47 protein-coding genes and 1 pseudogene (2 of these 48 cut by a window edge) are annotated in these 57,671 nt (G+C 34.9%); 28 read left to right on the plus strand and 20 right to left on the minus strand.

What is annotated here, in order from left to right; translation table 11 throughout:
* A protein-coding gene (locus BGC7_RS15150; protein ID WP_185112989.1) for a tetratricopeptide repeat protein crosses the window boundary here: on the minus strand, positions 1 to 218 show its 5' portion. The gene continues 1,423 nt to the left of window position 1, outside the view; 218 of the gene's 1,641 nt are visible here — the first part of the coding sequence; its start codon is at positions 216 to 218; its stop codon lies off the left edge, out of view.
* Positions 219 to 381: 163 nt separating this feature from the next.
* Complete coding sequence (locus tag BGC7_RS15155; RefSeq protein WP_050702446.1) at positions 382 to 1,962, minus strand: DUF6377 domain-containing protein; 1,581 nt, start codon at positions 1,960 to 1,962, stop codon at positions 382 to 384.
* Between the two features lie 476 nt (positions 1,963 to 2,438).
* On the opposite strand from BGC7_RS15155, the gene BGC7_RS15160 reads away from it, so the two are divergent.
* Both BGC7_RS15160 and BGC7_RS15165 read left to right on the plus strand, forming a co-directional pair.
* Positions 2,439 to 3,203, plus strand: coding sequence for a helix-turn-helix transcriptional regulator (locus BGC7_RS15160; protein ID WP_050702447.1), 765 nt, complete (start codon positions 2,439 to 2,441; stop codon positions 3,201 to 3,203).
* A 382-nt stretch (positions 3,204 to 3,585) separates the two neighbouring features.
* Positions 3,586 to 4,827, plus strand: coding sequence for an FISUMP domain-containing protein (locus BGC7_RS15165; RefSeq protein WP_050702448.1), 1,242 nt, complete (start codon positions 3,586 to 3,588; stop codon positions 4,825 to 4,827).
* Between the two features lie 37 nt (positions 4,828 to 4,864).
* On the opposite strand, the gene BGC7_RS15170 is transcribed toward BGC7_RS15165, so the two are convergent.
* A complete protein-coding gene (locus BGC7_RS15170) occupies positions 4,865 to 5,455 on the minus strand; it encodes a hypothetical protein (protein ID WP_157258745.1) in 591 nt (196 codons plus the stop codon).
* A 281-nt stretch (positions 5,456 to 5,736) separates the two neighbouring features.
* On the opposite strand from BGC7_RS15170, the gene BGC7_RS15175 reads away from it, so the two are divergent.
* From BGC7_RS15175 to BGC7_RS15195, 5 genes are all read left to right on the plus strand, one after another.
* Complete coding sequence (locus BGC7_RS15175; protein ID WP_082206795.1) at positions 5,737 to 7,749, plus strand: FISUMP domain-containing protein; 2,013 nt, start codon at positions 5,737 to 5,739, stop codon at positions 7,747 to 7,749.
* A 38-nt stretch (positions 7,750 to 7,787) separates the two neighbouring features.
* Entirely contained in the window at positions 7,788 to 8,996 is a 1,209-nt protein-coding gene (locus BGC7_RS15180) for an FISUMP domain-containing protein (RefSeq protein WP_050702451.1), read from the plus strand.
* A gap of 242 nt (positions 8,997 to 9,238) precedes the next feature.
* Positions 9,239 to 10,417 (plus strand): FISUMP domain-containing protein, encoded by a 1,179-nt coding sequence (locus BGC7_RS15185; protein ID WP_050702452.1) that lies wholly within the window; start codon positions 9,239 to 9,241, stop codon positions 10,415 to 10,417.
* A gap of 69 nt (positions 10,418 to 10,486) precedes the next feature.
* Entirely contained in the window at positions 10,487 to 11,197 is a 711-nt protein-coding gene (locus tag BGC7_RS15190; RefSeq protein WP_050702453.1) for a LytR/AlgR family response regulator transcription factor, read from the plus strand.
* Positions 11,194 to 13,143, plus strand: a complete 1,950-nt coding sequence (locus tag BGC7_RS15195; protein ID WP_050702454.1) for a tetratricopeptide repeat-containing sensor histidine kinase — start codon at positions 11,194 to 11,196, stop codon at positions 13,141 to 13,143. The genes BGC7_RS15190 and BGC7_RS15195 overlap by 4 nt, the downstream gene beginning before the upstream one ends.
* Positions 13,144 to 14,471: 1,328 nt before the next feature.
* On the opposite strand, the pseudogene BGC7_RS18340 reads toward BGC7_RS15195, so the two are convergent.
* The 7 genes and pseudogenes from BGC7_RS18340 to BGC7_RS15230 form a co-directional block, all read right to left on the minus strand.
* A pseudogene (locus BGC7_RS18340) lies at positions 14,472 to 15,080 on the minus strand (DUF3575 domain-containing protein); the annotation flags it as partial.
* Between the two features lie 24 nt (positions 15,081 to 15,104).
* Positions 15,105 to 16,469: a FimB/Mfa2 family fimbrial subunit gene (locus tag BGC7_RS15205; protein ID WP_157258746.1), complete on the minus strand. Its 1,365-nt coding sequence runs from the start codon at positions 16,467 to 16,469 to the stop codon at positions 15,105 to 15,107.
* Between the two features lie 101 nt (positions 16,470 to 16,570).
* On the minus strand, positions 16,571 to 19,477 hold the full coding sequence (locus BGC7_RS15210; RefSeq protein WP_050702456.1) for a FimB/Mfa2 family fimbrial subunit: 2,907 nt from the start codon (positions 19,475 to 19,477) through the stop codon (positions 16,571 to 16,573).
* 11 nt (positions 19,478 to 19,488) lie between these two features.
* Positions 19,489 to 20,376: a FimB/Mfa2 family fimbrial subunit gene (locus tag BGC7_RS15215; protein ID WP_082206797.1), complete on the minus strand. Its 888-nt coding sequence runs from the start codon at positions 20,374 to 20,376 to the stop codon at positions 19,489 to 19,491.
* A gap of 134 nt (positions 20,377 to 20,510) precedes the next feature.
* Complete coding sequence (locus BGC7_RS15220; protein ID WP_157258747.1) at positions 20,511 to 21,590, minus strand: hypothetical protein; 1,080 nt, start codon at positions 21,588 to 21,590, stop codon at positions 20,511 to 20,513.
* A gap of 505 nt (positions 21,591 to 22,095) precedes the next feature.
* The gene (locus tag BGC7_RS15225) at positions 22,096 to 23,055 is read right to left on the minus strand and encodes a hypothetical protein (RefSeq protein ID WP_050702459.1); all 960 of its coding nucleotides are present in this window, start codon (positions 23,053 to 23,055) and stop codon (positions 22,096 to 22,098) included.
* 47 nt (positions 23,056 to 23,102) lie between these two features.
* On the minus strand, positions 23,103 to 24,062 hold the full coding sequence (locus BGC7_RS15230; RefSeq protein ID WP_050702460.1) for a hypothetical protein: 960 nt from the start codon (positions 24,060 to 24,062) through the stop codon (positions 23,103 to 23,105).
* Between the two features lie 1,077 nt (positions 24,063 to 25,139).
* Here BGC7_RS15230 and BGC7_RS15235 point away from each other — a divergent pair.
* From BGC7_RS15235 to BGC7_RS17970, 13 genes are all read left to right on the plus strand, one after another.
* The gene (locus BGC7_RS15235; protein WP_157258748.1) at positions 25,140 to 26,381 is read left to right on the plus strand and encodes a hypothetical protein; all 1,242 of its coding nucleotides are present in this window, start codon (positions 25,140 to 25,142) and stop codon (positions 26,379 to 26,381) included.
* A gap of 88 nt (positions 26,382 to 26,469) precedes the next feature.
* Entirely contained in the window at positions 26,470 to 28,437 is a 1,968-nt protein-coding gene (locus BGC7_RS15240) for a calcineurin-like phosphoesterase C-terminal domain-containing protein (protein ID WP_050702462.1), read from the plus strand.
* Positions 28,438 to 28,496: 59 nt separating this feature from the next.
* Positions 28,497 to 29,354 (plus strand): glycerophosphodiester phosphodiesterase family protein, encoded by an 858-nt coding sequence (locus tag BGC7_RS15245; RefSeq protein WP_087880082.1) that lies wholly within the window; start codon positions 28,497 to 28,499, stop codon positions 29,352 to 29,354.
* Between the two features lie 38 nt (positions 29,355 to 29,392).
* Positions 29,393 to 29,923, plus strand: coding sequence for a hypothetical protein (locus tag BGC7_RS15250; protein ID WP_157258749.1), 531 nt, complete (start codon positions 29,393 to 29,395; stop codon positions 29,921 to 29,923).
* 37 nt (positions 29,924 to 29,960) lie between these two features.
* Positions 29,961 to 31,604: a sialidase family protein gene (locus BGC7_RS15255; protein WP_050702465.1), complete on the plus strand. Its 1,644-nt coding sequence runs from the start codon at positions 29,961 to 29,963 to the stop codon at positions 31,602 to 31,604.
* 1 nt (position 31,605) lies between these two features.
* Positions 31,606 to 32,856 carry an MFS transporter gene (locus BGC7_RS15260; RefSeq protein WP_050702466.1) on the plus strand — a complete coding sequence of 417 codons (1,251 nt, stop codon included), beginning with the start codon at positions 31,606 to 31,608 and terminating at the stop codon, positions 32,854 to 32,856.
* A 190-nt stretch (positions 32,857 to 33,046) separates the two neighbouring features.
* A complete protein-coding gene (locus tag BGC7_RS15265) occupies positions 33,047 to 33,775 on the plus strand; it encodes a FadR/GntR family transcriptional regulator (protein ID WP_050702467.1) in 729 nt (242 codons plus the stop codon).
* A 163-nt stretch (positions 33,776 to 33,938) separates the two neighbouring features.
* The gene (locus BGC7_RS15270) at positions 33,939 to 35,027 is read left to right on the plus strand and encodes a hypothetical protein (RefSeq protein WP_157258750.1); all 1,089 of its coding nucleotides are present in this window, start codon (positions 33,939 to 33,941) and stop codon (positions 35,025 to 35,027) included.
* Between the two features lie 65 nt (positions 35,028 to 35,092).
* Positions 35,093 to 36,004: a dihydrodipicolinate synthase family protein gene (locus tag BGC7_RS15275; RefSeq protein ID WP_050702469.1), complete on the plus strand. Its 912-nt coding sequence runs from the start codon at positions 35,093 to 35,095 to the stop codon at positions 36,002 to 36,004.
* Positions 36,005 to 36,058: 54 nt separating this feature from the next.
* Positions 36,059 to 39,259: a SusC/RagA family TonB-linked outer membrane protein gene (locus BGC7_RS15280; protein ID WP_082206798.1), complete on the plus strand. Its 3,201-nt coding sequence runs from the start codon at positions 36,059 to 36,061 to the stop codon at positions 39,257 to 39,259.
* Between the two features lie 25 nt (positions 39,260 to 39,284).
* A complete protein-coding gene (locus BGC7_RS15285; RefSeq protein WP_050702470.1) occupies positions 39,285 to 40,757 on the plus strand; it encodes a RagB/SusD family nutrient uptake outer membrane protein in 1,473 nt (490 codons plus the stop codon).
* 42 nt (positions 40,758 to 40,799) lie between these two features.
* Complete coding sequence (locus tag BGC7_RS18070) at positions 40,800 to 41,033, plus strand: hypothetical protein (protein WP_050702471.1); 234 nt, start codon at positions 40,800 to 40,802, stop codon at positions 41,031 to 41,033.
* Positions 41,034 to 41,366: 333 nt separating this feature from the next.
* Positions 41,367 to 41,519, plus strand: coding sequence for a hypothetical protein (locus tag BGC7_RS17970; protein WP_157258751.1), 153 nt, complete (start codon positions 41,367 to 41,369; stop codon positions 41,517 to 41,519).
* An 88-nt stretch (positions 41,520 to 41,607) separates the two neighbouring features.
* Here BGC7_RS17970 and trxA read toward each other — a convergent pair whose 3' ends face one another.
* From trxA to BGC7_RS15315, 5 genes are all read right to left on the minus strand, one after another.
* The gene (gene trxA, locus BGC7_RS15295; protein ID WP_050702472.1) at positions 41,608 to 42,081 is read right to left on the minus strand and encodes a thioredoxin; all 474 of its coding nucleotides are present in this window, start codon (positions 42,079 to 42,081) and stop codon (positions 41,608 to 41,610) included.
* Positions 42,082 to 42,118: 37 nt separating this feature from the next.
* On the minus strand, positions 42,119 to 42,325 hold the full coding sequence (locus tag BGC7_RS15300; RefSeq protein WP_050702473.1) for a DUF6132 family protein: 207 nt from the start codon (positions 42,323 to 42,325) through the stop codon (positions 42,119 to 42,121).
* 11 nt (positions 42,326 to 42,336) lie between these two features.
* Positions 42,337 to 42,705, minus strand: coding sequence for a heavy-metal-associated domain-containing protein (locus BGC7_RS15305; protein WP_050702474.1), 369 nt, complete (start codon positions 42,703 to 42,705; stop codon positions 42,337 to 42,339).
* Between the two features lie 14 nt (positions 42,706 to 42,719).
* Positions 42,720 to 43,748 carry a TQO small subunit DoxD gene (locus tag BGC7_RS15310; RefSeq protein ID WP_050702475.1) on the minus strand — a complete coding sequence of 343 codons (1,029 nt, stop codon included), beginning with the start codon at positions 43,746 to 43,748 and terminating at the stop codon, positions 42,720 to 42,722.
* A 90-nt stretch (positions 43,749 to 43,838) separates the two neighbouring features.
* Positions 43,839 to 44,180 (minus strand): hypothetical protein, encoded by a 342-nt coding sequence (locus tag BGC7_RS15315; RefSeq protein WP_050702476.1) that lies wholly within the window; start codon positions 44,178 to 44,180, stop codon positions 43,839 to 43,841.
* A gap of 708 nt (positions 44,181 to 44,888) precedes the next feature.
* Here BGC7_RS15315 and BGC7_RS15320 point away from each other — a divergent pair.
* The 8 genes from BGC7_RS15320 to BGC7_RS15350 all read left to right on the plus strand — a co-directional run bounded on the left by BGC7_RS15320 (position 44,889) and on the right by BGC7_RS15350 (position 49,631).
* Positions 44,889 to 45,770, plus strand: coding sequence for an AraC family transcriptional regulator (locus BGC7_RS15320; RefSeq protein ID WP_050702477.1), 882 nt, complete (start codon positions 44,889 to 44,891; stop codon positions 45,768 to 45,770).
* Positions 45,771 to 45,783: 13 nt separating this feature from the next.
* Entirely contained in the window at positions 45,784 to 46,374 is a 591-nt protein-coding gene (locus tag BGC7_RS15325) for a 5'-methylthioadenosine/S-adenosylhomocysteine nucleosidase family protein (RefSeq protein WP_050702478.1), read from the plus strand.
* Positions 46,375 to 46,512: 138 nt separating this feature from the next.
* Positions 46,513 to 46,800, plus strand: a complete 288-nt coding sequence (locus tag BGC7_RS15330) for a hypothetical protein (RefSeq protein WP_050702479.1) — start codon at positions 46,513 to 46,515, stop codon at positions 46,798 to 46,800.
* A 297-nt stretch (positions 46,801 to 47,097) separates the two neighbouring features.
* On the plus strand, positions 47,098 to 47,640 hold the full coding sequence (locus BGC7_RS15335; protein WP_255351482.1) for an ArsR family transcriptional regulator: 543 nt from the start codon (positions 47,098 to 47,100) through the stop codon (positions 47,638 to 47,640).
* 154 nt (positions 47,641 to 47,794) lie between these two features.
* Complete coding sequence (locus tag BGC7_RS15340) at positions 47,795 to 48,115, plus strand: DsrE family protein (protein ID WP_050702481.1); 321 nt, start codon at positions 47,795 to 47,797, stop codon at positions 48,113 to 48,115.
* 22 nt (positions 48,116 to 48,137) lie between these two features.
* Positions 48,138 to 48,320 carry a PLP-dependent transferase gene (locus BGC7_RS18105; RefSeq protein ID WP_199318974.1) on the plus strand — a complete coding sequence of 61 codons (183 nt, stop codon included), beginning with the start codon at positions 48,138 to 48,140 and terminating at the stop codon, positions 48,318 to 48,320.
* A 165-nt stretch (positions 48,321 to 48,485) separates the two neighbouring features.
* Positions 48,486 to 48,722: a PLP-dependent transferase gene (locus BGC7_RS18110; RefSeq protein ID WP_199318975.1), complete on the plus strand. Its 237-nt coding sequence runs from the start codon at positions 48,486 to 48,488 to the stop codon at positions 48,720 to 48,722.
* A 63-nt stretch (positions 48,723 to 48,785) separates the two neighbouring features.
* Positions 48,786 to 49,631: a DUF3945 domain-containing protein gene (locus BGC7_RS15350; RefSeq protein ID WP_050702482.1), complete on the plus strand. Its 846-nt coding sequence runs from the start codon at positions 48,786 to 48,788 to the stop codon at positions 49,629 to 49,631.
* Between the two features lie 823 nt (positions 49,632 to 50,454).
* On the opposite strand, the gene BGC7_RS15355 is transcribed toward BGC7_RS15350, so the two are convergent.
* The 5 genes from BGC7_RS15355 to BGC7_RS15375 form a co-directional block, all read right to left on the minus strand.
* Positions 50,455 to 52,617 (minus strand): alpha-glucuronidase family glycosyl hydrolase, encoded by a 2,163-nt coding sequence (locus BGC7_RS15355; RefSeq protein ID WP_050702483.1) that lies wholly within the window; start codon positions 52,615 to 52,617, stop codon positions 50,455 to 50,457.
* A 79-nt stretch (positions 52,618 to 52,696) separates the two neighbouring features.
* Positions 52,697 to 54,652, minus strand: a complete 1,956-nt coding sequence (locus BGC7_RS15360; RefSeq protein ID WP_050702484.1) for a glycoside hydrolase family 97 protein — start codon at positions 54,650 to 54,652, stop codon at positions 52,697 to 52,699.
* Positions 54,653 to 54,668: 16 nt separating this feature from the next.
* Positions 54,669 to 56,090 carry a glycoside hydrolase family 125 protein gene (locus BGC7_RS15365; RefSeq protein WP_087880083.1) on the minus strand — a complete coding sequence of 474 codons (1,422 nt, stop codon included), beginning with the start codon at positions 56,088 to 56,090 and terminating at the stop codon, positions 54,669 to 54,671.
* A gap of 105 nt (positions 56,091 to 56,195) precedes the next feature.
* Positions 56,196 to 57,557 carry a GDSL-type esterase/lipase family protein gene (locus BGC7_RS15370; RefSeq protein WP_050702486.1) on the minus strand — a complete coding sequence of 454 codons (1,362 nt, stop codon included), beginning with the start codon at positions 57,555 to 57,557 and terminating at the stop codon, positions 56,196 to 56,198.
* 34 nt (positions 57,558 to 57,591) lie between these two features.
* On the minus strand, positions 57,592 to 57,671 hold the 3' end of the coding sequence (locus BGC7_RS15375; protein ID WP_242034397.1) for a glycoside hydrolase family 76 protein. It continues 1,051 nt past the right edge of the window; only the last 80 of its 1,131 coding nucleotides appear in the window; its start codon lies beyond the right edge, outside the window; the stop codon is at positions 57,592 to 57,594.

Genomic DNA, 57,671 nt, shown 5'->3' on the forward strand with positions numbered 1-57,671 from the left:
AATAATAACCCATAACGGGCATAATCTTCTTGAGACAAACTCTCGGGAGATTCTATAGATTCAAGCAAGATCAATGCACTGTCAGGTTTGACCTCAATGAACGATCCAACCTGATCGAGTATATCTTCAGGTGCATATCGCAAACATGAAGAAGATGAGAAAATAATTAAAAAGAGAAATAAAATAGATAGAGTCGACTTTATGTAGCAGTATGTCATAAGTTTTGGTTTTATAAATGAAAGTGTAACTTGAAGCATTTTGCAAAAATAATTTGTAAAATGGTTACTCCAACAAGCAGAGTGTTAAAAATAAGAGATAGAGATATGATAATTCTCATATTTTTTCTTAAAGGAAGCATATATAGTTTATTATAAAACATACTTAAATAGTAATTCTCTTCACCTCATCCTCGAATCCGTCTTCGTCGATAGCTTTTGCCTTAATCTTACTTCTGTAATTATATACCGTCTGAACTGTTACCCGTAAGAAAGAAGAGATCATTTTATTATCTGAAATACCAAGCTTCAACAAAGCTAATATACGAAGTTCTGTATTCATTTTCTTTTCATCCTTAAGCATGTAACGACTGTCTTCGAGCAAAAGACTATTAACGCTTTCTATAAAGTTAGGATATAACTCAAAAAAAGTATTGTCAAAATCTGAATACAATAGATCTATTTCACTTTGAGTATTATTAAGTTGGTCATTTTCCGATTTTAGAATATCTTCAGAATAGCCCGATTTCAGTTTTCGAAGGATAGATTTTCTATAGTCCTCAAATTTCTTTATATAGATCGAAGACATATTTAGATAATGTCCTATATATATTTCTTTAATACGATTATGTTCCTTTAATGTTAAATTTGCATTGAATAGTTCCAGCTTTGTTTTGTTCAATATTTTATTGTGTTTATACACAAATATTAGAATTATGGCCAATAAAACAAAAAAGACAGAAATGATTCCTGAATAATATTGTAAACTTGTCTGCTGATCACTTATTTTATCATAATAAGTATCTTGTATCAATGTGTGCGTCTTTTCTGCTATACTATATCTATGACTGTTACTAAACATTTTTGCATCTTCCATTGCAATATTAATATAGCTATATGCTTTGTCTGTATTTTTTTCTTCCTGAAGAATCATCGCTAAATATATCAATGGAGGATTTTTCCTAATTGCCAATCGATTATATTCAATAGATGCCTGAATTAAATATCTTTTTGCTTCGGCCCACTTCTCTTTTCCTGATTCCATCAACACACCACCCTGATTAAATAAAAATTCAGCGTGCATATATGGAGTAATGTCAGGATGCTGTAATATTAGATTTACTGTCCGAACAGATTCTTCAAGCATTCCGTTCATATAATACTTATAAGCTAATATTGTCAGATATTCAACACTATTCTTATCTCCAAAAGACAAGTAGGCATCAATATATTTGGCTTGTTCTTTTCTATATTTATTTCTGTAAAACAAGTCATTAATATCCTTAATCTGATTGTGGTAAACATAAATATAAGTATGATAATATTTTGTTTTATATGCAGTTGGTATTTTTTCAGGATCAATAGACTCTAATATACTAAAGGACTCATGAAAAAGCTGAGGAAAACTTAGAAGATAGGCTCTCGCCAGTTTTACATCCAATATATATTCGTCATTATTTAATTCCAAGGCAAGATCTAAACATTTTTTTGAATAATATAAAGAAGAGTCACTAACAAAATAACTATATTCTTCCATTATTCGTCTTGTCCTACGATATTTTTCTTCTTTTGTTTTCGAACTATTCAGAAAATTAGTAAGTTGTAATAAGTTATCTTCTTTTTGTTGTATATAGATTAAGCGTTTGTCTAATGATTTATCTAATACGTTTAATAAGGAATCAGCTTCATTACAATAGACAACTGCATGAAGACTCATCAGGAAAGAAAATAGAATAATAACTTTCATCAATATTAGCCAGTCTTGTGTAAATATATCAATTAAGTAATCTCTGAAAAAGTTGCTTTTGTGATTAAGCCAGAGAAAGAGACAATTATTTTGTTACGGAATACAAACTCACAGTCAAAGGAATATTTATAAAATTACTAATTGTCTTCAGAGGCAAAATTACTTATTTATTTTATATACACGAATAAGAAATAATAATTTGAAGATAAAAAGTTAAAAACGATTCCATTATTTCTAACTACAAGATAAAAAACATTGGTTTTACTATTCCAAATAAGTTACATTATCCTCATTATATATCTACTATTCATTACTACAAACGCGCCTTTCCTACAGAAACATAAAACAATGTATTACAACATATTACATTCACATGATTACAAATACAGAAAAGAGATATCTATAATAGACATGAAAGCTTTCATTTAACTTTACTAAAAACTAATAGTAGAAAATACAGATAATAAAAATATCTCATGATAAAATATCTTATACTTATTATAACTCTATTTGTTTTTTGTAATACTTTATCTCCAGAAAAAAAATATTACAAACAAGTATTTTATACTTATGCTTCCTATCAACTCCAAAATGAGATTGAAGGTAATAATACAAATAATTTTCATAGTGAAGAAGATAGATCTACAAATAATGATTCTCGTTATCTGTATTGTACCATATCTCTAGCTATCTCTTTAGTTGTCTTTTTCCTTTCCATATATTACAGTTATAAACAACTAACTAAAACAAAACAGTCTATCCAACATAAAGACAACATAATAAAGAGAATGGAAGATGATTTTGTAAATAATAGGAAGATGATAGAAACATGTAGAGTAACCAACAAGGAAATGCTTGATGTATATATGCGTATAGTACAACTATCGGTTTCGCCTAAGAAAAGACATCATCAAAAATTCTTATTGGACTATAATAGCATTATTTATAATAATAGTGAAGAATTCCAATTTGATTGGGAAACTTTTAGAGTATTATTCAATAATACGTTCAACTATTATATTGATAAGCTAAAGACTATTTTTCCAGATCTTTCTGAAAAAGAAGTACAAGCAATCTCTATGCAGAAAGCAGGTTTTGATATAGCGGACATTGCCCAAATATTCGAATATAGTGTCAATACTATTTATAAACGCAATTCGGATATACGCAAAAAACTAGGAGTGCCTGAACTTGGTAATATTATTCATTTTATCGACCATGAATTAAGACAAAAGATATAATATATAGAAGAATAGAACTTATATATAGAATTAAATATTTATATTAAATATAAAACACTATATATAAATAAAATACAATATTAAATATATTAAATTGTATTAAGATTATAAAGATGATGATTACACTTTTTGAGATAGATTTGTAATAGAAAATCGGTTGACATTTTCAGAATTAAAATTAAACTTTAGTTAGGGAATTATTCAAGCCTGTTAAAATATAAACTTTGTCTATTATAATATTTAACACACATCTGTGTAGTTTTGTAAAGTTTGTGTTAAGGATAATCCCGTGAGTCGTGAGATTAGCGGGATTTATTTTAGACAAAGAAATAGATAAGATTAAATATCGAATAAAAGTTATTCAGACTAAAATGTAAAAATCATGAAAAAAACCTATATAAAGAATAAGACAGCCATATTCTTTCTGCTAGTAACACTAACGAATCATTTATCAGCACAAGTAACTATTGGTGCTGGCATAGAACCCAATAAAGGAGCTCTATTGGATTTGAAAGAAAATAATGGAAATAGTCACAACATTACTACTAATAAAGGAGTTATTTTACCCCGAGTAAAACTCACTGACCCTTACAATCTATATCCCATGTTTAGTTCTGATAATATGGGCGGCTATAAAAACAGTAATAAATCAGTAGAAGACAAACAGCATATAGGACTATCGGTATATCACATAGACGAGTGTAGTCTGGAAGGAGCCGGTTTATATTTATGGTCGGGTAAGAGATGGAAAAAAGCAAATGAAGATCTTCCAAATCATGTTTATCGAATAACAGACTCGCGGGATGGAGAAATGTATCTGGCTCGTAACTTTGGAACACAGGCAGGAGATTGGATGCTGGAAAATATGAGATACAAGAGCGCAGATATAATTTTAAGTCGGAAAGAAGATGCTAATTATGCAGATGTTGTTCAATCAAGACTAATGCGTTATTTCTACCCAAACGGAATAAATAATGATATTCCATCTACATGGAACAGAAAGCAAGGTTTGCTTTATAGTTATGCTGCTGCAACAGCGGGTAAACAAAATAATACAGATCAGAATCAAGGACAAGTAGCAGGCAATACGCCTGGCGTAAATGAAGTAGAATCAGTAATTGGATATATACAAGGTATCTGTCCAACAGGTTGGCACATACCTAGTGACAGGGAATGGAACGCTCTCGAAAAAGAAATATACAACAATCCTGAAAAATATAGTGAATACTCTGGTAGTAACAATTTTAATCCGGCAAACTGGATTCCGGCATGGGAAAGCTCATCGTCTGCTGCTATACGAGGATCTTCCGGTACGAAAGGGCATGCTCATGCGATGCTGTCCGCCTGTCCTGCCCCCGGTAATGTAAAATCAGTCAATGGTAAAAGCCTTCCATCAACATTAGGCGGATTCGATGCATTACCTATAGGATATGCATATAATGGTGAGGTCATCGATCATGGCGGTGGTTGCTACTTCTGGACAGCGAGTACTACAACCAGAGATACACAGAATCCAAACATGTTATGGGCTTGGGATCGTATAATAACAACTGATCAGGCAGGGGTTTTACGCTATACATATACCCGTAATGCATTGTTTTCTGTCCGTTGCAAAAAAAACTGATATAGCTTATACTATCCTCTTGTTAAGACCATGTTATTTATCTTTTTTCATAAATAACAGTAAAATCTAAACCTTTTGTATTTAGTCCATAGCATAATTCAAACCAAATATTTCCCTGTGATGTTCTGACCAAAAACTGTTTATAATTATATGGATATGGATCATACATGTCTTTTGCATAACGCATACTGTTTTTTCTAAGCAAATCAGTAGCTTTGTTTATTATCCCTCCTGAATAAACCAAAACACCTCCTAGCTGCAATATAGTTTCTTCATAGTTTTTCACAACACTCGTTTCCGAGAATTCTTGCCCATCTATAGGTAAAACCATGACATGGTAATATTGTCCGCCTATAGTCATAACTAAAGAATCATTGTAAAAAAAGTATTTTTCTTCATATACTCTATTGTGCTCATTTATATATTGATAGCCTTTTGGTGCTGATAAATAAGGATATTCCCCAATCTCTGAGTTTGTAATGGGAATAGAATTAATATCAAACTCTGTAATACTAGATTGAATATTTTCATTTACAGATTTGTCCGTAAGTCCCTTTTGGGAACTCTGAAAACAAGAACTGTAAAAAAACATTAGAAAAAGGGTGAAGATAAATACTATATTTTTCACGCATAATTTATTTTAGTGAACCGCGAAGATAAGCTTTTCATTATATAAATCTAATTTTTCACCTATTGATTTTAAGCAATTTACAAACAAAGGCCACAACAACGTCGTTCATCTCACCAAGCAGTCGTTTGTCTCATATTTTCTTATTAAAATCAGACTCCTGATACTTTTGTAGTATAAACTATATCCAGTAAAAATTGAAATTGTAATAATAGGTTGAAGATTAGAAGAGTACTATAAACAAATAATACAAAAAGTGACTCTTGAGTAAATAAGACTTTATGAAACTATATAAAATTATTCAGATAATATGCTTTGTGCCTGTGGTTATTTCCATGACAGCAAATGCTCAGGTAACAATAGGAGAAACAGAAGCACCTGTTAATGGAGCTCTATTGCAATTAAAAAATATAGCTAATATAAATGGCGCAGAAATAAATGCTAACAAAGGATTAGCTCTTCCCCGTGTCAGTCTTGCAAGCAAAACTGCACTATATCCTATGTTCACAACACATGCGGACACCCTCAATACTGTCTATAAGAAAAATCATACAGGCCTGATGGTATATAATACCAACAGATGTCTTACTAAAAATGAGGGCAAGGACGGCAGAGGTATCTGGATATGGGATGGTACTATGTGGAATAACACATCGGTTTTAAGCGAAGCATCATCATTATTTACCAGTACCGACCATATAGATCTACCTAGTGGTAGCGATGCTCGAGGTGCTGTAGGTCCTATAGAATTAGGACTAGAATGGAATCCGGTTGACAAACAAGTTACTTATACAGCCCCTACAGCCAGCCCTTCTTTTACTGGCGTTTCTTTCAACAGCATTACTCCCTCCAGCCCCGTTTCTGCCGCTTCAGGGAAAACCCCTATCAATTTCTTGTCAAATGCAATGACCCTCAATCCCAATGCCCCATGGGCAAGTCTACAATCCGAAATAAATTTTACTCTGGTCGATGCCGAATGCGGAAATATAAATAAAAAAGTCGTTCTCAATCAGACTAACTATGTATTAAGAAGCTATAATAATGGATATCACGGATACGTAACAAACAACGTACTAGGACACAATATATTAAGTAAAGAATCAAACTATTTTGTATTAGTCGATACCAATCCGTTTTCTCTAAGGATCAGAGGTAATGCCAACTGGAAAGCAACAGTTACGGGTAATACTAATATCATCACACACAATATTCCTGCCACAGGCGTCGCCAACCTTTCTGGTTTCTCAAACAGCCCCTTACCGGGAGACTTCGTTATCACAGGTGTAGCAGCCCCATCTAGTAAATATACCATAGCATCCATAGTTATAGAAGATGAATATACACCACATAGAGCAAAACCTGTGACCGTTACCTGTTATTCATGTATTGGCACACCTGATTTGAGTAGTGTTTCCATTACAGCCAATAATATCCAGACCGAACAAGGCGATCCTATCTGGGGAACCAATGTCGTCCACCATTTAGCTAAGCCCGGAGTATATGAAGAATTTTATTCTGCCGATTTTGGTGATGCCGGACGATGGATGACAACAAACCTTGCAGCCACAGCGTATGATGGCAATACCCATACTCAGAATAAAATCCTTACAGGGGCACACATTATGGGATATTATAACGAACCACATTGGTGCTATCCTAAAACTCATGGAAGTTTGATTACTACCGGAGAAGGCCCTTCACAAGAGTATCTGGACAATCCGGCAGTTGGATTTCTTTATAACTGGGATGCAGCCACAGCAGGCAAAGGAGGACCAACCGGGACATACTCTCCCGGGAATCAAATGGGACTCCCCGAGGGAGATGGGGTAGGTCAACAGCCAAGAATACAGGGAATTTGCCCTAAAGGATGGCATTTACCCAGCGATTATGAATGGACAGAACTGGAGAATGAAATAATAACCAATACAACCAAATATGCTGAAATAGATGAAGATATCAAAGCTCCTTTGATACCGTTTATTAAAGCTCAGGGGTATCATGGTACAATCCACGCATCGGCAATGAGGGATCATTGCGAACTATTCCAAAGAGCAGATGTGGTAAGTAACTGCTCTAAAGGTTATTTTCAGGGCGGTTTTGCTGTTTTCTTAGCAGGCCTGGTCACTGGTAACCAAACCGGAAATTTTCGCGACTTCGCCGCAATCTGGAGTAGCAGTTCTAAATCAGGGGGAGATGCTTGGTCTCGCCGATTCTTTTCGAGTTCAAGTAAAGTTGAAACAAATGGAACAGTACGACACAGTGGAGCTTCTGTTCGATGCAAAAAAGACAAATAGGCTACCAAATACAAAATAACTAATAGATTAACACTAATATGAACATTAAGTTGAAGCATAGGTTTTTACTTTGCTATATACTGTTATCAGGTAATATTATAGGACAAGTCACCATAGGGCTTGACGAAGAGCCCATACACGGGGCTCTACTCCAACTAAAAAACCAACCAAATATACAAGGAAGCAAAGCCAATTCTACAAAAGGGTTAGGTCTTCCTGTTGTAGAACTGACTAATATAAAACCTACAACAAAAGAGGAACTGGCTAAGTCGATAGGGCATACAACCGGAAGTTATGACCTAAGCGATCATACGGGGCTACTTATATATAACATCACTGAATCCGTACCTAAACAATGCGCCTTGATTCCAGAAGGTCTCTATATATGGAATGGCGAAGAATGGCGAATGGCATTCGACCTGCCTGAGATCAAACGTTATACTGACTATAGACCACAAGTTTTAGGGAGACAGGTATATTATTACCGAAGTTTTGGTGATGCAGGAGAATGGATGGTAGAAAACTTGCGTTATCTGCCCTTGGATGGAAGTATAACCTTATCGTATAAAAACGTAGAGCATAATCACGATTACAATGCAAAAGTATATAGCTATCCCGCAGGACTTTATGGATATACCATACCTTCTGCCACTCCCCATCCTTCATGGAATCCGGCTCAAGGGCTTATCTACAGCTATTCGGCCTCTACTTTAGGCACATATGATGATATAAGCGGAAATATGGGAAATAATCCTGACGAACCTAAGCTTGAGGGAATATGCCCCCCCGGATGGCATGTTCCTTCCGACTATGAATGGAGCCAACTGGAGGAAGAGATGTGTAAGTATCCTGAGAAGTACAGTTCGGAAACCATTCCCCGCCCATGGCGAGACAGGTTGCCGGGAAGCAGCTCTGACGGGAATGATGACGACTATGAGCAGACGGGGAATCGTGGCACACATGGTGAAATCATGAAAAGCCTCTGTCCGATGCCTAATATCGCTACGCATCTCGAAGATACTATGGCCAAAGGGTATCCGATGTTTTACGGAGGATTTGGAGCTCAGCTAGTTGGTAACGGCAGAGGAGAAGAGACACATCTCTATGGGGAAAGTGCGGTATTTTGGACAAGTTCTTATCAGTCGGTATATTCTGCATGGTACAGAGCAATGTTCAGTTTTGATCTTCGAGTAATGAGACAGAATGCCTTAAAATTTGAGATGCTTAGCATACGATGCAAAAAATAAGCTATAAATCAGGTTATTAGCAAATATAAAATATTGTAAAAAAGAACTAAATAAGCAGTATTATAAGTAATTATATATATCTTTGCAACATGTAGAGACAATTTCTTAGAAAGAGCTAAATTTAAAAACTATCATTTTATTGAATATTTAATTAGTAAGAATACAATTTTTATTAAAAAAATATTTTATTGACTTCACATTACAGAATTTTGTTACACAAATAAACCAATGACTTAACTACGATGAGAAAAATATGCTTATTCGTTTGTTTTAATATTTTCACATTACTATCACAGGCTCAGGTTACAATAGGCAGCAATATAGCTCCTCAACAAGGAAGTCTACTAGATCTGAAAGAAAATTACAATCAAGGGGCAAATTCTACAAAAGGGTTCTTACTTCCCAGAGTTCAGCTTACAGATATAAATAATCTATATCCTATGTTTACAAGTGATGGTTCCGGTGGATATACAAATGCGTCAAAAGCAGATGAAGATCAGACGCATACCGGACTGATGGTATATGTTTCTAAAGAGTTTGGTGACCCTATTAATTGTCCGGGAGTATATCTTTGGGACAGTTATAAGTGGAAATACCTCTTTAAGAATGGAGAAACTCTTGAATCAGATACCCACCTATACGACAGGCAAGGCAATAAATATACTATAGCCTCTTTTGGAGATGCCGGTATATGGATGACTCAAAACCTGAGAGTCACAATAACACCCTGCGGCAATCCTTTAACAAGAAGTAGTGCATCAAGTTCAAAAGATATGTATTATGAATATCCAAACAAAAACTCATCAGGATCGGGTGATTATGGACTTTTGTATAATTGGCAAGCTGCAACGAACAAAATGAAAACAGGTCTCTCTCTCGATCAGGGAGAAAGTACCACAACCGGTTTAGCCAACACACCTACAAATATAGAACAAAATGGGGTTCAAGGTATATGCCCGCATGGATGGCATCTGCCAAGTGATAAAGAATGGAACGAACTTGAAAAAGTTATTTCAGAAAACCCAACGCTTTATAGTACAAATAACACAGTAGTTACATGGAATCCTGCTTGGAGCCTTTCTGTGTCAGGCTATAGAGGGTCTCAACATGGACTCAGTATGAAATCGCCCAGTCCGATAAGCGACAGTCCTTTTCTGGGAACTACCGGTGGACGCAGTATGACCGATGGTAAAGGATTTAATGTATATCTTGTAGGGTATGCTTATAATGGGAATACTATAAGTTATGGCAGTTACGGTTTTTTCTGGACCAGTAGTATAACAAGCTCCGGAAATGCATGGTCTCGTATATTTGCTTCAGCCTCGATAGGAGTGGGTGGACAAGCTGGTATTACGAGAACCAATAATCCTGTCGAACGTTTGTATGCAATAAGGTGCAAAAAAAATACAGCAACTAATTAAATTCTTAAAAATCAGAAAAACAGATGATATATCTCTGTTTTACAATTCTGTTTTAATTTAATAAATAAAATGCGATTATATAACTATATCATTGTTGAAGACAATGAGATGGAATTGTTAATTTTAAAGATAAATCTTCAAAAATATCCATTTCTACAATGTCTAAAGACTTTTACAGATGCCACCAGTGCTTATTTTTTTTTAAAAAACAACCCTGTAGATATAGTTTTCAGTGATATACAAATGCCAGACCTGAACGGGTTAGATCTGCTTAATCAGTCTAAAGAAAGTATCACAAGTATTGTATATATAACGTCTTATACAGAACATGCCTTGGAAGCCTTCGGATTGGGCGTTACGGATTACATCATTAAGCCTATTGATGAGCAACGGCTCGATAGCTGCATATTACGACTAAAAGACTACTTAGACTTAAAATATAAGTCAAATCTATTTGATTTGAGTAACAGTGGAGATTCTATAAAAATAAAGCAAAGCCACGAGACAATAAATATAAAAATTCATGAAATAATTTATCTTGAAGCATTAAAGGATTATACAAAAATAGTTACGTTGAATAAATCCTTTGTTACACGCCAACTGTTAAAATACATCATGGAAGAACTTGGAGTCGAATTTTTCATACGTATACATAAAAGCTTTGCAGTACAAGCTAAATACATACAATCAGTAGACACAGGGAAAGTAAAAATTATAAATAATATAAGCCTACCAATAGGACGAGCCTATAAACAAAATTTGAGAGAATTCATAAAATGAGATTTATCACTTCAGTATTCGTTATACTATTTCTAGTGCCGAATGTATTGGCAGAAGATAACCACAGTAAAGTACATGTATATTACAAACAAAAACAAGATTCTTTACTACAGATCTTAGATAGGACAACTGATGATAGTATCAAACATCATCTCTATGTAGACTTAGTTAAGTGTCATCTACATTATAAGATTAAAGATGCTTTAGAATATGCAAATAAGAGTTTATCTATTGCTCAGAAAAACAAATCTTCGCGAATGCAAGCAATCAGTCTTTACTTATTAGGAGAAGTTTATAAAGAATACGATAATTTGACCGAAGCTGTTAAATATTATACTTGGTCTCTTGACTATTGCAGAGACGATGATGATCTGCATGCACTCAATCTCATAAACTTATCCGAGATTTATCGGAGAAATTTTAAGTTTGAAGATGCTATAAAATATGCAAAGGATGGATTATTTATAGCCGAAAAATGCAATAATATAGAAGCAAAGGTTTTTGGGAATATTGTAATAGGGGATATATATGGTTATGAAAAGAATCATGATGATGCCAAAGTATATCTGGAAAAGAGCCTAAATATTCTCAAAGCAGAAAATATTGGATACAAGTATATGGATTATTACAAATCGTTAAGATACGAATCCCATATCAATATAGCAATTGCCGATTTTACGTATGATGCAGAAGATGGTATAAGAAGATATAAATATGTTATCAATCTATGGGATAAGGAAGAAGACAGACATCCGACATCTGCACTAGCTATGTGTGGACTGGCATATACCTATCTCTGCATTACAGGAAACGACAGTATTATGAGATTAGTAAAGATGGATAAAAAGCAGCTTTTAACCGAATCGGATAGACTTATGTCAAGAGCTGTTGATATAATAGAAAGTAACAAGGAGGTTACTACCCTTAACCAGATGTATGCTTATGAAATTTACTCTCTGGTAAAATATTACTCAGGAGATTACAAATCTGCATTCGATTATCTAAAGAAATACAGTGACCTAAATACTACTGTATTTTCGCATAAGAAAAAAGAAGAATTTGCAGTAATGGAAAATAAGCGAGAGATAGAAAACAGAGAATACAAACTAAGAATATCAGAACTCGCTATAAAAAATAAAGAAAAACAAATGATTTTTCTTTTAGTGGGATTTATTTTACTTAGTGGAATTATTATTTTGGTACTTTATCAATACAAATCGAAACAAAAAACGAATAAAAAACTTCAACTATTAAACGAACAATTACAGATTGCGAATAAACAGAAAGCCAATTTTCTAGCTATTCTAAATCATGATTTACGAGCTCCAGTATCACAATTGATCGAGTATTTACGATTCAGCAAACAATTATCAGAAGTATCCGGCCCTGAGAAAGCAGAAGCTTACAGGCAAAAGATATTAGATGCTGGTGACATCTTATTATCTGAAATGGAAGAGCTACTAATTTGGTGTAAAAGTCAGATGCAATACTTCGATCTGGATATAAAAGCGGTGAGTCTATCTGAATTAGTTAATGAAATAATAGGCTTCTTTTCTTATAAAAAAGATATATTGACTTTTTCTACAAATATAAAAAAAGACTTATTTCTAGAAACGGATAAAAATTATTTGAAAACTATTTTACGAAATTTGACATCTAATGCTGTTAAAGCTATAGAGGAACAATCCAATCCAACTATAGAATATAATGCATATAGAGAAAATAATCAAATCGTAATTTCGGTCAAAGACAATGGCATAGGGCTATCTCCTGATAAAATGAAAGAACTCCTGAATTCAGATCAAGTAAAAGATAATAAAAACGGATTCGGTTTTCAGATAGTAAAGGAATTGGCAAGTAAAATCGATTGTGAAATAGAAATTCTATCTCCTATAGAGGGAAAGGGAACTACTATTAATCTAATCTTCTCTATCTACAAAAAATAAATGTTGTTTGTCCATCCTAAAAGCTGTTTGTCTTTTTCTTCTCTAAAAGACAACAATACTATCTATATTTGCTATCACAGAGCTTGAAAGTATTATATAAAACTTATTTATAACAAATTGAATACTTGTTACAATCTATTTATAACCTACAAAAATATTAAAACAGATATATTATACAAATATGTAGTTTTGTAAAGTCTGTGTTAAGTATGGCTACAAGTTGAGAAACTGGTAGCCATACCCTTTTAGATATCTGTCATTAGAAAGATCCTAATATTTTTGATATAGCTCTATTTATATTTCTAACGATAACTATCACTGATTTTTAGTCTTGATATATTAATATAGGCTTCAGGATTATTCATCTTTTGTGCTATATCAAAATATTTTTTAGCGTCATTTATATCTCCGTTCATATAGGACAATATCCCTGTATTATTCCAATACTCTCCGGAAAATACTTTGACACGATGGAGATATGTGACCGCAACATCAGCATCTTTATTAATGAGAGCACAAGCTGCAGCATTAATATTAGCAATATCTTCTATTGGGTATAATTCTGCTGACAGCTTTACTATTCTAAAGAAGTTATCCTCCCATTTTTCATAAGTGTTGGTTATCTGAAGTAATTCTTGTAAAGATAGATTTGAAGGATTAGTTTCGAATATCTCTTTATACCTTTTAACTGTCGATAATACTGTATAATTGAGTTGGTAATCACTCTTACGTAGACGTGGAAAAATATTCTGCAACATATCTAAATAAACCTTTCCTTTCGAAAGTTGCTTGAGTTCCTCCTCCTTCTTGTCTGCTGGAGAATCGTTACCTATAACTTCAAGAATTAGACTTTTGGCATTTATATTCGATTTACTTATTAATGTATCAAGCATTAGCCAGTCTTCACCTTTACTCTTTATTGTAAAAACAGAATCTGGAAGATTATATAGTTCCTGAATATGATTTTTTAGAGATACTGCACGCCTTTCGGATAAAGCCAGATTTGAGTCAAAAGCCCCCTCAGGAGAAGCACTTCCTTCTATAGATATATTTGTAATTTTAAATTCAGTGTTATTGCTTAATGAATCCAATTGTCTATATATACTTTTTAATCTAACATCATTATTCAGATATTCCGGTTTTATAATAGCCGACCCTACAACAAAACTTATGGATATCTTTTCCATAGTCTTCTTCTGTTTTAAAATATTTTCTTCTGGTAAAATGAAACTAGGTAAGAATATTGGCTCTTTTGGAGATTCTTCTTTAATAACAGGAGGTACGAAGTAAATGAGTTGTTCGTTCCTTTGAGATTTTTTCTTTGTTCCTAAACGATATATCAGTGTTACCCCCGCTTTAGTTACTCCTATATAGTTCTTTGTTTCACGCCCTAATCGGTTACCACAAGTACCGCACTGGTATTTATCATAGTTTAGGAAAGCATATCCAGCTCCTATAGTTGCTTCCATCGACCAATTATTTGAGACGTTCCATCTATATCCATAACTAGCTCCCGCTCCTATCAGCCATCCCTGAAAACGATGGTCTTCCATGTATGCAGAAAAAGGAGGATGTAATAAACGACTAACATTATAAAAAGAATAATGAGCATGAATTCCCCAGAAATGTCCTTCAAATACTTCCTTTGGCCAAAATCTTAATTCTGGTTGAATAAGGATATGTTTCCATTTACGATCATTCTTAAAAATCCATGGATTCCAACTTCCAGATATATCAAGAGTAGTATTACTGCCTGTATTAAACTCTACCCCTAAGTTCATACTACCAGTTGCATTATACAACAGATTCGTTTTTATGTTATATGAAAGCGTTTTTTTTACTTCTAACTGGCTTTCTTGTCCTTTTGATTCTACTGTAAACAGAAAAAGAAACAAAAGAATAAAATACAAGCTTATGCAAGTCTTTTCTATATTCATTCTATTCTTATTATAATAATTTAGCTATCCATTCTGAATTACTGTAACAACTTGCTTCAATCTACCCGCTGTCACATAAACAAATCCGATTCTTGTAGCACCTGTATTATTCATACCCAAAAGTAATTGCACCGGAATTGTTGCCCCCATTGTACCGGAAAGAAAATCAGTACTTAACCACCCGGTTTGAGAATTAATATCAAGTCCAGATTCATCTATTACTTTTTCTATTTTCCACCCTTCCGGAAAATCAGTAGTTATCCATAATATGTTTTCATCATTCAGTATAGACTGTTCTTTACCAAATTCAAAATTCCCTTTTGAGACACCTAAAATATTCTGTCCATCATAAACAAACTCTGTAATTTTTGAATCGTCCCATACTACAATTCCTGATTTTATATTAATAGATTGAGCATTGAAAGCTTCTTCAGGTGAAGCATAGCCAGAACGGTCAATATCAGATACATTAACATTATAATAATGATTACGCAATAAGGGCATAAAACCAGGTTCGTTAACAAAATCTATCCGATAATAAGATGGAGTTGCATCTTGCATAAAAACACCTCCGACAACAAGACATGTATTACTATTCGATAGAGAAAAATTTCCGCTTAGAGCCTCAAATGTATATATTTCTCCAACACATGATACTCCTGATGAAATTGCTGTACCATCATATATGAGAGGTATATTCTTTTTTTGTGCAGAAACAGGAATACTAGGATTTGTAACAATCTTCTGACTATTATTCCAATTATTAGCATCAGGAATGAGATAGCCCTTATCATTATAATTATATAGGTAAACACTTTTGAGTATAAATTTATTGCGAACAACAGTTGTTGAGAGTTCCACATCTATTTTTGAAACCATACGCAATAATGAAACAGGGTTATTTTCAGATAAATTTGTATCAACTGTCAGAGAAGGAATTTCACCCCACATCGGTATAGGCGTATACCCTGAAGAAGAAGGAGAAGCGTTCCATTTTCCTTCATTTGAGATTATCAGTTGATTGAAAACTGAAACTTTGGAATCTCCTTGACTGATATTTTGCCGTATATTTGAGATTAAAGAACGCGAATTAGCCAGAACAACAATATTATATGTACCTGGAGGAACAAGAATAGTAAAATTCTTTATTTGACTATTTTGAGTATTACTATTTATAGTATTGCAATAGATAGGCTCGTAAATAAAATTCCCATTCGAGTCGAACAATAATATTTCTATTGTTTTCACCTCGTCTTCATCTGTTACAGTTAATACTTTCGTTTTTGGAGTTGAAGTCTTGGGTACACGTATAGATAGCACAACAGAATGCTCTATTTTCCTATTATTATCCGGAATGTCATCAGAGCAGGTAAGAAAGGATATAAACATTATAATACATAACGATACCTTAAAGGTATAAACACTTATTTTATACACATTTATCATTAAACCTACAATTTTAATTATATTAAAGTACCTTTACAATTAAGCTATTCCACAACACATCGCACAGAATAAGCACTTGATCGACTATTCCAATTTTCACTTGGGCTCAGATAACCAGTACTTAAGTAAAGATCATATGCACTAGTCCCGGAAGGAGTCCCAGACCAGTAATAACCTAGAGAACCCACATTGACAATAGATCCATCATTGGGATTGCGGTTACCGGATCTAGGGAAAAATGGTTGACCAATATCATCTTTGCAATAACCTTCTCCTATATAGTTTGTTCCGGATGCATTAGCATCACTATTTGCTCCCAGTTCGGAATAAGAATAGCTATTTGTTGTTTCAAATTCATTAGAGGTAGGCATCCGCCACTTTTTACCGGAAGGTGCCCAACCTTTTTCTGTCAGGTATTTGCAGATATCTCCTATTCCGGCATTACCATCTGTTATTTCATATAGATACGCCCGATCACGTATATTTTTACCGGAAGGAGGTGCAGAAGTAATATTTCCATCCGGGACTCGTGGAATAGAACTCCAGTTTAATCCTGAGACAGCATTTCCATCAGGTTTATATACGAGTGATGAAGAAGAGAAATTATCCGCTGCCGAGATGCCATACAGACTACCCCATTGAAAATAAACTCCCTGATAATTTTGTTTTGTATAAACTCCTACATCATCAAATGTCAACTTACTTCCATCCCAATAAATATTACTACCCGCCCAACCCTTATGTGTCGAAGGATAAAATGAACTTATCAGGTCGAATCGTACAGTGACATCTTCAAAGAGTTTAGGTGCGTCAATATTTTCAAAAACAATATTGATTTTACCTGCTGCTTCTGATGTTGGAGAAATTGTAGTAAAACTTATAATATCTCCGGCTATGGTATTATTTCCACCAGTCTCCCCTACCCTGAGATTATCTGTCTGTTTAAGATTTAGATATGAACTGAAAGATAATCCTGAAGTATACTCCTGTGATATGCTCCTTATTTTCCATTGAGCATTGCTTCGTACACGGAAAGTGTATGTATTGCCATTAAGAATATATACGCTACTATTATCCGCTATTAAATTATAATTAAGTTGACGTAAAAAGATGTGCTTGGTAATACTTTCATCATTTACAGCTATAGAAAACTCAACCTTAGATTCTCTGACTTTAAAAGGATCAATACTCAATTCAGCCTCTGAAAATGCTTCGGGTTGAATTGTTAATAACCGAAAGCCTAAAGGATCAGCCAATGAAGTCAGGTTTGTTCCCGGTTGATCTGAAGATCCAGAATAAACGAATACATTGTTTCCTATTGGTATACTGTTTACTAATACTGTTGAAACAACGGGTTTCCACCTCACTAGGAATTGTTGCGGCTGAGGTTGTACACCGGATAGAGATGAGAAAATTAATTCTGAAATCTCATTTTCACCACTTATATCTAATATATCCAGTGAAACAACTATACGTTTTACATCCTGTATCACCTTTATTTTGTAAGAAAGCCGTCCGGCACTCAAATATATGTAACCATTACGTTGGCTATCGGTACTATTTTCAGATAATAATATTTTCACCTGAGTAGTTACACCTCCATCTCCTAACGTTATATTGGTTCTCAACCAACCCGATAAAGGGTTGATTACTATATTTTGGGCATCGGTAATCTTGTCAATTTTCCAGCCGGATGGATTCGTCGCGGTAACAGATAATATATTATCAATATCCAATTCAGAATATTCTTTTCCCTCGAAACTAAACTCTCCTTGAGAAACTTTCAGGAAATACTGCCCGTCATCTATTACGTCTTCCATTCCAGAATTATGCCACCCAATAACCTCTGCTCTAATATTTGCAGGTAAAGCTCTGAATGCTTCATCCGGATCTGGAAACCCAAAACCTGTAACATCAGTTATATTGACTCTATACTGGTGATTTCTCAATATCGGTAAGTAAGAAGCTTCTTGATCTGTTACCATCGAAAAATCAACCCTATAAAAAGAATTTTTCCATACGATGCCTCCATCATCAGAATATTCTCCACCAACTACAAGACATGTATTATTTAAAAAGTCAATATTAGATCCAGCTTCTGATTCTAAAAGATATATCTCAGCTTCGCACGCTACATCTTGGGCTGTCATCACAGAATAGACAAGGGCACATGCTTCCGGTGTAGGATCATTGGCCTTTAATGGATTTACCGGGAGGCTTGCTCCAATAGCTTGTTCTAAGTTGGCATCCCACTTTTGAGAATTTGTAATATCCGGAACAATCAGTCCTTTAGTATTATAATTATATACTCTCACCGTCTTTAGCCTAAAGACAGACTGAGCTTGAGAGGAAAGTACAACATCAACACGAGCCGTCATCCTGGTTAACTTGATGCCACTGACTCCCGTAGAAGAAAGATTGTCATCAACAGTTATATTTCCAATATCTCCCCACATTAGAAAAGGCATAGAACCATCTGTTGCCCATTTCGTACCGGAAGGTATTGTAATATCCAATAAAGATAAAACCTCATATTTACTTAGTCCATCCAATGCTAATGATTGTATTATGGTAACCGCATTGGCTATTACAACAATATCAAAATTACCCTGATCCAGTTTTACTGTGACATATTTTATATTGGAAATATTCTCATCGGTAGTGATATTACCGGAATTACTATTAATTGTTTTGATATAGTTTCCTCCATTAGGTTGGAAAATAAGAAAAGATAATTGGCGTACATCATTTTCTTCCGGCTCTGATAGAGAGTGTGTCACAGGTATTCCTTTTCCAGCAGACTCGAGAGTAAATTTTATTAACCAATTCTTATCTGACTGCTTTGCAATACTATGTTCATCTATACAAGAAAAGAGGAAAAGTATGAATAGAAATATCCATTGGCATTTTGTAGCTATACTAATTCTTCTTTTCGCTTTACGACAAATCATACTTTATTGTGTTAAAACTCTTTCCATATATACTCTTTATCCCATGGAGTCAGGATAATTTCTGTACTCAGAATTGAATTTAGATCTATCAGGATATTAGTTAATTGACCTTCTCTTACAATGATTGGTTCTCTATTGTTATCTTGAGATATACTGGCAATAAGATCTGTTTTATGATATATATCAATCTGTAATCCATCTTCTTCAGGAACCATATTGAATGACGGTATATAGTATTCTTCTTTATTATTATTCGAAACAAAACTAGCGGAAGGACGATAATCCACTTTATCACCAGAAAAGTTACCTTGAAAGTCAACTGTTGAGAATGTCTCATGTACAATAACTGAAAAATCTTCGTCTGTAAATCCTGTAAATGATTTAAGATTTCTCACTCTGATAGTCAGACTTCCTACCTTCCTAAAAATGGGAAGTATATATTCTGCATCGGAGACTTGAGAACCTATTGCAATATCACCATGAAAAATATCATCCGGATCTATGGAATAACTGGCAGCACGTGTACTATTAGATAGCAGATCTATTACACAATCATTCTTATATTCGGCTAATATAGAATTACAATTTCCGTCGATATTAGTCCATGATACAATATGACCACCTTTTCCATATAATGTTTCTATTGTTTCCTTTTTATTTATTGAGGTTGTAATCGTTTCTACATATTTGAGGTTATCATCGAAAATGTATAAGTATACAATACCCTGAATCTCTGAAAATGGTAATTCGGACCCTGTATGGTCGTACGCTTTAACCATTATAGTAATAGTCGTATTACATTCTGACAAATCCTCTTTTATACAACCTGTAACAAACAGAAGATATGCGCTAATCAGGGAAGTGTATAATATTGAATATATTATTCGTTTCGAAGACATAACATTAACCTATTATTCAGTATGTACCTCGTGTTTGAGGTACATACTGTGTAGAAATAAGAGATTTTAGAATACGTGATCCTAATTGTAGGATTCTCTCTCTAAAAAATAAATATCTCAGATATATAGTGTGTTTAGATTTCTTTTTCCAAAACAACAGGAATCCACGGTGTTAATGTAACTATCACTTCTACATTTGCAGTGATAAGTGGTAATGAAGGATCTGTCGTTCCTCCCGGGTTACTAGGATCTACAGTCAAATTAAGAGAAATATCATAACTTTTCCCTCGTTCAATAAAGTTATATCCATCAGAGTTGCTTCCTGATGACCATTGCTCATAGTCTGCTAAATGAATAGGATAATAAACATTCTCTCCGTTAAATTCGCCAACAAGAGTAATAATAGTTGGAAACTGAGATGATGATGACGCATCATTTTCAAAGATATAATAGTAATATGTAGATGAAAAGTCATTTGCTGCAATATCATCTTTCAAATCACTGGATAATGTAACAACTGAAGGATCCGGCCAAATAGAGAAGGAACTACCATCTAAGCCCGAAAGGTACAATTTAGGAGAGACTAATAAATTTGAACCAAATAGTTTTGATTGGCTTCGGGCATTCAAAACAGACACATTTTTTAGGACGAGGCTTCCGTCCGAAGCCGTACCATCATAACCCGTCATACTATTGTTTATCTTGAGTGTAATCCGAGCCGAGATAAATGTTAACGATATGTTTGCTATAGCTGTAAAGTCATCTCCACTTTGGGTAAACGAGAGAGGTGTAGATGTACTTCCTGTAGCCCAGCGCATAGCAGTTTGTGAACCGGCTCCGGCATTTCCTAAATTTGCAATGTAAGCATCTAACCCTGTTTTTGTTGTTATTGCAATATCTCCAGCATTAGCAATAACAAAAACATGCTGAGCATTAGTTGCTACAGGTACAGCATTCTGACCTGTAAGATTAGCACCATTATTACTGTATGCAACCCATGCTATTTCGCCGGAACTATCCGTTACAAATACTTTAAAGTTATTTACCTGATCAGAGGCGACCGATATACCTGCTGCTTTACCTAATACAGGAGATTTTACACTCACATTTAAACGGGCATCGGATCCTTCAATTGCAATATTAGTTTCGTCATCATTGTTGCTACATGAAGCAAAGACTAATAAAGCTAATGTAGCTAAGAAAATTCTTTTCATACTCATTAATTTAAATTTGAAATTATAATTGAAAGTCTTATGATTTTATACGTTCTGTGACTTTATTAAATAGATCTCCTATACTAAAGAACAAAGGTTCTTATATGTTAATTCCAGTTTTGTCTTAATAGCAAAATGAATGGGCATTTATTCTGTTTGCTTACTAAACGATACAAAAATATGGTGAATACTTACAGAAAAAAAGGACTAATGTTCTAAATATAAAGTATGATATTCTCGTATTTCAGAATCAGAATATGCAAAGTTCGAAAAACAAGAATTTTTATACGGTTTTCTTCCTCTAATATCTTATTATCGAGTAATTGGTCTTTAGGCATACAGATATTTGAGACATAAAAATGATTTAAAGTATACTTATATGTCTAATATTTAAGAAGGTTAAATAAACTCTAAAAGATGGAGGTGAGTGGCGGGGTTCTTAAAAAATAGAATACAAAATGAATTCAGAGTCTGTATAAATATCTATTTTATATGAAGTTTGTATTTATTTTAGAATTTTGTTTATCTGATTTCTTTGTTCTTTAAAATATATAGAACGATGTGTAGAATCACTTCGTGTTATTAACGTTGAATTGTCCTGTAATGCACTTAGCCAGACTCTACACATTTTACAAATTTCGGGATTATAGGAATCTATACCATTGATCGAGAATACTCTCAGGTGAGACATTTCAAAGCCTTCGCTTTCGAATAAGGTGTATGAAGCATCAAATGTTATATTTGCCAAATAGAATGTAACCTCACTCCCTGACGAATAATATCCGGTAATAGCAGTAGCCTCGACGGCCGAAAGTATATCCAGTAGTTCTTTCTTTAATATCTCTTTTTCTTGTTGTGAAACTAATTCTAACTCTACAAATAATGCTATGTCCTTAGCAAAAGCGGCAAAGATGTTCCGATCGAGAACAAATGACACTTTTTTCTTATTACGTGTTTCATTACGAAACTGACGTTCTATCTTCCTTATATTTTCAGGTGTCCGATATTGAGCTAGAGTCGTTTTATAATCAATCCCCTTTACCAAATAAAGCCATTTATAAAGATGAAATTTCGATGTTAGATCGTGGATAACAATAAAAGAATATGGAATAATATTGAAAGCCGAGTGAAGGCTTATATCAGGGACATCTTTCAGTGTTGTTAAAATATCGACATATCCCGCCAAAAGATTATAGTAGTTACATGCCGGATCTTCTATATCTATCAAATTTACTTGAAATGATGCTTTTTCTCGAACATTATCTAAATAAAGTGCATCTAAGGATATATTCAAATGACGGGCAACAAGAACTGCTTCTTCAAGAGTGAAATGGGCTTTGCCGCCAAGTCTGCGATAGATAGAATCCAGCCCAAGAGGCAATACTTCAGATAATTTTGAGGAAATACCTTTTTCTGAGCCATAAGCTGCTTTTATAGTTTCGCTGAAAAGATCATTTATATTCATAGGGAGATTCTTTCTCTGTTCTACAGGTATATATTAATTATTATATTTTACAGAACAGATTCTATTTCTTTGCGTTGTGCACTAAAATATTTTTTTCGTAGGAGAATGTCACTTTGAGATATTCTTGTTGAAGTATGCCGTATAGCTTCAAAGCATTCTTTTTGTTTAAGACACACATTGCTATTTTTGGAATGTAATCCATAAATAGTAAATAATCTCAGTAAGGTAACACAAACATCATCCGATTCGTAGTAAATATGCGAAGTTTCAAAATGCATGTTCGATAAATAAATATCAACACTGTTTCCTCTATATTTTCGCTGTCCAGATGTACAGATCATTTCCAATTCATCTATTAATGACAATATTTCTTGTTTCAACTGTTCTTTTTCCAGATCATTAACTTTGCCCATTTTATGAAGATGAGAAATATCTTCAGCAAAAAATTTAAATATTCTTTTATTGAGAATATACTGTGTATTCTTTACATTAGATAAAGCTTCTCTGCATTTATGCTGATAACTTTTCATTTCATCACTCACAGTATATTTTGCCAGGGGTATCATTTGCCGATATGGTGCTATAAAATTAAAAACATATTTATAAACCTGAAATTTGGATATTAATTCATAATTCAAAGGAAATGTATATGGAATAGTATTAAATGCGCCATAAACGGAAGAATTTTCTGAATGAGACAAGCTCTGAAAGTATACGGTTTGTTCGTTTAATAATTGGAAATAACTTTCCTCAGGTTTACTCTCTTCCTGCATATTTAGTTTAATGATTGTTACATTATTCTGATACAATCGATCTAACGAAATATTCAATTTTTGTGCAATAAGAATTGCTTCATCTAACGAAAAAGAAGTTTCTCCATATATTCTTCGGTATATTGCCTCTTTACCTAATGGTAGTACATTTAACAGCCAACTCGCTACCGACTTCTCGCTAGGTAATAATAGTTTTATAGTTTCGATAAATTTTTCGTTAGGAATGATGTTCATAACACAACAAGCTTTACATTGATTTTAACAAATGGGCATTAGTATTGTTTATCTCAAATAATCAATATCTATATTTGGAGAGGATAAAAATACAAAAAATATATGACTGTTAATTAATATATTATAACATTTTCAAATTAAAACAAAATGAAAGAGATTATAAAAACACCAACAACTAATGAATTAGAGCTAAATACGCAACAAGTAGAGAGTTATACGACGAACATAAAGGTAAGATATAAATTGAAGATGAGCTTTTCTTAATGATTTCTAGCTACAATGCAGGTAAGTAATCGGTAGTAGAAGAAATTATGATAATATCTTTATGCCTTTGTATTTCTATTGTGCTTTCAAGAACAAAATGTATTGTCTATTGCGTGACAATGGGAAGAGCTAAAATGATTTCCTAATTTACCATGATCTGCTAACATTTTCTTATATTGCATAATAGCGAAAAAAAGGATAGGACAAATAAAAATTTGCATGATAAGTGTACAAAAGAAATAAAGAAGCCTTAATAATGAATCATACAATACTTTAGCGATTACAAAAATTAACGCTTCCTTGTTTTTTAACTAAGTACGAAAAGCCTAGATAACTTCTGCTTATACTTTTACAAAAGTAAAATTAAAATCTAGTATGTTCGGTGATTGTTGTTTCATAATCTAAGAAGAAAACATATACAGTAATCCTCTTTACTAAAATCCTTGAGGATATTTTATGTATCAATTATATATACAGGCTCTAGTTATTTTCTCTGCAATCAAGTCTTCAAAACTAATCTTTTGAAAAATATAGATTATGAGAATATTCATTGAAACGACTTTCTTCAATCATTTATCCGATTTATCACATAGATGAATTATTTAATAATTTTTGTCAGGGTTAATTACCATTTTACCAGTCCATTGAATATGAGTCTTTTACTCAGATACATGTTATAAAACATACAGTTAAGTAATGGTTAATAATAAGAATGCTATTTGCATAATAAAAAAACATATCTATATTTGTCAGACAAATAATACAAATGTTACGTATTAGTTAAATTCTTAGTTATAACATGTGAAAAATATTATGAGAAAAGTTAGCCTACTATTATTTCTTTTTCCATTGCTCATAGCAATGAATTCATGTAACGATGAAGAAAATTCAAATGCAGAGAAAATGTCAGATCAGGTTATTTTGATCATTGACAATGATACACAAGCGCCACGATCCGAGGAGCCTCTACTAATAATCAGTTATGGGAATGATGGAAAAGTAGCTTATAAAAGAGTTTATATCACAGATAAAAAAGGTGAGTTGGACTTAAAGCTAGAGCGAGGTAAGTATCGGGCAGAATTTGCTTATATTTCTGGCAAAGAACCAGATAATTTTCTAGAGTTTGACGTGGACAATAGTACACCCCGACAACTGATAATGCCTATATTTGATAAGAGAGATTACTATGATTGTACATTGCTGATAATTGATACAGAAACTCTTCAACCTAGAATCAATGAACCCGTTATTTTTGCTTCTCTAAACGAAAATGATACTGAGATCAGTGCCAAGACTTTGATTACTGATTCTAATGGAAAAATTTCATTTCATGTTGTTGCCGGAAAATACAGAGCTAAATTTGGTTATGAATCTTCCGATGAAATAGATAACACTTTCGACTTTTCAATAAAACCCGATGGAGATAAGAATATTGTGATGAGTGTAAAATCTAGTTCTTTAGATGATCGCAAACCTATTGGTTATACATACTTTGAAGATAACTTCCATTGGGTCACCAGTGACTTTGGAGGTTCTGATTATATGAATGGTGACTTTCCTACCACCGAAACATACATCGCTAACATCAAAGATCCTTATCTGCTAAATAAAATCAACGCTGCCGGATGGACATTTGATGGTGTTGTATCCTTTAGATTGGGATATATCAAATTTGGCTCAGCTTCTAAAGTAAACTCATCGAAAGGAACAATCACTACTTTTCCATTAGTAGTTGATGCAGAAAAATATACAAACGTAAAGATAAAAGTGAAAGTTGCAAGATACTTAACAAAGGCCGGAGGTAAGGATGCAGAAAACTTTGTGACAGTATCTCTAGCTGGAAATGGATCATTTTCCAGATCATCTGCTCTAACATTTGTCACTCTACCTGCTACCAATGAAGCTTATAACGAATGGGTAGAATTAGAAGCCATTGCCTATAATGTGTCGTCAAATACGACAATAAGTATTGGGAAAGCGAATCTGATAAGTGTCGGACGCTTCTTCCTCGGAGGAGTAAGCATTACAAAAGATTCGAAGGCTGAGATCGAATAGTAGCGAATAAGCTGTAATAAAGGGGTTCTGAAAAAATATAACCACCTCTCTTCTTTATCTCTGAAAATCATAATAAGGAATAAATAACATGAAATCTATAAATATCATACTATTCTTCTTTTCTTTTCTTTTCTTCTTTGCATGTAATAATAGTGTAAATGAAGAAGATGACAAGAAAAATAATGGATCAGGATCAACCTCTGATCTGATAATCAATGCCCGAATACCATCGAACTTATCAGTATACGAAAGGCAAATAATAACCATCGGAGGAAAAGGATTTGAAGAAACTGATAAATTGGTTTTCAAATCATCTTATAATCAGTTCGAGGTAGTATTGACAAATGTCAGTAAATATGAAGCTTCTTTCACGATTCCCCAATCTATTAAAGAAGGCAAATATAATATTACTCTCGTAAGGTTGGATAAGCAACAAGTATTAGGCGAAACAATTATTGCTATATCTATTAATACGGATATTCCGGATAAAGATGGAGCTACCATAAAAGGTGTAGTATATTGTGATGGTATAGGAGTCAAAGGAGTGCGAGTGTCAGATGGTATAACTACTACTATTACCGATGTTAACGGTTATTATTGGCTTCAGTCTGACAAATATCATGGATATGTCTTTATGGTTACACCTTCAGGTTATGAGTCGATGTCACCCAACAAAGCAACTCCTTCATTCTGGGCTACATTGACTCTCGGTACGGATATATGCGAACAACATAATTTTGAGTTACAAAAGAAAGACAATAATAAGCATATTATTATAGCAGCAACAGATATTCATTTGGCCAAAACAAAAATGAATGATGAACAGAACAAATTTAAAAATGGCTTTATGGTCGATGCTCCGGCACTTATCAATAGCTATGGTAATACGACATCCTATGCGCTTATCTTAGGTGATATGTCTTTCGATCTGTATTGGTATGCCCATGATTTCAATATTTTCGATTATAAAAATACAGTATCTTCTTTTCCTGTACCTATGTTTCATGTAATGGGAAATCATGACAACGACCCTTATATACCTAACGATTTCGGAGCTGAGGCAAAGTATAAAAAAGCACTTGGCCCATCCTACTATTCTATGAATCTGGGTAAAGTGCATTACGTCGTTCTCGACAACAATATGTATGTAAATGATGGAGCTTCGCAAGGTGTTGTTGGAGAACGAAATATACAAAAGTATATAGAAGAAAAACAACTCAATTGGTTAAAGGAGGATTTAGCATCTATTACAAATAAATCAACACCAATAATAGTTGGTCTACACTGTCAAACCCATGTGAATAACATCTCTGGATTTGGTAACGTATCATCGTTCAGTCCATCAGACAAAAGAGACGAATTTATGGCCTGTTTTCAAAGTTTCAACAATGTCCATTTCCTTACAGGACACGGACATTTCAATGCTAATCTGATATTAAGCCCCCATATTATGGAGCACACAACTGCTGCTGTTTGTGAGACATGGTGGTGGGCAAGCAGACTTTCTGGAGTACCAATATGTAAAGACGGAAGCCCTGCGGGATATGGTGTGTACGAAATAGATGGTACAGATATAAAATGGTATTATAAAGGGATAAATAAAGATAAAAATTATCAATTCAGAACTTATGACATGAATACCGTAAGGCCAGTCTTCGAGAAAGCGGAAAATAAAGCTATCTTAGCTCAATTCAGCAATCGGGGTAATGGAAATGATTACGAAGGTATAGGCGAAAATACTGTATTGCTAAATATATGGAATTATGATCCGCAATGGAAAATATCTGTAAAGGAAGAGGGTAAGACAGGAGAATTAACTTGTATCCGTACATTATTACGAGATCCTTTACATACTATTTGCTACGAACTACCTCGATGGAACACTGTCGATAAAGTTATTAGCAATGATTTTGCATCCAATCCAAACTCTCATATGTTTGTCATACAAACCAGTAGTCCGACTTCTACCATTAATATTGAAGTCACCGACCGATTTGGAAATATATATAAAGAAGTGATGACACGTCCGAAAGAGTTTTCAACATCTATCTTCTAAATATGGCCAGTATAAAATACCTAAACCTTTTGCTATATTCGTTATTAGTAGCAATAACAATGAGCTGTAACATCGTAAAAAATGAGTCTTCAGACCAAACAGTATTTGATATGCAAGCCCACAGAGGAGGACGTGGGCTAATGCCTGAAAATACAATCGAAGCAATGCTAGATGCTATAGATCGTGGTGTGTATACTCTCGAACTTGATTTACAAATATCAAAGGACAAGCAGGTTATTGTATCTCATGATCCATATTTTAATGAGAAAATAACCACAACCTATGATGGTACATATCTGACAAAGAAAGAATCTCGAAAAACACTATTGTATAAAATGACATACGCCGAAATACAAAAGTATGATATCGGACAAAAAACAAATCCTGACTTTCCTCGCAAGAAAAATATCCAGGCACATGTACCTCTTCTTTCAGAACTAATAAGAGAAGCTGAAAAATATGCTAAAGGTAAAAATATGGTCATGCATTATAATATTGAAATAAAAGCTACAGAAAAAGGAGATTATGTAGAACATCCTCCTATCGACGAGTTTGTGGATCTGGCATTGAAAACAATAAAAACAAATAATATATCCGAACGAACAATAATACAGTCTTTCGATGTCAGAGTTCTACGACTGCTTCATAATAAATATCCGACAATGAAGACCTCGTATCTTGTGAACTACAAAGAGAAAAAACCTGTATCAAAACTTATTGATTTGCTAGGGTTTACACCTAATATATACAGTCCAGATTATCGACATATTACAGATGAATTAGTTAGTTATTGCCATTCTAGGAATATAAAAGTAATACCTTGGACAGTCAATGATATTGAAACAATGAATAGATTGAGATTGATGAAAGTGGATGGAGTTATAACTGACTATCCCGATTTATTTGAACAATTGTAAATAAGAAAAAGTATACTTAAATATAAAAAGACAACGTTATGAAAAACTTATTTTTAATATTATTCTCATCATTTATTTTTACTTCATTATTTTTTTCCTGCAATACAGAAATAGACGATATGCCTCAAAATAACATTATTGGTAGATGGGAATATAGCCATTTGGTTTGGGATAGTGCCGGAGGTAATTATAAAGCCACACGCGAAGCTATTCAAAAAGATTTACATAATAGATGGAAAGATATAGAGAAAGGCGCTTTTAGCTACGAATTTACTAAAGACGGAAAATTCCTTTACAACAATGAGTATAGAGGACAATACATTTTTACAGGCAGTGGCTTAATTATAAATAATTTGGAAGACAAAACGAATGTTGATAAGGGTTCTCTTCAATTTAATTTCGTCGGCAACGAACTACACGTCCTTCATAATTTCGCCAGCGAATATAGGGATGAAAATAACTATCTTGCTAATATTGAATTATTGAAAAGTATTGGTGTGACTACCGGTTTGGATAGTCCTCAGCATATATATGGGGCATGGGTAAAGTTAGCTTTTGTAAAACAATAAATCAGACAACAGATTTTTATCCAATAAAGTATCTAAGATGAATAGTACACGAAATAAAATTATCTTTTTTTTAGTATCTGTATTTACTGTAATCTTTGTAGATGCAGCCAATATAAAGGTTAATATTCAGCGCCCAACACTTCCTGTACTGGCACAAAAAAACATCAACCCAACTATACGGTTGGATATAAAAAACGAAAGGAAGGAAAATTTCTCAATTAATGAAATTACAATCTCACTTGAAGGAACAAAACTTATTAGCGACATAGTATCGGTGGGTATATGTAGAGCCGATAAAAGAGGGTTTATAGATACAGCGAATGTTCTTTTCGAAAAAGAATGTACAGTTCCAAGGGTGATTTTCAATAACAATATATCAGTATCAGGCGACTCAATATCTTTGTGGATATTTGTTAAGACAAAAGATGAGATAGATTTGAAAAATCGTATACATATATCTTGTCCTAGTATACTTATAGATAAAGCACCTGTGCCCATAAATGATTTTAAGAGTAAGAAATGGCTTCGGACGGGAATTGCATTGCGAAAAGAAGGTTTAGATGGAGTGGCTAAATCTCGGATACCGGGATTAGTCACATCTAAAAAAGGCACATTGCTTGCAATCTACGATGCACGCTGGGAGTCTGTTCGTGATTTGCAAGGAAATATGGATATAGCCCTACAACGCAGCTTCGATGAAGGTCGTACGTGGCAGCCTATGCAAATTATCATAGACATGGGCGAATGGGGAGGCCTACCTCAAAAATATAATGGAGTAAGTGATGCCTGTATTTTGATAGATGATGTTACCAGCGATATATATGTAATTAGCTTATGGATGCATGGCATACTAGATAAGGAGACAGGCAAATGGGTTGAAGGTCTCAATGCCCAAAGCGAGCAATGGACGCATCAATGGATTGGCAGGGGCTCTCAACCGGGATTAAATGTAAAACAGACATCTCAAATTCTAATGGTCAAGAGTTCTGATGATGGTCTTACATGGAGTAAGCCCGTAAATATTACTAAACAAGTAAAACGTCCGGAATGGTGGCTATTTGCTCCGGCTCCGGGACATGGTATTACACTCAAAGACGGCACTTTGGTATTCCCTTCGCAGGGAAGAGACGAAAACGGACTGCCTTTTTCGAATATCATGTGGAGTAAAGACCGAGGAAAGACTTGGAAGACAAGTAATCCCGCACATAGCGATGTGACTGAATGTATGGCTGTTGAACTCACAGATGGCAGAGTTATGCTGAATATGCGGGATAACAGAAACAAGAAAAACAAAGAGATTAATGGACGAAGAGTGTCGATAACTTCGGATTTGGGTGAAACATGGATCGAGCATCCTACTTCTCGTAAAGCTCTGATAGAGCCAACTTGTATGGGAAGCATACATCGTCACACTTATACCAAAAATGGAGGTAAGCACAATGTACTTCTATTTTCAAATCCAAATTCTAAATTACGAAGAGAAAGATTAACAATAAAGGCTAGCCTTGACGATGGTATGACTTGGCCTAAAAAACAATCTATTATGTTGGATGAGTATAGAGGATGGGCGTATTCTTGTATAACATCAATAGATGAGAACACAATAGGTATTCTATATGAAAGCAGTCAGGCAGATATGGTGTTTCAACAAATAGAAATTAAAGAATTGATACATAAATAAGATGGAAAAGGTAAAAAGCAATAATATATATCCGTGGATAGTAGTCGGCCTGTTGTGGGTAGTTGCTCTATTAAACTATATGGACAGACAGATGCTGTCGACCATGCGTGTGCCTATGATGGGTGATATTCAGGAGTTAGAGTCTGCTGCAAATTTTGGTAGATTGATGGCTGTTTTTTTATGGATATATGGACTAATGAGTCCTATATCGGGAATTATAGCTGATAAATTGAGTAAGAAATGGCTCATAGTAGGTAGCTTGGCCGTTTGGTCAGGTGTAACCTACCTGATGGGATATACAACAGAATTTTCCCAGCTCTACATTCTACGTGGAATAATGGGTGTGAGTGAGGCCCTGTATCTTCCTGCCGCATTGGCTCTGATTGCCGAATACCACTCTCGTACCAGATCTCTGGCAGTAGGTATACATATGACAGGACTATATGCGGGACAAGCTCTCGGTGGATTTGGTGCTACTATAGCAGCTATGTATACATGGCATACCACCTTTCATTGGTTTGGTATCATTGGTGTTGTGTATAGTCTCTTTCTTGCATTATTCCTTAAAGATTTGAAAAAAGAACTAGCTCCTCAACTAACGATAAATAAGCCAAAAGAGAAAAAAATGCTATTCAGTGGAGTCGCAATGCTTCTCACAAATGTTTCTTTTTGGGTTATACTCCTCTATTTCTGTATTCCAAGTTTGCCGGGCTGGGCTACCAAAAACTGGTTGCCAACATTATTCTCAAACAATCTATCGATTGACATGTCTTCAGCAGGACCAATGTCTACTATAACAATAGCAGCAGCTTCTTTTGTCGGTGTCATATTCGGAGGATTCTTATCCGATCGATGGATACTGAAAAATATAAGAGGTCGAATTTATACGAGCGCTATCGGGGTGTTCCTACTCATACCTTCTCTTATATTAATAGGTTTTGGACATACGATACTTACAGTAATGATAGGTGCTATACTTTTTGGAGTCGGTTTTGGAATGTTCGATGCCAACAATATGCCTATTCTTTGTCAATTTGTCCCATCTAGATATAGAGCTACCGCATACGGTATAATGAATATGGCCGGAGTGTTTGCTGGTGCTACGATAACAGGTATATTGGGCAAATCGATGGATTCAGGTAACTTAGGGCGTGATTTTGCTCTGATGGCCGGTATTGTATTTATTGTACTTCTCATTCAATTAGCATTTTTACGTCCCAAGGTTGTAGATATGACTGATGGTGATGAGTAGTCAGCAGCAATACAAATCGTAAATATTGTTCTCATGCAGCATACATAACTTAATATAAGAATATAAGAACAGGTACACAAATCGGAATCTAATTCCTACATTTGTAGGACATATATGATATATAGAATATCTGTTTGTATATAATTATATTAATAACAAGCTGTATAAGCTCTCTTAATTTTATCAAAGAATGGAGTCTTTAAAAATTAGTAATAACCAAATTACCCTGGTAGACCAAGTTGAAAAAAGGTTGTTGGAATATTTTAATAGTAATAACTTTCGGCCTGGGTCTACTCTGCCTACTGAACAGAAACTATCCGAAGCATTGGGTGTTGCACGGAGTGTACTTCGCGAAGCCCTAAGCCGGTTAAAGATGGTAGGTATGATCGAAACACGTACCCGCAGAGGGATGGTTATGTCAGAACCTTCGATATTAGGATCTATGAAAAGAGGATTAATTCCTAGTATGCTCAGCGACCAAACAATGTTTGATGTATTAGGGTTTAGAATAGCCCTTGAAATAGGAATATCCAGCGATATATTCTACAACATTACACCAAGAGATATACAAGAATTGGAAGAAATTGTAAGACTTAGTGAAGTTTCAGAGAACAATGAGTATGGAATTATCAGTGAATTTTCGTTTCACAATAAACTGTATCAAATTGTAGATAATAAATCAATTTCGGAGTTTCAGAATATCATTCGCGATGTAATGGTATATATCAAACATAAATTTAATGAATACTTCTACGATATAGCTGTAGAGTTGGGCAAAGAATCGAAGCATGTAACACATAAAGATTTACTTGAATTGATAAAAGCAGGAGATGTAGAAGGTTATAAGAAAGCGATAGAACGCCATTTTGAAATTTATAAAATATTTTTGCGCAATCGTAATGCAGAACGAATAGAATAAGAGAAGAACAATCATGTAATTATATAATTGTTTGATTGATTCATTCCTGAAAGTAAAAAAGTGATTGATGATGATAGGTAAAGTAAAAAAAATAGTAATTTTTGTTGGCTTACTAGTATTATGCCTGACTTCGTCATGTACCAAACAAAAAGAATATAATTTTATGAAAATTGAATGGAGCAATAAGCTCGTCATGCCCGATGTAAACGGGAAGGAAAATTGTGGAACAGCAGGCGCTTATATTGGAATTAATAATGATCATTTAATCATTGCTGGTGGTGCCTTTTTCCCCGAAGACACGCCTTGGAACGGAGGAAAGAAGCATTGGTCGAAAGATGTCTATGTTTTACCTTTAGAAGAACGAACTAATAACTGGAAGGTATTACAAAATACATTGCCTCAAGCCATAGCTTATGGCTCATCAGTTAGTACACCAAAGGGAATCCTTTGTATTGGAGGTAGTGATGCCGATAAGTGTTACGATAATACTTATCTGATGACCTATGAGAATGACTCTGTTGAATTTGTCCCTTGGGTATCATTGCCATACCCTCTGGCCAACTGTTGTGCTTCGATTGCAGGAAATACTGTTTTTGTGGCAGGGGGACAGAAAAGTATGACAGATGGCGAGGCCTCGCATTCATTTTTGTCAATCGACATAGATAGACCCGAAGAGGGCTGGAAAGAACTGCCAAACTGGAGTGGTGCTGCACGTGGTTATGCTGTAGGTGTAGCAAAATATATTAGGGGAGAGACACTTTTCTATCTATTTAGTGGAAGAAACTATGGAGCTAATATAACCCCTACAGTACTATTTGATGGGCATGTATATAATGCAATCTCGTCAGAATGGAAAAAGATTGAAGGCAATTTTCCTCTCATGGCTGCTACTGGTATCGGATTGAATAATAGCGATATGATTTTATTGGCTGGAGGTACAGATGGCTTTGTATTCACAAAAGAAATGGAGTTGAAAAAGAAGATAAGCAACTATATAGATAATAAAGCACTAAATGATTCTGTAATACAGTATAAAAATGAGCTGAAGTTCTTTTTCGAGGGTGTAACAGGGTTCGATAATATTGTCCGTTTGTTTGATGTATCTGTCAATAGGATTGTAAAAGAAGAGAGTATGCCCTATCCTATGCCATTGACTACTACTACGGTTTTGTCAGGCCAAAATATATACATTGTCTCCGGCGAGATCAAACCTGGAGTGAGAAGCCCTCATATTATAAAAGGCTCTTTTTAAAAATAAATTTTTTTCAATTTATTTGTCAGACATATAATATTATTAATATAAATGTAACATACAAGATGAAAAATTATCAAAGATTAAAAGGGTTAGTAGCAGCATCGTTCACCCCCATGTACGACAACGGAGACATACATACGAATGAAATAGAAAAATATGCAGAACACCTCATTAAAGCAGGTGTAGACGGAGTATTTGTAAACGGTACTACAGGAGAAGGTGCATCGCTGACTACTGACGAAAGAAAGACCATTCTCGAACATTGGATTGAAGCAGTCAAGGGACGCATAAAGGTAATAGCTCATGTCGGTGGGTTTTGCCTGCCTCAGTGTGCGGAATTGGCTTGCCATGCGCAAGAAGCCGGAGCAGATGCCATTGCATCTATTGCCCCTTCATTCTTTAAGCCGTCTTCAGTTCGGTCATTAATTAATTTTTTCAAACCTATCGCTGCTGCTGCACCTGAAATTCCTTTCTATTATTACAATATGCCGACAATGACGGGAGTAGACCTATCTGTCGAGCAATTTCTTATTGATTCAAAACAGGCTATACCGACATTAGCTGGTGTGAAATTCACTCACAACAATCTGATGGAGATGGGCGCTTGTATTAATTTGAATAATGGAGAGTTCGAAATATTACACGGATACGATGAAATACTTATTGCCGGATTGTCAATGGGCGCAGTAGCCGGAGTAGGCAGTACGTACAATTACTTTGCACCTATATATCGGAAGATATTCGATGCTATGAAAATCAACGATGTACAAACTGCTCGTGCTTATCAAATGCAGTCGATCGAATTGGTAAAAGTTATTATCAAATACGGAGGAGGCGTTCGTGGAGGAAAAGCTATAATGAATCTTTTGGGTATCAATTGCGGATCGTGCCGTTTACCGATAGACTCATTCTCTACAGAGGAATATGCAGCACTGAAGAAGGATTTAGATGCTATTAACTTCTTCAGTAAATAATACTTCATATTTTTGCGAATTGCATCATTAATTAATATATACAACCAATATCTGATGAAAGCACTAAAGAAAAATAGAGGATTTTTGAATAGAAAATTGAAAACCTCGATATACCGTTTGACGACGATATTTTTACTCCTGAGTGTACATATTGGCCTTATAGCGCAAGAGAGAACCATTTCAGGGATTGTACAAGATACAGAAGGAGAGACACTTCCGGGTGTAAGTATCTCTGTTAAAGGAACCACTAGCGGAACGCTCTCTGACGTAGATGGAAAATATACTATCAAAGCCAAAAACGGGGATTTGTTGATACTCTCGATGGTAGGTTTCAAAACAATTGAACTTAATGTATCTAAAAATGCATCATTCGATCTGATCATGGAGCAAAATCTTGTTGGACTTGATGAAGTTGTTGTCATAGGTTACGGAACAGAGTCTCGCAGGGTTCTTACTTCTTCAATAGCTAAAGTTGGAGGAGAAGTACTCAACAACATTCCTATCACTACTATTGGAGAGGGTTTGAAAGGAAAAATGCCGGGAGTAAGGGTTACCTCAACAAACAATCAACCGGGTAGCGAAGTCGAGTTTCGTATACGTGGAGGATCATCTATTCACCTTACAAATGCCCCACTTATTATTGTAGATGGTATAGAACAATCGATGGAAGGATTAAATCCTTCAGATATAGAGTCATTCGAAGTGCTTAAAGATGCTGCATCGACAGCTATATACGGTGCGCGAGCATCGAATGGTGTAATTTTAGTTACTACCAAGCAAGGTAAACAGGGCAAACCATCTGTCACATTCGAATCATCGTTAGCTTATCAGCAGGCTGCGAGACAATACGAGTTTCTAAATGCCGAACAATTCCTCTCTATCATGCGTCCTGCTATGCAAAATAGTCCGTTTACAAGCCGTCTGACTGGTTCGTCCGCTGCAGGAACAGGTAATACGGCAAGCTCGATTTACACCACACGCTATTTGAGTGATGGAGAAGCTATACCTTCAGGATATAAATCGATGGCTGATCCTTTAGATCCGACGAAAACTCTAATTTTTCAGGATAATTCATTCATAGATGAACTCTTTAAAGATACATGGTGGCAAAATTACTATCTGGGAGTAGAAGGAGGTTCAGACAAAGCTTCCTACAACGTTAGTTTAGGGTATATGAATGATGACGGCATTGCCATAGGAACAGGTTTTTCGCGATATACAGTTAAAGGTAATACAAAGATCAAAGTGACTAACACATTAGATGTTTCACTTGGATTGAATTACTCGGAGCTGACAAAAAATGAATATGATAACCAGCGTAATGTAATTTCGAGAGGCTTGGCTGCCGCTCCCACACAAAAAATATATATGGAAGACGGAACTCCTGCACCTGGGTATAGTGCAACATCTCCCAATCCTGTATTTTATGATTATTACAACGACCAGAACAAAAAAACCACAAACCTGACTGTTAGTGGAAATATACGATACCGTTTGGTAAAGGGTTTGACAGCAAATGTACAAGGTTCGATATATCGTCGCAGATACGATGCTAATTCGTTTGAAAAAGCAAATTACTATTCGAGCCAAAGGACTACATCGGTTATTGTTAATAATCTGGAACGAAATAAAGTCGAGGCTTTTCTTTCCTATCGCAATACATTCAGTAAGACTCATAGTATCTCAGCGGTAGGTGGATATTCGTATCAAGACGAATTGTCGGCACGTACTTCTGTTACAGGATATGGAAGTAGTACAGATAAAATTTCAACTATCAATGGAGCTACAACTGTTGATATTACCCAAACATCGGGTTTACGAGAAAGATTGAGGTTGATTGGCTTTTATGGTCGTGCGATATATGATTATAAGAAAAAGTACCTCTTCACTGCTACATTTCGAGCTGATGGATCGTCTATGTTTGCAGACGGCAATCAGTGGGGTTATTTTCCGGGTATGTCTGCAGGATGGATTGTGACAGATGAAGGGTTCATGAAAAGTACAGAAAAGTATCTGTCGATGCTGAAGCTCAGAATCAGCTATGGTCAAACAGGAAACAATAATATTTCGCACTACGATGCCAAAGGTAGTTACATACCTTCTATCTACGATGGGCACGGAGGACTGGTAACAGACAGAATGAGTAATAAGAATCTGAAATGGGAACATACAAATCAATTTAATGTGGGAGCTGATATAGGTTTGTTTAATAATAGAGTGACTGTTATGGTAGATTATTTTGACAGACGCACTAAAGATCTGCTTACACAAAAGGAATTGGCTAATACATCAGGTTATAACTGGGTAATGTTCAATCTTGGCGAAGTAAAATATTATGGCTTCGATATAGACCTAAGTACACAGAATATTGATACGAAAAACTTTAAATGGAATTCTAGATTTGTATGGAGCTTTGTAAAAAACAAAGTCGTCAAACTGAATGATAATAGTCGGGATAAAAATCGAGAAGGCGGTACAAACGGAGTGATGCCTGATGGAACAACATTTTCTTTTGGTGGTATTGCCGAAGGCGAACCTTTAGGTGCTTTTTATGGTTATAGATCGGCTGGTATATTGCAAACTGTAGAGGCTGCTGACAATGCTTATTATGATGATCTATCGGCCGGATACAGAGATGGAAGGGCTATAAAAGGACGTAAAAATGTGGGTGACTATGAATGGGTAGACCGTAATGGAGACGGAAAGATTACAGACGTAGATCAATTTTATCTGGGAGTAGCAGAACCAACGAGTACGGGAAGTTTAACAAATATGTTCACTTACAAAAACTTTGGTCTCAATATAACAGTCGACTGGGCACTCGGACACTCTATTTATGAAGAATCGTTTTCCCGATATTTTCAAGCCTCATTTGCCTATACTCACTCATTGGTGACAGATGTATTAAAAACATGGACACCTGAAAATCCGAATGCAAAATATGCCAGATTTACGGCAAATGATCCCGGAGATGGCAGCAACAACTTTGGGCGGATGTCAGACATATTTACCTACAAAGGAGATTTCTTGTGCCTGCGTGAAGTAAGTCTGCTTTATAATATTAAGCATGCCAAACTTCAGAGATTAGGTATAGCAAATATTGGATTGAGTCTGACAGGAAATAACCTGCATTTCTTCACAGCAGTACCGGGAGGAGTATCACCCGAAGTGGGTACGGCATCTACTTATTCTTCTTCCTATTACAATTATCCTCCTACACGGAAATATGCATTAGGTGTAAAAATAACATTCTAATAAAATAATCCTAAAATATATATTTATGAAAAAGATTATTATATATACAATTGCCTCAATCATTATCGCATGCAGTAGTGCATCTTGCCTCGATCTAGATGTCGATCAGGACAGTAAAGTTGATATGAATTCGATGTGGCAAACAGACGAAGATTGCATAGCCGGCGTTTATGGTGTATATGGGCAAATGCGTATTGCCCTCGCTTCTAATTATGCTTATTGGGGAGATTATCGTGCGGGAATGTTTAATAGTACGTTAGCATTGGGTGCTGACATATCATATATGTGTACTAATACTATTACGTCATCCAATGCAGGAGCTAACTGGGCTAGCTTATATAAGATGATCAATATGGCTAATCTGGTACTTAAATATACTCCAAGTGTGGAATTCAAAATCGCCGATGAGAAAAAATGGGTATTGGCAAATGCTTATTTTGCCCGGGCATTAGGTTACTATTATGTTGCACGTGTATGGGGAGATGCACCCTTAGTACTCGATGGTTATGAATTGGAAAGCGATCCGGGGCTATATCCCCCAAAGAGTCCGGTATCTAACATATATGACCGTGTGGAAGAAGATATTGCCTTAGCTGTATCACTTATGCCAGCAACTGTTCCTACCGGAATGCCGACTACAACAACAGCAACTATAACTTCTCTGAACATGTTAAAAGCCGATTTTTATATGTGGATGGCGAAAACCCAGAATATGGGGAGCTATGGATACACGATGGCGCAAGAAGCATTAGATGTTGTGTTCAAAGACACAGGCTTAACCTTGCCTAGTTCGTATAAGGATATATTTGATGCCACTCAAAAAAAAGCAAATAAAGAAGCAATATTTGTTATTCGTTTTGCAAAAGATGAGTATGAAGGCGGATTTGCCAAAAACTATCTGTTTACCGATGGCACTGTAAATGCGGGAGATAAAGTATTAATTTCGAATGGGACAATAGCCATAGGAACCGAAGGAGGAGTAGCTCAACGGGTAACATTTACCACTGCGTATGAAAACCTATTATATGAAAATATTCTTGATCAGCGTGCACAGGTAAGCTATCGTGTGGAGAAATCTCCAACTAAAACTTATAGATGGGTTAATAAATATATTGGGGAATGGATATCAGGATCAAGATATTATTCGTCAGATATAATAATATATAGATTGGCAGATGCGATTATGTTTCAAGCCGAGTTGTATAATGCAACAGGCTATCAGGATAAAGCAATAGACGAAGTGAACAAAATAGCTAAAAGAGCATACGGGCAAGATGATTTCTATCCTCATGGGCTCATACCTGAAGATGTGGACGAGATTATCATAGAGGAACGTATGAAGGAGTTTGCTGCTGAAGGAAAATTGTGGTGGGACTTTATACGTATGGATGTTGTATTTGAACGTGTGCCATCTCTTGCTGAACGTGAAAATGAAAAAGATGTTTTGCTATGGCCGATACATGATGATTCTAAAAATAAGAATCCAAATCTGAATTAGCTAACTCATTTTTAAGTAAAAGTCTTACAATATGTCATTTGAGTGTATTCTGACATAGAAGCGGCTAATATAGTATTCACTTTTAATGAAGAAAATATATGTGATTATTCTTCTATTTACTTTGACGATATTGGAGATATAGACTTGTTTGTTGATTATCTAATTGAAGCAGCTGAACATAGTTTTAGAAAAAGCCGTTGGCTAATAGATAGTTGTTCTTTAAAGATAAAAGAAGTATATTTTGCTGTTGTAAGGAGTAATAAGTTATTATATTAAGCGAGCCGGATAGTTATTATTTGGCTCGTTTGTTATTATTCAAATAAAGAGAAATAATATTTTGGAGTTGAATTAACTTATATATTCTCTTTTTTGAGGTTATGTTTATTAATGAGGAATAGAATAAGGCTATATATTCAAAAATATATAGAAGTTGTGCAAATAATGTACAATTCAATAAAACAAAAAGCCAACAGTATGTCTAATTGACTATTATCTTTTTATCTAGCGGTATGGATTCTGTACATGTTATTCCGATCTAAATGCATTCTATGATGCTTTGGATTTTATAAAAATGCTACAGAGGATCAATTAAAGACAATTCACTTGATAATGGATGGCGAATTTTATATCGTGCAAACTGTTCTGAATGAAAAGACCTATATGAGAGTAACTTTACTGAATCCCAAAACGACTGTTATTCATATTAAGAATCTGACAAATTCTATTTCTAAGATAGCTGAAAAACTGAAAATTGAAGGATAATCTATTTCAGACAACAATAAATGATAGAGTTGCTTATATTCGCAACTCTATCATTCTATTATCTCTATTGAGGATTATATTTATAGCCCTATTTTTTTAATAGAACTTTTTCTATAGCATCTTTTAAATTGGCTTTTGGCATTGCTCCGGCTACCATTTGAGATTGTTCATCCATTGGTATAAATAATAAAGAAGGGATGCTTCTTATTCCAAATACAGATGCTAATTCTTGCTCACTTTCTGTATCTATTTTGTAGACATATATTTCTCCATCGTATTCGTTTGCCAGCTCTTCTAAAATAGGTGCAACCTTTTTACATGGACCACACCAATCTGTATAAAAGTCTACTAAAGCAGGTTTATCTCCAAGATATTTCCATTCGCTCGGGTTTGCTTCGTAATTTGCTACTTTTTTTAGAAACTCTGCTTTTGTAAGGTGTATTGTTTTTACCTTATTCTCGATTTTATTAGTATCAGGGGTAGGTTCTTCTTTTATTGTTTTCGCACTGCAAGATGTTGCAAATACTGCTGAGAATAGTATAGTTAATATAATTGTTTTCATACTGTTAATTATTAATTGTTTATCTTTTATTTATTTGTTATTGCTCTTTTGCTTGATTTTTTCTTTTAAAAAGTCCGCCAAATAAAATCCCGATTATAAAGCCATATATGGTGCTATTTACAGGAGAGGTTGTTATCGGACATGTTCCTGTTGTACATCCTATATATCTCCAATATAGATAGCCGGCTACTGCACCAATAATTCCTCCAAAAATGTAAGCTAAATTATATTTTATATGTTTCATGTCTTCTTATATTATTTGTATCTACATTGAAATAGAAGTCTTTTATAAATAGAATCATCAGCCTTGTGTCTTTCTGTGTCATAACCATATCTCGCGATAGCAACACTAATAGAATCGATATTAGTTTTTGACTCATCGAAATCCACAAGCAATGTTTGTTCGCTTTGTGACCAGTAGACGAAATGTACACCCGGCAAATATTTTGAAGCTTGTTCAATTTCAGATTGACAAACATCGTCATATCCACCCCTAACGTATAAGACATAATGCCCTCCTATTTTTTGAGCAGGAGTATTTGCAAGATCTGTTTCTGTAACAATCTTTGTAGTTTGACATGCCGAAATACTAATGAGCAATACTACAAATATAGCTAGTTTCATAATACTCCTATGGGTTAATAATTAATACTCTTCGTCCATGTAATGCCACTAATATCTGTAAGGGTTAGTTCATATAATCCTTTCGTTAGATTTTGTAAACTATCATCATTGATCGTTAAATCCGCTTTGCTTCCCAATGGAATAACAAGGCTATGTTTACCCGCTATTACCTTTGCCACATAATAATTCTCAATATCAGATTTTGAGAATTGAGACAATGACTCTCCATCTTTATCTATTATTACTTTCCCATCTTGGTCTTTTAGTTGAATACCAATAAGAAAAGATCCATATACATCAGCTCCTTCTATTCGAAAGACAGTAAATGATAATTTTCCATTTGTTAGCTTCGCATCAGAAATCTCGACAATGGGTTTAACCGATTTATTATGTAGCTTACCCCATACTCCATTGTGAAAATATTGATTGGTAAACAATGTCATAAAGAATATAACGATAGTTCCTGATAGTATAATTTTTTTCATTAGTCTGTCACCAATAGGTAATACACCAGACATAATCCAAGGCGAATATTTAATTTTATCAAATAGAGGTTTCTTCTGTAAGTAGTAGTCAAGCGAATATTTACCTCCTCCTGTAAAAAAGATAGCAAAACCTGTAGCCATGCCTAATATTCCTATTTGCCATTCATCTAGACAGGTCGTACCCAACCACCCCGAACCTAAAAGAATACCTGTAGCCAAAGCTAATACTCCGATGCTCATTAGCCTGGTAAATAGCCCAAACATTATGAATAATCCTACAATAGCTTCGATGATAGTGAAAGTAACCATTGCCCACCATAGAGTATCGGGATTGGAGACTAGATATTCGATCATGGGTTTTATTCCTAATGCATTGGGTAGAAAATGGTTGAATTTTTCTCCGATATATCCCGCTTCGTCCTCTATCAGTTTGTTCTCGATAACCAGCCGCCTCCAGAAAGCAGAAAAGTAGGTCCACCCAACAACCAAGCGCAAGGCTAATGTAAAAGTACCGGATAAGAGGTATGTATGTTGTAATTCTTGATTATTATATTTCATAACAGATTAATTAATTATTTAAAATTGAACACATAAAAACTCTGATAAAATGAATAATCATTTCATCAGATATTAAAAATGTATACGAAATCAAATAATTAATTTTCTACATCTAAGAAATATGGGGACTGGAGAGAAATTGCTTGGATCTGAGCCTGTACTTTGATACAGAGTGAGATCGGTTGACAAAGAGAAAAACGAAGAAGCTTGTTTGAAGAGATGCTTGACATTAAACTGTTGTTTCTTCTTTTCGTTTTTCTTACTCTGAACAGATGTATAAACACATATAGTATTACCACTCTTTTCTATCTGTACGGATGTATTAACCGGAATACCGAATAGCTGCTTTAGGTCTTGTTTTACGGAACAAGGTAGACTTATAAGTATTACCAATGGCAATAGGTATATGAAAGAAGTAATACGTTTATGCATAATTATTATTTTGCAATAATATCTAGAACACGATATAAACGAGCAATGTTTATTCATTTTCATTTCTTTATAAATTATTCACAAGAAGTAAACTTTTATATTATTGAAAATTAGAGAGTTTTATTTAGTTTACAAAAAATATTTCTGAAGCAGACCTGTATTTTACTATATCTTACACTGAGACCTTTCCGTTCTAAATGTTTTATTTGAGAATATTATCTATTACTATCAAAAATTTTCAAACAATATTTTAAGCCATTCAACTCTCCTCTTAATTAAAAAACGAATGAGATTTGACCATCTTAGAAGAAACGTTTTTTAGTAAAAACTATCAAAATAGAAGGTGATTATGAGGGATATAGTCTACTGAATTGATTAATCTCAGAATACAACAATTTAATAGCCAAGGGAAGGCCTTAAAGTGATCCGAGCGGGAACACTTTTTTATCTCGTAATAGATATAATAATCAATTGTTTAATTTTTCCAAAAGGTAAGTCCGTAACGAATTCGTAACGATTAAAATAATGCCTTTTTGTCTCGTTTTGGCGGACCACTATCTACCTAACTTCTAAGTCCAAATATAAGATTTTTTTTTTCAACATAGAAAATTTATACACTTTATCGCACTCTTAAATCCACCATACTTTTTCCGTAATTTACCATTGTTATTATTGAAAAAGGAAGACTTTTCTATGTAATTTTACCAAATGAAAAAATTGAGGGAAATAGAAAAGTATCATCTACACAAAGATGCTCCCGAAAAATTACAATTCGAAATATATCCATTAAGTGACTATCTTAAGGATGGAGGTTGTCTTACCCAAAAGCCCCATGTTCATACCTTTTATCAGATTATCTGGTTTATGTCGGGCAAAGGGAAACATTATGTAGACTTTAATGAGTACAATGTTCAGGATAATTCTTTCTTCTTTATATCTCAAGGACAAATACATTGCTTCGATGACAATAGCTATGAAGGATGTATTATTCACTTCAACGAGTCATTTATTGCTGATAGTGAAAATCAGATCAATACATTCTTAAATCACAACATCTTTCACTCGTTCGAGAAAAAACCGGTCTTTCATATCAAACATACAGATGACAAAGAATTGCGTAATATTGTAATACAGATGCAATCAGAGATGTGGACTCCCAGCCAGTTTGCACATGGCGAATATCTGAAAACCTTATTGCATTTATTTCTCATTGTTATTCAGCGTTTCGGTGTAAGAAAAGATTGTAGTGGACTCTCGATCAACAATCCATCACACATCTTGTTTGTAAAATTCAGGAGGCTACTCGAAGAGAATTATCGCTCAATCCATACGGTTGCAGAATATGCAGATCTGCTGAATATTTCGACTAAAACATTAACCAGTTGTACAAAATCTATTTCTCATCAAACCCCACTTGAAATAATTAATAAGCGTATATCACTTGAAGCAAAACGCTTACTTGTATATTCTGATAAGAATGTGAATGAGATTGGATTTGAGCTCGGCTTTGAAGATCCATCTTATTTCGTCAAATTTTTCAAAAGATACATGAAACTCTCACCAAGCGACTTTCGTAAAACCATTATTTAATCAATTATTATAAATGAAAAAGATATTGATCACATATGCCGTTAAAGAAGAATATATACCTCTGACGATTGATAATTGCGATGTATTATTTGTTCAGACAGGAGTTGGAAAAACAAAGTCGGCTTATCATCTCACCCAAAAGATAATAGAGGAAAAACCTAATTTCGTTCTGAATATAGGCACAGCCAGAACCGTTTCACACAAAGTAGGAGATATCTTTATTGCGACACACTTTATCGATCGCGATTACAAAGCTATCAAGTTGCCCGGCATAGAATATGAAATAAGTGGAGAATCACTCATAATGAACTATCCAAAGCTAAAAAACTGGTTGTCTACATACGACAAAATAGGTATTTGTAATACGGGAGATACATTTGTTACCGAAATAGCATCTATATCCGAAGACTTTGTAGATATGGAGGCCTACACACAAGCTTTCGTTTGTAAAGAGATGGGTGTTCCGTTTCTGTCAGTTAAATATATTACGGATATAATAGGCGAAAATTCGGTGAAACATTGGGAGAATAAATTAGCTGATGCCTGTACAGGGCTCTCTGCTTGGTTTGCAGAGAATGAATTATTGTCTATAATCGTAGATTGATCAGCGAAGGTGCATCTTCCCTAATTTACCACTTTTACTCTTTTTTGTCCATTGTCACTATTTCCATTAAGTGAGACCTTTGTATGATCTGAAAAGAAGAGAAGAAAGAACATTATTAATCATTAAAAAGGAAATAACATGACAAAAGCGTATTTAGAAATTACGATGTATGTGAGTAATGCAAACAGACCGGCAGCAGCAGGAGTTTTCAACAAGTACAAACAACCTTTCTTAGATACTGTGAAAGGTGCTACATCTAAAGACCTGCTTATAAGAGACGAGGATGTACAGGTTTTGCATGGATTTGCAAGTGTAGAAGATGCAAATGCTTATCTGGAAACTGAACTATTCAATAACGATGTGGTAAAAGAACTGTCTCCGCTGTTTGACGAAACTCCTGAAATAAAAATCTATCTTGTTGCTTAATTTGTAGAGCAATAAGTTTTTTATTTCACATGACAAGGGGCTGACAAAATCAGTCCCTTGTTATTAATTGGCAATCATTTTTTAGTGAAGTATACTAAATTATTCACGCAATTTATTGAATAATTAGTTTTTTATATATTTTTGTTGAAAATCAATAATACTCGAATCATGTCGGACGTAAGAATATTAAAAGATAAAGTATACGAGGAGCTTGCTAAAGTAGCCTCGGCCATGGCTAATCCTCGTCGTATGGAGATTTTAGATATATTGGCATAAGGAGCATTCCCTGTTGAAGATATAGCTAAACATTCGAACATGAGTATTGCCAATACTTCTCAGCACCTGCAAATACTAAAAAATGCACGTTTAGTAACCTCGGATAAAAGAGGTAATTATGCATATTATCGCATAGTGAGCGAAAGAGCTTTTCATGCATGGGAAAGCGTTCGGGATTTAGGAGTAGAATTGAACTCGGAAATATCAAAACTTATTGCAGACTACAAAAAAGGAGATCCAACTCTTATTGCTACAACAGGAGAGGATTTGATAGCCAGAATAGAAGCAGGAGAGGTAATTCTGTTAGATGTCAACTCAGAGGAAGTATTCAATAGAGTACATATCCATAAAGCTATTTCAATACCATTAGACCAATTAAAGAAACGAATAGCAGAACTATCAAAAGACAAAGAGATTGTAGCCTACTGCCGAGGAGCTCTATGTCTATTATCAGATGAGGCAGTTGAATTGCTAAGAGCCGAAGGATTTAATGTCCGAAAACTAGTTCGGGAGGTTCCGGATTGGATAGAAAACTATTCAGGAATAGTCATAAATCAGAAATAAGTATAGTGCAAATTAAATAATCAGTATTAAACTATTATTTAATTTTTATGCATATCTATTCAACTATTCTATTTAATATTGTATTGTTTCGATTTCTACAACAAAAACAGTCTTATAACGAAGAAAATAGATCAATAATAAAAAATAAAGAGTCATGAAACTCGGAATCATTTTAGAAACCAAAGAGTTAGAAAAAGCCTACAATGCTTTTCGTTTTGCAACCAGTGCTAAAAAACAAGGACACGAAGTGAAAGTCTTTCTGATGGGTGAAGCGGTAGAATGTGAAGAGTTGACAGACTCGAAATTTGATGTAAGAGGTCAACTTCTAAAATTCGTAGAAGTAGACGGAGATTTATTAGCCTGTGGCACATGTCTAGAAATCAGAAAAAAAGGAGGAAGTGATGCTTGTTCAGTATCAACAATGATTGATTGTGTAGAGATGGTAGAATGGGCAGATAAAACAGTAACATTTTAAAATATAAATAAAGATTAATACAATGAAAGACGAAACTTTATGCCTACACGCAGGTTACACACCCAAGAATGCAGAACCACGTGTTGTGCCGATAGTAACCTATGTTTACGATTCTATCGAAGAGATAGGAACTGTTTTTGATGATCCGATGAAAAGTTTCATCTATTCTCGATTTGCCAATCCTACCGTGATGGCTGTGGAATAAAAAAATTGCCGCATTCGAAGGAGGAGTTGGAGCATTATGCACCTCTTCGGCACAAGCAGCTATCTTGATTGCTATCCTTACCTTGTGAAAGGCGGGAGATAGTTTTATTAGCCCCATACAGATATATGCGGTGCAACTAACCTGTTTTAATTTACCTTAAAGAAATTGGGGATCGAATGTATTTTTGTAGACATTGATGCTGATGAAAATACATTGAATGCAGCTTTCAAACCAAATACAAAAATAGTATTTGCCGAAACTATTGCCAATCCGGAATTGGTTGTGTTGGATATAGAGAAATTTGCACGTATGTCTCACAAGAATGGTGTTCCTCTTATCGTAGACAATACTTTTGCCACACCGATTCTTTGCAAACCATTTGAATTTGGGGCAGATATCTAAAGAACTGTAAGGGTCATTCAGAACAATAAAGAAAATCCGTAAAGTTTTTTTAGGACAAGACAGATGCTAAAGGACAAATATGACCTGACTTATGGTAAGGGGAAAGATCGGGTTAAGCGGGATAAACTCAATGATCCGGATAGGGTAAAGTATTATATGTATGATACGATTAGGGCTGTTTTACCGGAGTGTAAAGTTCCCGCTGACTTACGGTTTGGTCTTAAAAAATTCGAAATTGAGCTTGATTATAAATTCAAACGAGGTACCAATCAGATTGAAGGGGTATCGTTTCGGTATAACAATATTGCTTTTAAAGGTTCACAAATTGACTGGAAATTTAGCTTCGGTAACCTCAAAAAAGAGTTTCAGATGAATGTTGAGTTATTACAAGAACAAACAAAAAATAACCAACAGCAACAAGAAACACAAGATCTGAGAAGGGAACAGCCGGTTGAAAGTAAACCGATAGTGCACTCTATAAGCGGGGTTATGTTAACGCCCAGGCAATGGCAGACGTTGGAAGAGGGTGGCTTTATATATCTGGAAAATATAAATAAAAGAGATAGCAAGGAAAAGTTCTCTTCTTATGTTTTCCTCAATGAGGAAAAGAACAAAGCTTTTTCCTGCAAGAAAAATCCTGATACTTTTGTCAAATATGGTAAATACGAAATGCGTCTTCGAGATAAGATGTTGATAGAAGCAGGCTATATAACAAAAGCCAAAGTCAAGTGGTGGGGTGGCCTTGATTTTGCATACCCGTATCTCTGGAAAGAGAATAAAGAGGATGCTGAGTATAAGAAATCGTGGGATAATCCAAAGATACAAAAAAGAGAGAAAGATAATATAGGCCAAAAATATGCCCCGAAGCAGCTGTTAGATAATAAAAAAACGAGACCGAAATTAAGATAGCTATTTCATCAAAGGCCAAATATAAAAAGGCTAAAAATTGGATTATGGGTCAGATAATATGAATAAATAGAATTGTGCTAGTCTGTCATTGACTTTTAGCTTTAAGGAGAATACAACTATATCATCCTCGTCTTCCCGTCTGTAAAAAACCTTTTAGGAATCGTACCCCTTGTCGTCCGATCTATATGTAAGAATCGAATATTAAAAGTTCATAGCTGCGGCCAGTCACGGCTTACAATGTCTTTTCTGTCCAGAAAAATTTAAAAAGGAATACTATTTACATAGATATTCCATTCTTGGCTGTCCCTGTATTTCCATTTATCACCATTAGTCAGAGATAGGCAAGGTTTATAACTTCGCATGGTTTGTGTATAAATAGAAAAAGCCTGAACCGGAAACTTAATTCCTATTCGGGCTGTGTACCTCTGTGTTATCTACACAAATATAGCTATTTTATACTGATTTTTAAAAATAAGGCTATACAGCTATTTGTTTACATTAAATTTAAGAGACTTGACTAATTCATTCTTTGAGTTATAAAGTGTGTATGCCCTTTATTCAAGATATCATCATTAACTTTTATTTTGTATTTTATTAATGTTAATAGTAGTTCTAGCTGTAAAGACCATTTATGTGCTAAACGAACGTCATAAGTACCGCTAATATATTCAGAGAACTTATATATTTAGCAAGTCTTGAATCTGTTATTGCCGAATAATTTACACCACCCTTAATTCCCCATTGAAAATATAAATTGAACGAATATGAGAACAATTGTACTGTCAGATAAATTAAATTCTTAAGTACCTTTCTTTAATTTAGTTTATTTCTTATTGAAAAACAATGTATTATCCCAATCGTAAGGAAACGGAATTCTTTTATAGTATTCTAACGAATATTTAGGTTGTTCGTATTCAGCCGGAATGGGCATACCAGAATAACTCTGAAAGAATAATAGACAAGCATCTCTCCACCAAACAGCCTCACTTTCTTGAATTTTCATTAAGGCTTTGATATGTTCGAACCTTTCTTGATCGATTCTTTTCTCCAGACTATTCCATATTACCTGCATCTGTCTGACTTGATCAACACCCTCATAGTAATGATCTACAATGCCATTCCATAAAGTCTTTCCTGATGATAATTTGTAATTCCACGATAAGCGATGAAACCATAACAGAAGCGTTTCAGGACAAGTTTCCAAATTGTTAAATTTATTACACAAAGGTTCATGATATTGGCCTACAGCATCACTTCCATTCTTTGTCCGGTTTACACCAATGCTATCTTTTGTTATTTTGTGATAATCATAAGCAGTCCAAACGGGATCATCATGCCAAGGTTCGGGGCCATTGTGTGTATCATAGTTCATGATATGATTTAAACCTAAAGGCATTTCATAATTGACTACTGCTTCGCGTGACATGAGCATCATTTTTTGAATAGGTTTTATTACATCAACATCATTCGAAAAAGTCATCCTGACCCACTCCTCTGACATCTTCTTTGATGACAAATCGGGATTCCAAGCCAAACGCCCGAATGCATGCCAATTAGCCTGACCAAAAAGGTGTCCTGTCCAGTTTATATCTGTACCTATATTAGAAACTCCTGCAATACCTGATATTCCATGTGTTTTCTTATAATTCTGTAAGACATTAGATATTGTAGAACCCTTCCCATTAGCATACGTATCGGATTGTAATGTCTCTTCAAATAATGCTCCCAAATAAACCAAATGTCCGGAATGTCCAAGGTTCTCTTGAGTAATCTGGAACTCTATAGCTAATGGAGTATTGGGCATTTGTCCAAATAGAGGATGAAATGGTTCGCGAGGTTGAAAATCTATAGGTCCATTTTTGGGTTGTACAAATACATTTTTATTAAACTTCCCGTCTAAAGGTTTAAACTCATTATAACCATTGGTAACCCTATCTATATGTCGCTCATTATGATATACAAATGCGCGCCAAAAGACAACACCTCCATAAGGCTCTAAGGCTTCACCTATCATATTCGCACCATCTGCGTGTGTACGTCCATAGTCTTGAGGTCCGGGTTGTCCTTCAGAATTAGCTTTGAGTATAAAGCCTCCAAAGTCAGGGATTAAAGAATAAATCTCAGCAACTTTGTCTTTCCACCATTGTCTCACTCGTGGATTAGCCGGATCAGCAGTTGGAAGCCCTCCTAGTTCTTTAGGTGCACTAAATCGAGCTGTGAGATATACACGGATACCATATGGTCTGAATGCAGTGGCTAATCCGCTGGCTTTGACTAACCATTCAGTACGCAAGCTTTTCGCATTTGCATTTACATTATTCAATATTGCTCCGTTTATTCCGACAGAAGCATTCGCTCTTGCATAATCTATCAAACGAGGATCTTTGTACATAGGAAGACGCTCCCAATCCCAAAGCGAATACCCTGCATAACCTCGTTCAATAGTACCGTTTAGGTTGTCCCAATGATTCAGCACACGGTATTGTAATTTCGGTTCTTCTTTTATTGCAATTTTATCTAACGATTGATGAGTCTGCATTAGTCTTAGATAATGGAATACTCCATAAATGACTCCTATATCTGTTTTTGCAGCAATAACTGTTATCGCTTTGCCTTGATAAGTTGCCGACCGAATAATATAGCCATCTTTATCCAAAAAAATTATTTCATCGGCAAATGATAGCTTAGAGATAATATTGGACGACTCTACTGTACCAACTATTAACGTATTATTCTCTACATTAGATGTTTCTTTTAACTCTAATCCCAAAAGACCTTCTAACCCTAGAGTTAGTTCTTTTTTAGCAGCATTCATGCTTTCTGATACAGCGGGAAAAAGGATATTACCATTCTTATTTTGATAAGACTGGAGCAATATTTTATTATCTATTTTCTTGTACCTTAACCATAGGTCGTATCCATTTTCGGCTTGTACTATTCCCAGTATTGTAAATAATATAATTAATGTGTAAAATCTTTTTTTCATCCAATAATTGTATATGTAAGTCGTCCGGCTTTTATTATTTATTAGGCTTCAAAAGCCTAGACGACTCCATGATTATTTATTATTCTATGATTGCAGCAAAACCTCCGTTTTTCACCATCTTTATTTGAATAGTATTCTCTTTCTTTACCTGCAATTCGTTCTTTCTGTAATCCATTGCTTGGCGACTGGCATTGATTCCATCTTCGAATGAAGTCATTTTGTAATTCTTTGTAGAATTTAAAAAATCGAGGTTGATTGTGAATGTGCGTTCTTTTTCTTTGTTGTTAGTCATACCACCTATATACCACTTATCTCCTTTACGTTTAGCTACGATTGCATACTCGCCAACCTTCGCTTCTAAAGGTAAAGTTTCGTCCCATGTAGTCGGAACGCTAGTAATAAACTCGGTACAATCTGCATTACGATAATACAGTGTAGGGTTGTCAGCTAACATCTGTAATCCACTTTCGAATATAACGAATAGAGCTAACTGATATGCACGTGTGCCAATACTTGCCGAATTAGGTCGGTTGCCACAATATACATTTGGCTGCATACTTATCATGGCACCGGGAGTGTAATCCATTGCTCCTACCGCATTACGCATGAAAGGAAAATAAACACTGTTGTCAGGATAGCAACCTCCCATCTGTTCCATACCCCTAACCCCTTCATAAGAGATAATGTTCGGATATTTATATTCTAAGCCTTTAGGACTTATAGAGCCATGATAATCGACAAACAGATTGTATTTGGCAGCCTCTTTTGCAACACGTTCATAGTAATTCATCATCCATTGATCGCTGCGATCCATAAAGTCGATTTTAACTCCTTTTACTCCCCACTCAGAAAAAGTCTTAAATAATTCCATGTTATTTTCGACAGTCAGCCATGTCAACCAAAGAACAATACCAACATTCTTTTCTTTTCCGTAACGAATTAATTCATGTACATCTACTTTCGGATTGGGTGTATAGGGGTCCCGGGTAGTTTCAGCCCAACCTTCATCCATTATAATGTACTCTATACCATATTTTGATGCAAAATCAATATAATACTTGTATGTATCCAGATTGTATCCAGCTTCGAAATTCACGTCAGGTCCATATGGAGACGCATCATTCCACCATTCCCAACTTACTTTGCCAGGTTTGATCCATGATACATCCTTCAGTTCGCTTTTAGGAGCAAGCTTGTATGACATTGTATTCGATATTAATTGTTTGTCCTCTTTGCTTATTACAAAATATCGCCACGGAAAATCCCGTTTGCCAATTGTCTTAGCTATATATTCTGCCTCTTTAGTAAGTTTCTGGCTACGGTCTCCGTCTTCACCAAACTCTAAAGGTTCTTTAGGAAATGCAGAAACGATACCATTCTTATTATTCCCTTTTAGGAACATACAAGGGTAGTCCGATACATTTGTTTCTGATATTAATATTTTATACTTCTTCTTGGTATCGATCAGTATAGGAAGAGTTGACATTTTATCTTCAGCCTTCCAATCTTGGCTTTCTATGTGTGTATATGCTTCTTCATAGGCGGTCTTGAATCCTCCCGGCTGTTGCAAATGCAATAGATAATCGGACGGAAAGTTAACAGCGAATTCTTCATTCATTACTTCAATATCATTTTTCTCTTTCATATTGGTAGTGAAACGATAAGCAATACCATCATTAAAGGCTCGGAATTCTACAGAATAGTTCCCTTTGAAATTTAAGGTCAATTGAGTGTATTCATTTTTCACGGTTGAATACTTGAGCGGAACAACTGGTGTTAAGTTTTCACTTACTTTTATTTGCTTCTGGTTTACGAGCTTTGGCTTGTCTCCTAAAGTTGTATTTTTCAAAGATAATGCTAGATAATTATCTTTCAGTAAAGTCTCATTATCATACAAGATAGAGTAATATATTTTATCTCCTACATTCAACTTTACTTTTATTTCTCCATTGGGAGATGTAAGCTCTATTTGTTTTTGTGCACAAATACTTAGAAATGCTATGCAAAATAGAAATGATAGTACAATTTTCTTCATTAAATTGGGTTATTTTTTATTTGATACTATTCAGTAATTCGACTCTTCCTTCATTTATTTGTTTTATAATCAGTTCCCCAAACAACGTGTTTTGCCAGGCGAACCATGCGCGAGTAAAATCGTAGTGATCGTCCACATTAAATGATTCATGTATAAAGCCGGTATCAGCATCGGTTTTCATCAAAGTTTCGATACACCATTTGATCTCTGCATCGTCTTGGCTCGTAAAGGCCTTCATCATGATGCTCATTGGCCATGCCATGTTGTATCCGATGTGTGGCCCACCTATGCCTTCGCCGTCCTTACCCTTAAAGAAGTACGGATTATCTTTGCTCCACACAAACTTCCTCGTATTTTGGTAAATAGGATCATTTATGTCTATGTCTCCCAAATATGGCATAGCTAACAGGCTGGGAACATTTGCATCATCCATTAGTAGATGATTTCCAAACCCATCAACTTCAAAAGCGTAAATAGTCCCATATTTTGGGTGGTTATAGGTCGTATATTTTTTCAGGGCGGCCTCTACTTCATCAGCCAAGCTACTGCATTCTTTTGCCAGATCGGGTTTATTATTTACAGTATTCAATATTTCTGCGGCTTTGCGAAGTGATGTTACAGCAAAGAAATTGGATGGTACGAGGAATTGTAGAGTTGTAGCATCATCAGATGGACGAAACGAGGAAACAATCAATCCCACAGGATTTACCGGAGCCCCTTTCCCATCATTGTTAAGAGTATCCAAAGCACGATCAGTGTTACGTTTGAATGTGTAAGGTCCGACACCATCTTTGCGTTGTTGTTCTTTTAAAGTTTTCAAAATACTCTCAATAGCTAAGAGCCACTCTTCCTGAAATACACTGCTATCTCCTGTCGTTTTCCAGTATTGATATGCCAAACGGATAGGGTAGCAATGTGAGTCTATCTCCCATTTACGCTCATGTACACCGGGCTTCATATCGGTAATGTCGCTTTGCCAATGTCCTGTTTCATTTACATCTGTATAAAAAGCATTTGCATAAGGGTCAAGAGTAATGCTGTTAAACTGACGAAGAATTGTACCCACTAGCATTTCTTTCAATTCCGGATCTTTATTGGCCAATTGAATGTATGGATATACCTGAGCTCCTGAATCTCGTAGCCACATGGCGTGAATATCTCCTGTATATACGCTCGTATCGGGTTTTCCATTCTTTCTTTCAAAGCGGACTGTAGTATCTAATGTATTGGGAAAGCAGTTTTCGAACATCCATGCCAGTTTGGGATTGGTCAACAGGGCTTTTATTCTAACAATTTCTTTTTCCACAGCCGAAGAAGTAAATAATCTATCTTTTGATGCAGGTCTATTACTTTTTTTATAATCGGTTTTCTTTTGATGTATCACGGTCGTGTTGTCGGATTCCAACCTGATGTTGTTAATTGCACTGAGATTATTCATCCCTAAGAGGGCGGCTAAAAGAGATCCAGTAAAAATTATTTTTCTCATATACATATTTTTTATAAAAAATTAAAAAGGTAATACTATGATTTGAAGAATACTTACCTAAGGTAGTTTTTTAATTTGATTTTTTATTATAATTTGGCGAATAACCTTATCAATACTCTCTCCCCAAAGGTTTCCTAATACTACTGCACCCGTTGTGTTAGGATGTAAGAAGAAGATACCTTGCTCCCCATTTTCCGCTTGATAATATTTTGTATATCTCTTACGAAAAATATCAAATCCTTTTTTATCCCCTACTTTTACAAAGCCTTTATTTTTCTTAGCCAATTTATTTATTACAGGTTCGTATGATTTTAAGCGATCAAGTCCTTCTTGTAAATAAGAAGACGAATTCTGTGTGTTGGGACTATACCAAAGAGGATAATGTAGAATAATTTCAGCTTTAGTGAAACGTGTATGCAGTGAGTCTATGATCTTCTGCATATTTTGCTCATACCTTTCTGGCGATATAGGTGCACCTGTCGGTCCCTTGATTGCGCTGTCGTTAGTTCCGAGTTTAATAGAAAAAACAAGCGGTATCAACTCTTGATTGATATCATTAGCAGCATCTATTATTCTTTTGAAAGCATTACTACCCGGTAAAAAATCTTGGGTAGTATAACCACTTATGCCACAATTCTTGTATTTTAGGTCGTACCCTAAACTATCCAGATAATGTATTGCTTCTTGTGCTGGATCTATTTCAATACCAGCACCAGCTGTTATGCTATTACCTACAAACACAATCCTTAATGGGTGAAGAGCCGGACGGGGAAATGAACGCCAAGGACAAATAGCTTTAGCTACTATCCGGGCCATAGATCTAGTTCCTTTCTCGTTGGGATGAACTTTATCGTATACAAAATCAGATTTCCCGACAAGAGGAGTATGTAAATCTATAATTCTCGAATTTGTCTTTTTTGCCACATTTTTTATCATTGGCATCATTTCTCGTGTGACCAAAGTATCGGATAAGGGTAAAAAATTATCTTCTACTACAGGTATAGGGTAACATACAAATATTTGAGGATTACTCGGTAGGTTTTTAAAAGAATCAATAAATTCAATATAATCTTTCTCAAAATCAGCTTTGTGTTTCCAGTTATTCGCCTTACCATCATTCGTCCCCAATTTTATTATTACAATATTGGGATTCCAGTTTAAGACCTCCTTATATTTGTCTTCTTTCGAATACGGATGATCTCCCTTTTTTAATAGAGTTCTTGCACTGAGTCCGTAGTTACGAACTTCGTATTCATCTCCTAATAATCGTTGAAGGATTGCAGGATACTTATCATCATTTGATAATGCCGTATTTTCTGTTATACTATTGCCTACACAGGCAATTCTTGTTTGTGCCTGAAAAATAATAGATACAATTGTCAATAAGCTTAAGAATACAATTTTTTTTATAACTCCCATTTTTATAAATGTTTTTAGAAACCAAATCTTTTTATTAGTCCAAGATAGCCAGGCGTGCATACATTTCGACTATGGCAGCTTGTGTCAACAACCATTTTTTTTCGTCCTTCTCTT

Source organism: Dysgonomonas sp. BGC7, from assembly GCF_001261735.1.
Classification (GTDB): domain Bacteria; phylum Bacteroidota; class Bacteroidia; order Bacteroidales; family Dysgonomonadaceae; genus Dysgonomonas.

Bases quoted from the DNA above. Each gene is read 5' to 3' on its own strand.
- BGC7_RS15230 (WP_050702460.1), bottom strand. From the start codon at position 24,062: ATGAACATCATTCCTAACGAAAAATTTATCGAAACTATAAAACTATTA.
- trxA (WP_050702472.1), bottom strand. From the start codon at position 42,081: ATGAAAACAATTATATTAACTATACTATTCTCAGCAGTATTTGCAACA.
- BGC7_RS15210 (WP_050702456.1), bottom strand. From the start codon at position 19,477: ATGATTTGTCGTAAAGCGAAAAGAAGAATTAGTATAGCTACAAAATGC.
- BGC7_RS15180 (WP_050702451.1), top strand. From the start codon at position 7,788: ATGAACATTAAGTTGAAGCATAGGTTTTTACTTTGCTATATACTGTTA.
- BGC7_RS15355 (WP_050702483.1), bottom strand. From the start codon at position 52,617: ATGAAAAAAAGATTTTACACATTAATTATATTATTTACAATACTGGGA.
- BGC7_RS15235 (WP_157258748.1), top strand. From the start codon at position 25,140: ATGAGAAAAGTTAGCCTACTATTATTTCTTTTTCCATTGCTCATAGCA.
- BGC7_RS15280 (WP_082206798.1), top strand. From the start codon at position 36,059: ATGAAAGCACTAAAGAAAAATAGAGGATTTTTGAATAGAAAATTGAAA.
- BGC7_RS15350 (WP_050702482.1), top strand. From the start codon at position 48,786: ATGCTAAAGGACAAATATGACCTGACTTATGGTAAGGGGAAAGATCGG.
- BGC7_RS15300 (WP_050702473.1), bottom strand. From the start codon at position 42,325: ATGAAACATATAAAATATAATTTAGCTTACATTTTTGGAGGAATTATT.
- BGC7_RS15315 (WP_050702476.1), bottom strand. From the start codon at position 44,180: ATGCATAAACGTATTACTTCTTTCATATACCTATTGCCATTGGTAATA.
- BGC7_RS15240 (WP_050702462.1), top strand. From the start codon at position 26,470: ATGAAATCTATAAATATCATACTATTCTTCTTTTCTTTTCTTTTCTTC.
- BGC7_RS15215 (WP_082206797.1), bottom strand. From the start codon at position 20,376: ATGTCTTCGAAACGAATAATATATTCAATATTATACACTTCCCTGATT.
- BGC7_RS15285 (WP_050702470.1), top strand. From the start codon at position 39,285: ATGAAAAAGATTATTATATATACAATTGCCTCAATCATTATCGCATGC.
- BGC7_RS15340 (WP_050702481.1), top strand. From the start codon at position 47,795: ATGAAACTCGGAATCATTTTAGAAACCAAAGAGTTAGAAAAAGCCTAC.
- BGC7_RS17970 (WP_157258751.1), top strand. From the start codon at position 41,367: ATGGATGGCGAATTTTATATCGTGCAAACTGTTCTGAATGAAAAGACC.
- BGC7_RS15205 (WP_157258746.1), bottom strand. From the start codon at position 16,469: ATGTTTATATCCTTTCTTACCTGCTCTGATGACATTCCGGATAATAAT.
- BGC7_RS15330 (WP_050702479.1), top strand. From the start codon at position 46,513: ATGACAAAAGCGTATTTAGAAATTACGATGTATGTGAGTAATGCAAAC.
- BGC7_RS15185 (WP_050702452.1), top strand. From the start codon at position 9,239: ATGAGAAAAATATGCTTATTCGTTTGTTTTAATATTTTCACATTACTA.
- BGC7_RS15245 (WP_087880082.1), top strand. From the start codon at position 28,497: ATGAGCTGTAACATCGTAAAAAATGAGTCTTCAGACCAAACAGTATTT.
- BGC7_RS15155 (WP_050702446.1), bottom strand. From the start codon at position 1,962: ATGAAAGTTATTATTCTATTTTCTTTCCTGATGAGTCTTCATGCAGTT.
- BGC7_RS15310 (WP_050702475.1), bottom strand. From the start codon at position 43,748: ATGAAATATAATAATCAAGAATTACAACATACATACCTCTTATCCGGT.
- BGC7_RS15365 (WP_087880083.1), bottom strand. From the start codon at position 56,090: ATGAATAATCTCAGTGCAATTAACAACATCAGGTTGGAATCCGACAAC.
- BGC7_RS15250 (WP_157258749.1), top strand. From the start codon at position 29,393: ATGAAAAACTTATTTTTAATATTATTCTCATCATTTATTTTTACTTCA.
- BGC7_RS15270 (WP_157258750.1), top strand. From the start codon at position 33,939: ATGAAAATTGAATGGAGCAATAAGCTCGTCATGCCCGATGTAAACGGG.
- BGC7_RS15320 (WP_050702477.1), top strand. From the start codon at position 44,889: ATGAAAAAATTGAGGGAAATAGAAAAGTATCATCTACACAAAGATGCT.
- BGC7_RS15225 (WP_050702459.1), bottom strand. From the start codon at position 23,055: ATGAATATAAATGATCTTTTCAGCGAAACTATAAAAGCAGCTTATGGC.
- BGC7_RS15195 (WP_050702454.1), top strand. From the start codon at position 11,194: ATGAGATTTATCACTTCAGTATTCGTTATACTATTTCTAGTGCCGAAT.
- BGC7_RS15190 (WP_050702453.1), top strand. From the start codon at position 10,487: ATGCGATTATATAACTATATCATTGTTGAAGACAATGAGATGGAATTG.
- BGC7_RS15260 (WP_050702466.1), top strand. From the start codon at position 31,606: ATGGAAAAGGTAAAAAGCAATAATATATATCCGTGGATAGTAGTCGGC.
- BGC7_RS15255 (WP_050702465.1), top strand. From the start codon at position 29,961: ATGAATAGTACACGAAATAAAATTATCTTTTTTTTAGTATCTGTATTT.
- BGC7_RS15305 (WP_050702474.1), bottom strand. From the start codon at position 42,705: ATGAAACTAGCTATATTTGTAGTATTGCTCATTAGTATTTCGGCATGT.
- BGC7_RS15175 (WP_082206795.1), top strand. From the start codon at position 5,737: ATGAAACTATATAAAATTATTCAGATAATATGCTTTGTGCCTGTGGTT.
- BGC7_RS15220 (WP_157258747.1), bottom strand. From the start codon at position 21,590: ATGAAAAGAATTTTCTTAGCTACATTAGCTTTATTAGTCTTTGCTTCA.
- BGC7_RS18105 (WP_199318974.1), top strand. From the start codon at position 48,138: ATGAAAGACGAAACTTTATGCCTACACGCAGGTTACACACCCAAGAAT.
- BGC7_RS15160 (WP_050702447.1), top strand. From the start codon at position 2,439: ATGATAAAATATCTTATACTTATTATAACTCTATTTGTTTTTTGTAAT.
- BGC7_RS15370 (WP_050702486.1), bottom strand. From the start codon at position 57,557: ATGGGAGTTATAAAAAAAATTGTATTCTTAAGCTTATTGACAATTGTA.
- BGC7_RS15360 (WP_050702484.1), bottom strand. From the start codon at position 54,652: ATGAAGAAAATTGTACTATCATTTCTATTTTGCATAGCATTTCTAAGT.
- BGC7_RS15275 (WP_050702469.1), top strand. From the start codon at position 35,093: ATGAAAAATTATCAAAGATTAAAAGGGTTAGTAGCAGCATCGTTCACC.
- BGC7_RS15325 (WP_050702478.1), top strand. From the start codon at position 45,784: ATGAAAAAGATATTGATCACATATGCCGTTAAAGAAGAATATATACCT.
- BGC7_RS15265 (WP_050702467.1), top strand. From the start codon at position 33,047: ATGGAGTCTTTAAAAATTAGTAATAACCAAATTACCCTGGTAGACCAA.
- BGC7_RS15165 (WP_050702448.1), top strand. From the start codon at position 3,586: ATGAAAAAAACCTATATAAAGAATAAGACAGCCATATTCTTTCTGCTA.